The 56186-nt window shown below is 61.0% G+C and carries 50 protein-coding genes and 2 pseudogenes (1 of these 52 running past the window's edge); 25 read left to right on the top strand and 27 right to left on the bottom strand.

Going from position 1 to position 56186, the window contains the following annotated elements; genetic code table 11:
• The 8 genes and pseudogenes from ACCC96_RS23260 to gcbA all read right to left on the bottom strand — a co-directional run.
• A protein-coding gene (locus ACCC96_RS23260; RefSeq protein ID WP_413697010.1) for a DUF3426 domain-containing protein crosses the window boundary here: on the bottom strand, positions 1-859 show its 5' portion. Its footprint begins 380 nt before the window's first position; the window shows 859 of its 1239 coding nt (coding positions 1-859); its start codon is at positions 857-859; its stop codon lies beyond the left edge, outside the window.
• A 30-nt stretch (positions 860-889) separates the two neighbouring features.
• Positions 890-1768, bottom strand: a complete 879-nt coding sequence (gene prmA, locus ACCC96_RS23255) for a 50S ribosomal protein L11 methyltransferase (RefSeq protein ID WP_019582270.1) — start codon at positions 1766-1768, stop codon at positions 890-892.
• Between the two features lie 325 nt (positions 1769-2093).
• Complete coding sequence (gene accC / locus ACCC96_RS23250; RefSeq protein WP_007937211.1) at positions 2094-3452, bottom strand: acetyl-CoA carboxylase biotin carboxylase subunit; 1359 nt, start codon at positions 3450-3452, stop codon at positions 2094-2096.
• 17 nt (positions 3453-3469) lie between these two features.
• Complete coding sequence (gene accB / locus ACCC96_RS23245; protein ID WP_018928421.1) at positions 3470-3934, bottom strand: acetyl-CoA carboxylase biotin carboxyl carrier protein; 465 nt, start codon at positions 3932-3934, stop codon at positions 3470-3472.
• Between the two features lie 48 nt (positions 3935-3982).
• A complete protein-coding gene (gene aroQ / locus ACCC96_RS23240) occupies positions 3983-4435 on the bottom strand; it encodes a type II 3-dehydroquinate dehydratase (protein ID WP_007937215.1) in 453 nt (150 codons plus the stop codon).
• A 132-nt stretch (positions 4436-4567) separates the two neighbouring features.
• Positions 4568-6310 (bottom strand): protein-disulfide reductase DsbD, encoded by a 1743-nt coding sequence (locus ACCC96_RS23235; RefSeq protein ID WP_019650616.1) that lies wholly within the window; start codon positions 6308-6310, stop codon positions 4568-4570.
• Positions 6311-6492: 182 nt separating this feature from the next.
• A pseudogene (locus ACCC96_RS23230) lies at positions 6493-6999 on the bottom strand (methyl-accepting chemotaxis protein); the annotation flags it as partial.
• A 1491-nt stretch (positions 7000-8490) separates the two neighbouring features.
• Positions 8491-10161, bottom strand: coding sequence for a diguanylate cyclase GcbA (gcbA, locus tag ACCC96_RS23225; RefSeq protein ID WP_413697009.1), 1671 nt, complete (start codon positions 10159-10161; stop codon positions 8491-8493).
• Between the two features lie 290 nt (positions 10162-10451).
• Between gcbA and ACCC96_RS23220 the strand changes: the two genes are divergently transcribed.
• From ACCC96_RS23220 to ACCC96_RS23195, 6 genes are all read left to right on the top strand, one after another.
• Positions 10452-11519: a DUF2333 family protein gene (locus tag ACCC96_RS23220; RefSeq protein ID WP_019582276.1), complete on the top strand. Its 1068-nt coding sequence runs from the start codon at positions 10452-10454 to the stop codon at positions 11517-11519.
• A gap of 3 nt (positions 11520-11522) precedes the next feature.
• A complete protein-coding gene (locus ACCC96_RS23215) occupies positions 11523-12080 on the top strand; it encodes an NUDIX hydrolase (RefSeq protein WP_019582277.1) in 558 nt (185 codons plus the stop codon).
• A 175-nt stretch (positions 12081-12255) separates the two neighbouring features.
• Positions 12256-12627 (top strand): translation initiation factor Sui1, encoded by a 372-nt coding sequence (locus ACCC96_RS23210; RefSeq protein ID WP_007914613.1) that lies wholly within the window; start codon positions 12256-12258, stop codon positions 12625-12627.
• Positions 12628-12847: 220 nt separating this feature from the next.
• The gene (gene speA / locus ACCC96_RS23205) at positions 12848-14761 is read left to right on the top strand and encodes an arginine decarboxylase (protein ID WP_018928415.1); all 1914 of its coding nucleotides are present in this window, start codon (positions 12848-12850) and stop codon (positions 14759-14761) included.
• Between the two features lie 233 nt (positions 14762-14994).
• Entirely contained in the window at positions 14995-16302 is a 1308-nt protein-coding gene (locus ACCC96_RS23200; RefSeq protein ID WP_413697008.1) for a type VI secretion system Vgr family protein, read from the top strand.
• Positions 16299-17096, top strand: coding sequence for a DUF4123 domain-containing protein (locus tag ACCC96_RS23195; protein ID WP_413697007.1), 798 nt, complete (start codon positions 16299-16301; stop codon positions 17094-17096). The genes ACCC96_RS23200 and ACCC96_RS23195 overlap by 4 nt, the downstream gene beginning before the upstream one ends.
• A gap of 23 nt (positions 17097-17119) precedes the next feature.
• Here ACCC96_RS23195 and ACCC96_RS23190 read toward each other — a convergent pair whose 3' ends face one another.
• Positions 17120-18460 carry an MATE family efflux transporter gene (locus tag ACCC96_RS23190; protein ID WP_413697006.1) on the bottom strand — a complete coding sequence of 447 codons (1341 nt, stop codon included), beginning with the start codon at positions 18458-18460 and terminating at the stop codon, positions 17120-17122.
• An 85-nt stretch (positions 18461-18545) separates the two neighbouring features.
• The gene (locus ACCC96_RS23185; RefSeq protein ID WP_018928411.1) at positions 18546-18839 is read right to left on the bottom strand and encodes a hypothetical protein; all 294 of its coding nucleotides are present in this window, start codon (positions 18837-18839) and stop codon (positions 18546-18548) included.
• Between the two features lie 191 nt (positions 18840-19030).
• Between ACCC96_RS23185 and ACCC96_RS23180 the strand changes: the two genes are divergently transcribed.
• The 5 genes from ACCC96_RS23180 to ACCC96_RS23160 all read left to right on the top strand — a co-directional run bounded on the left by ACCC96_RS23180 (position 19031) and on the right by ACCC96_RS23160 (position 23634).
• Positions 19031-19333 (top strand): MazG-like family protein, encoded by a 303-nt coding sequence (locus ACCC96_RS23180; RefSeq protein WP_007937232.1) that lies wholly within the window; start codon positions 19031-19033, stop codon positions 19331-19333.
• A complete protein-coding gene (locus ACCC96_RS23175; RefSeq protein ID WP_019582282.1) occupies positions 19333-20082 on the top strand; it encodes a methyltransferase domain-containing protein in 750 nt (249 codons plus the stop codon). Before ACCC96_RS23180 ends, ACCC96_RS23175 begins: the two co-directional genes overlap by 1 nt.
• Positions 20083-20094: 12 nt before the next feature.
• A complete protein-coding gene (locus tag ACCC96_RS23170) occupies positions 20095-20724 on the top strand; it encodes a DUF4136 domain-containing protein (RefSeq protein ID WP_413697005.1) in 630 nt (209 codons plus the stop codon).
• A gap of 53 nt (positions 20725-20777) precedes the next feature.
• A complete protein-coding gene (locus ACCC96_RS23165) occupies positions 20778-21335 on the top strand; it encodes a DUF4136 domain-containing protein (RefSeq protein WP_111455263.1) in 558 nt (185 codons plus the stop codon).
• A 316-nt stretch (positions 21336-21651) separates the two neighbouring features.
• Positions 21652-23634, top strand: a complete 1983-nt coding sequence (locus ACCC96_RS23160) for a pilus assembly protein TadG-related protein (RefSeq protein ID WP_413697004.1) — start codon at positions 21652-21654, stop codon at positions 23632-23634.
• On the opposite strand, the gene ACCC96_RS23155 is transcribed toward ACCC96_RS23160, so the two are convergent.
• Positions 23604-26372: an ATP-binding protein gene (locus tag ACCC96_RS23155; protein ID WP_413697003.1), complete on the bottom strand. Its 2769-nt coding sequence runs from the start codon at positions 26370-26372 to the stop codon at positions 23604-23606. The two genes, ACCC96_RS23160 and ACCC96_RS23155, sit on opposite strands and share 31 nt — an antisense overlap.
• Complete coding sequence (locus tag ACCC96_RS23150) at positions 26369-26809, bottom strand: TadE/TadG family type IV pilus assembly protein (RefSeq protein WP_019650608.1); 441 nt, start codon at positions 26807-26809, stop codon at positions 26369-26371. Before ACCC96_RS23150 ends, ACCC96_RS23155 begins: the two co-directional genes overlap by 4 nt.
• 75 nt (positions 26810-26884) lie before the next feature.
• Between ACCC96_RS23150 and ACCC96_RS23145 the strand changes: the two genes are divergently transcribed.
• The 3 genes from ACCC96_RS23145 (at position 26885) to ACCC96_RS23135 (ending at position 29490) form a co-directional block, all read left to right on the top strand.
• Complete coding sequence (locus ACCC96_RS23145; protein WP_413697002.1) at positions 26885-27355, top strand: prepilin peptidase; 471 nt, start codon at positions 26885-26887, stop codon at positions 27353-27355.
• 109 nt (positions 27356-27464) lie between these two features.
• Positions 27465-28268, top strand: coding sequence for a response regulator (locus ACCC96_RS23140; RefSeq protein ID WP_413697011.1), 804 nt, complete (start codon positions 27465-27467; stop codon positions 28266-28268).
• A gap of 847 nt (positions 28269-29115) precedes the next feature.
• Positions 29116-29490, top strand: coding sequence for a DUF6124 family protein (locus ACCC96_RS23135; RefSeq protein ID WP_413697001.1), 375 nt, complete (start codon positions 29116-29118; stop codon positions 29488-29490).
• A 144-nt stretch (positions 29491-29634) separates the two neighbouring features.
• Here ACCC96_RS23135 and ACCC96_RS23130 read toward each other — a convergent pair whose 3' ends face one another.
• The 5 genes from ACCC96_RS23130 to cpaB all read right to left on the bottom strand — a co-directional run bounded on the left by ACCC96_RS23130 (position 29635) and on the right by cpaB (position 34918).
• The gene (locus ACCC96_RS23130) at positions 29635-30525 is read right to left on the bottom strand and encodes a type II secretion system F family protein (protein ID WP_019651889.1); all 891 of its coding nucleotides are present in this window, start codon (positions 30523-30525) and stop codon (positions 29635-29637) included.
• Positions 30522-31406, bottom strand: a complete 885-nt coding sequence (locus ACCC96_RS23125) for a type II secretion system F family protein (RefSeq protein WP_413697000.1) — start codon at positions 31404-31406, stop codon at positions 30522-30524. The genes ACCC96_RS23130 and ACCC96_RS23125 overlap by 4 nt, the downstream gene beginning before the upstream one ends.
• 10 nt (positions 31407-31416) lie before the next feature.
• Positions 31417-32697, bottom strand: a complete 1281-nt coding sequence (locus tag ACCC96_RS23120) for a CpaF family protein (protein ID WP_413696999.1) — start codon at positions 32695-32697, stop codon at positions 31417-31419.
• Entirely contained in the window at positions 32694-33899 is a 1206-nt protein-coding gene (locus ACCC96_RS23115; RefSeq protein WP_413696998.1) for an AAA family ATPase, read from the bottom strand. The genes ACCC96_RS23120 and ACCC96_RS23115 overlap by 4 nt, the downstream gene beginning before the upstream one ends.
• Before the next feature lie 86 nt (positions 33900-33985).
• Positions 33986-34918 carry a Flp pilus assembly protein CpaB gene (gene cpaB / locus ACCC96_RS23110; RefSeq protein WP_258672270.1) on the bottom strand — a complete coding sequence of 311 codons (933 nt, stop codon included), beginning with the start codon at positions 34916-34918 and terminating at the stop codon, positions 33986-33988.
• A gap of 326 nt (positions 34919-35244) precedes the next feature.
• On the opposite strand from cpaB, the gene ACCC96_RS23105 reads away from it, so the two are divergent.
• Both ACCC96_RS23105 and ACCC96_RS23100 read left to right on the top strand, forming a co-directional pair.
• Positions 35245-35442 carry a Flp family type IVb pilin gene (locus ACCC96_RS23105; protein WP_413696997.1) on the top strand — a complete coding sequence of 66 codons (198 nt, stop codon included), beginning with the start codon at positions 35245-35247 and terminating at the stop codon, positions 35440-35442.
• Between the two features lie 86 nt (positions 35443-35528).
• On the top strand, positions 35529-35939 hold the full coding sequence (locus ACCC96_RS23100) for a response regulator (protein WP_019651894.1): 411 nt from the start codon (positions 35529-35531) through the stop codon (positions 35937-35939).
• 55 nt (positions 35940-35994) lie between these two features.
• Here the strand turns inward: ACCC96_RS23100 and ACCC96_RS23095 are convergent, their stop codons facing one another.
• Both ACCC96_RS23095 and ACCC96_RS23090 read right to left on the bottom strand, forming a co-directional pair.
• Positions 35995-36849 carry a MaoC family dehydratase gene (locus ACCC96_RS23095; RefSeq protein WP_413696996.1) on the bottom strand — a complete coding sequence of 285 codons (855 nt, stop codon included), beginning with the start codon at positions 36847-36849 and terminating at the stop codon, positions 35995-35997.
• A gap of 2 nt (positions 36850-36851) precedes the next feature.
• The gene (locus tag ACCC96_RS23090; RefSeq protein ID WP_413696995.1) at positions 36852-38204 is read right to left on the bottom strand and encodes a 3-oxoacyl-ACP reductase; all 1353 of its coding nucleotides are present in this window, start codon (positions 38202-38204) and stop codon (positions 36852-36854) included.
• 192 nt (positions 38205-38396) lie between these two features.
• Between ACCC96_RS23090 and ACCC96_RS23085 the strand changes: the two genes are divergently transcribed.
• Positions 38397-39674 (top strand): acetyl-CoA C-acetyltransferase, encoded by a 1278-nt coding sequence (locus tag ACCC96_RS23085; protein WP_413696994.1) that lies wholly within the window; start codon positions 38397-38399, stop codon positions 39672-39674.
• On the opposite strand, the gene ACCC96_RS23080 is transcribed toward ACCC96_RS23085, so the two are convergent.
• Complete coding sequence (locus tag ACCC96_RS23080; RefSeq protein WP_413696993.1) at positions 39675-40703, bottom strand: bile acid:sodium symporter family protein; 1029 nt, start codon at positions 40701-40703, stop codon at positions 39675-39677.
• An 84-nt stretch (positions 40704-40787) separates the two neighbouring features.
• On the opposite strand from ACCC96_RS23080, the gene ACCC96_RS23075 reads away from it, so the two are divergent.
• A complete protein-coding gene (locus ACCC96_RS23075) occupies positions 40788-41579 on the top strand; it encodes an AraC family transcriptional regulator (RefSeq protein WP_413696992.1) in 792 nt (263 codons plus the stop codon).
• Positions 41580-41695: 116 nt separating this feature from the next.
• On the opposite strand, the gene ACCC96_RS23070 is transcribed toward ACCC96_RS23075, so the two are convergent.
• Both ACCC96_RS23070 and ACCC96_RS23065 read right to left on the bottom strand, forming a co-directional pair.
• Entirely contained in the window at positions 41696-42424 is a 729-nt protein-coding gene (locus tag ACCC96_RS23070; protein WP_370694720.1) for a methyl-accepting chemotaxis protein, read from the bottom strand.
• A gap of 129 nt (positions 42425-42553) precedes the next feature.
• Positions 42554-43642, bottom strand: a pseudogene (locus ACCC96_RS23065) (cache domain-containing protein); the annotation flags it as partial.
• Between the two features lie 444 nt (positions 43643-44086).
• Between ACCC96_RS23065 and ACCC96_RS23060 the strand changes: the two are divergent.
• Positions 44087-44980 (top strand): PA4780 family RIO1-like protein kinase, encoded by an 894-nt coding sequence (locus tag ACCC96_RS23060; RefSeq protein ID WP_019651901.1) that lies wholly within the window; start codon positions 44087-44089, stop codon positions 44978-44980.
• Positions 44981-45077: 97 nt separating this feature from the next.
• On the top strand, positions 45078-46301 hold the full coding sequence (locus ACCC96_RS23055) for an MFS transporter (protein ID WP_413696991.1): 1224 nt from the start codon (positions 45078-45080) through the stop codon (positions 46299-46301).
• On the opposite strand, the gene cueR is transcribed toward ACCC96_RS23055, so the two are convergent.
• The 3 genes from cueR to ACCC96_RS23040 all read right to left on the bottom strand — a co-directional run bounded on the left by cueR (position 46255) and on the right by ACCC96_RS23040 (position 49536).
• Positions 46255-46668 (bottom strand): Cu(I)-responsive transcriptional regulator, encoded by a 414-nt coding sequence (cueR, locus tag ACCC96_RS23050; protein WP_007940146.1) that lies wholly within the window; start codon positions 46666-46668, stop codon positions 46255-46257. The genes ACCC96_RS23055 and cueR overlap by 47 nt on opposite strands.
• Positions 46665-49058 carry a heavy metal translocating P-type ATPase gene (locus ACCC96_RS23045; protein WP_413696990.1) on the bottom strand — a complete coding sequence of 798 codons (2394 nt, stop codon included), beginning with the start codon at positions 49056-49058 and terminating at the stop codon, positions 46665-46667. Before ACCC96_RS23045 ends, cueR begins: the two co-directional genes overlap by 4 nt.
• Positions 49059-49152: 94 nt before the next feature.
• A complete protein-coding gene (locus tag ACCC96_RS23040; protein WP_018928385.1) occupies positions 49153-49536 on the bottom strand; it encodes a hypothetical protein in 384 nt (127 codons plus the stop codon).
• Positions 49537-49697: 161 nt separating this feature from the next.
• On the opposite strand from ACCC96_RS23040, the gene ACCC96_RS23035 reads away from it, so the two are divergent.
• Together ACCC96_RS23035 and ACCC96_RS23030 are read left to right on the top strand one after the other, a co-directional pair.
• Positions 49698-49895, top strand: coding sequence for a heavy-metal-associated domain-containing protein (locus ACCC96_RS23035; protein ID WP_096481214.1), 198 nt, complete (start codon positions 49698-49700; stop codon positions 49893-49895).
• A 124-nt stretch (positions 49896-50019) separates the two neighbouring features.
• Positions 50020-51216 carry a multidrug effflux MFS transporter gene (locus tag ACCC96_RS23030; protein WP_413696989.1) on the top strand — a complete coding sequence of 399 codons (1197 nt, stop codon included), beginning with the start codon at positions 50020-50022 and terminating at the stop codon, positions 51214-51216.
• An 8-nt stretch (positions 51217-51224) separates the two neighbouring features.
• Here ACCC96_RS23030 and ACCC96_RS23025 read toward each other — a convergent pair whose 3' ends face one another.
• Together ACCC96_RS23025 and ACCC96_RS23020 are read right to left on the bottom strand one after the other, a co-directional pair.
• Complete coding sequence (locus ACCC96_RS23025; protein WP_018928382.1) at positions 51225-51395, bottom strand: hypothetical protein; 171 nt, start codon at positions 51393-51395, stop codon at positions 51225-51227.
• A gap of 264 nt (positions 51396-51659) precedes the next feature.
• A complete protein-coding gene (locus ACCC96_RS23020) occupies positions 51660-52673 on the bottom strand; it encodes a zinc-binding alcohol dehydrogenase family protein (RefSeq protein WP_413696988.1) in 1014 nt (337 codons plus the stop codon).
• 119 nt (positions 52674-52792) lie between these two features.
• Here ACCC96_RS23020 and ACCC96_RS23015 point away from each other — a divergent pair, with 119 nt between their 5' ends.
• The 3 genes from ACCC96_RS23015 to ACCC96_RS23005 all read left to right on the top strand — a co-directional run.
• On the top strand, positions 52793-53722 hold the full coding sequence (locus ACCC96_RS23015; protein WP_019582304.1) for a LysR family transcriptional regulator: 930 nt from the start codon (positions 52793-52795) through the stop codon (positions 53720-53722).
• Positions 53723-54038: 316 nt separating this feature from the next.
• The gene (locus ACCC96_RS23010; RefSeq protein WP_258672288.1) at positions 54039-54773 is read left to right on the top strand and encodes an ArsR/SmtB family transcription factor; all 735 of its coding nucleotides are present in this window, start codon (positions 54039-54041) and stop codon (positions 54771-54773) included.
• A gap of 136 nt (positions 54774-54909) precedes the next feature.
• Positions 54910-56186: MFS transporter (locus tag ACCC96_RS23005; protein WP_413696987.1), on the top strand; the 1277-nt coding region annotated here is incomplete at its 3' end.

The raw sequence follows: 56186 nt of genomic DNA, 5'->3' as shown, positions 1-56186 counted from the left end.
CCTGGCGCGCCAGTTCATCGAAGTGGTAGGCGACGTATTGGCCAACGAGGCCGGCGGCGCCGAGCAGGATCAGCAGCAGCCAGAAAAAGCGCCGACCCCAGGGGGAGCGGCGTTTTTGCCAATCCAGTTGCAACGGATCGTCGGTCAGGTCCTGTAGCACTTCAGCGCGCATGGCCGGTTCGCTGCGTTCGCGTCGCTTGCGCAGGGGCTCGACGGAGGGCAGGTCATCGTCGATCTCATCGTCATCGGTTTTCGCCGACAGGCTGCCAAAAGGGATCGGGGCGTCGAGCGGGTCATGCAGGCGCAGTTGCTGTATCTCGGGCTCATCGTCCAGTGGCACGGGCTCCATGGACAGCGAAGGCTCGGTGCGCGAGTGTTTGCTTGGCTCGATCGTCGGTTCGACCATCGGTGCTGGTGTCAGCGCGTCGGCGGCTTGCGCGCGATCGGCGGCCGACTCACTGAAGAGACTGTCGGGCCAAGGGGCTTCGTCGTGTTCGGTGCTGTCGCGATGAGCGCTGAGGCTGTCTTCGCGGGGGCGACCGAATTCCGTCGTCGGCTGGATTTCCCGCTGTTCGAGCCGGGCGAGTTCTTCGTCCAGATCCAGGCTGTCCAGGTCCATTTCGGCCGCGGTCCATTGCTTTTGGCTGATGGCTCGCTGCACTGGCGGTTCTACGGGCGCCGATGCAGCCGGTTTTACCGCTTCCTTGCCGGCCCGTTGCTCAAGCAACTGCCTGGCGGCGTTGAACACCTGCAAGCATGAGCCGCAACGAACCACTCCCCGGGCCACGCTCAACTGAGCATGGCTGACGCGGAAGCTGGTTTGGCAATGCGGGCACTGGGTGACGAAGCTATCGGTCATGCGGCAATCCGGTTTATGCAGGCGCTCATTCTAGCGCCGACGGCCAGTGATGCGTACCCAGCCGTCGCGATTGGCGATCGGATCCAGATCGAAATCCCGGGCATAAGCGGCAGCGACCTCTTCGCCCTGTTCGGCGAGGATGCCCGACAGCGCCAGGCGACCGCCGGGCTTGACCAGGCTGGACAGTTGCGGCGCCAGGGACACCAGCGGGCCGGCAAGAATGTTGGCCACCAGCACGTCGGCTTGAACCTGCGGCAAATCTTCCGGCAGATAGAGCGGGAACAGCTCGTCGGCAATGTTGTTGCGTCCGGCGTTGTCGCGGGAGGCCTCCAGGGCCTGCACATCGATATCGGTGCCGACGGCTTGTTTGGCGCCCAGCAACAGGGCGGCAATCGCCAGAATTCCCGAGCCGCAGCCGAAATCCAGCACGTTGCAGTCTTTCAGGTCCTGGCCATCGAGCCATTCCAGGCACAGCGCGGTGGTCGGGTGAGTGCCGGTGCCGAACGCCAGGCCCGGATCCAGCAGCAGGTTTACCGCGTCAGGCTCGGGTGCGGCGTGCCAGCTCGGGACAATCCACAGGCGCTGGCCGAAGCGCATCGGCTGGAAGCCATCCATCCAGCTGCGTTCCCAGTCCTGGTCTTCGATCACTTCGCTGTGATGCTCGGGCAGCGGGCTGCCGGTCAGCAACTCGAGGTGGGCCAGCACGCTGGCTGCGTCGGTGCCGCCTTCGAACAGGGCCAACAGGTGTGTGTGCGACCACAGCGGGGTGGTGTTGAGTTCCGGCTCGAAGATCGGCTGATCTTCGGCGTCCATGAAGGTCACCGACACGGCGCCCACTTCAAGGAAAGCGTCTTCGTAGGTTTCGGCTTGTTCTGGGCTGATGGCGAGACGGACTTGCAGCCAAGGCATGGCGGGCACCTTTGAAAAATATAGATTGCAGCCTAGCGGGCTGCGAGAAGCGCGCAAGTTTACGCGAGCGCGCGGCAGAAGACGACCGGGTTGCCATCCGATAGCGGAGACGTCGGTCTCTGTGGCGAGGGAGCTTGCTCCCGCTGGAGCGCGAAGCGGTCCCAAAATGGCAGATACGGCTCTGTCTGACACAACCCGGATGAATGGTCTTGCGGCTGCAGCGCAACCGAGCGGGAGCAAGCTCCCTCGCCACAAGGTTTCTGGGCGGCATCTCCAGAAACAACAAAGCCGCCCGAAGGCGGCCTTGTCATGTTCCGGCTGAAGCTTAGTGCTTGTCGCCAGCCAGCTTGTGCTCGAGGTAGTGAATGTTCACCCCCCCTTTGCAGAAGCCTTCGTCACGGGTCAGATCACGGTGCAGCGGGATGTTGGTCTTGATCCCGTCGACAACGATTTCGTCCAGCGCATTGCGCATGCGCGCCATGGCTTCGTCACGGGTTGCGCCGTAGGTGATCAGCTTGCCGATCAACGAGTCGTAGTTCGGCGGAACGGCATAGCCACTGTACAGGTGCGAATCGACGCGAACGCCGTTGCCGCCTGGTGCGTGGAAATGCTTGACCGTGCCTGGGCTTGGCATGAACGTTTTCGGGTCTTCGGCGTTGATCCGGCATTCCAGCGCGTGACCGCGGATGACCACGTCATCCTGGGTGAACGACAGCTTGTTGCCGGCGGCGATGCTGAGCATCTCCTTGACGATGTCGATGCCGGTGACCATTTCCGATACCGGGTGCTCTACCTGGACACGAGTGTTCATCTCGATGAAGTAGAAGCGGCCGTTCTCGTACAGGAACTCGAAAGTGCCTGCGCCACGGTAGCCGATGTCGATGCAAGCCTTGACGCAACGGGCGAGGACTTCCTCGCGCGCGTTCTCGTCGATGCCCGGTGCCGGCGCTTCTTCGAGAACCTTCTGGTGGCGACGTTGCAGCGAGCAGTCGCGGTCGCCCAGATGGATGGCGTGGCCCTGACCGTCGGAAAGCACCTGAACTTCCACGTGACGTGGGTTGGTCAGGAATTTTTCCAGATAGACCATCGGGTTGCCGAACGCTGCGCCCGCTTCGGAGCGGGTCAGTTTCGCCGAGGAGATCAGGTCTTCTTCTTTGTGCACCACGCGCATGCCACGACCACCACCGCCGCCAGCGGCTTTGATGATCACCGGGTAACCGACTTCGCGACCAATGCGCAGAGCGGTTTCTTCGTCTTCAGGCAGCGGGCCATCGGAGCCCGGAACGGTTGGAACGCCAGCGGCGATCATGGCGTGCTTGGCCGATACCTTGTCGCCCATCAGGCGGATGGTATCGGCTTTCGGGCCAATGAACGCGAAACCGGAGTTCTCGACCTGTTCGGCAAAGTCGGCGTTTTCCGCAAGGAAACCGTAGCCTGGGTGAATGGCGGTAGCGCCGGTCACTTCAGCAGCGGCGATGATGGCCGGAATGTGCAGGTAGGAGTGCGCAGCGGAGGCCGGACCGATGCAGACGGATTCGTCTGCCAGGCCCAGGTGCATCAGCTCTTTGTCGGCCTTGGAGTAAACGGCGACGGTCTTGATGCCCATTTCCTTGCAGGCACGCAGAATCCGCAGGGCGATCTCACCGCGGTTGGCGATCAGAACTTTTTCCAACTTCGCAGTCATCAAAGGCTCTCCGCGATTCAAACGATGGTGAACAGCGGTTGGTCGTACTCAACCGGCTGGCCGTCTTCGACGAGGATGGATTCGATCACACCGCTGGCTTCAGCTTCGATGTGGTTCATCATCTTCATGGCTTCGACGATGCACAGGGTGTCGCCTTTCTTCACGGTCTGGCCAACTTCAACGAAGGACGGCGAGGACGGCGAAGATTTGCGATAGAACGTGCCGACCATCGGCGAACGGGCAACATTGCCGTTCAGCGTTGGAGCCGCTGGAGCCGCAGGAGCAGCGGCAGCAACCGGAGCGGCGGCAGCAACTGGTGCCGGTGCCGGTGCATGCATCGGAGCCGGTGCGTAGTACTGCTGAGCCGGCGTCTTGCTGTGACGGCTGATGCGTACGGACTCTTCGCCTTCCTTGATCTCAAGCTCGTCGATGCCGGACTCTTCCAGCAATTCGATCAGTTTCTTAACTTTACGGATATCCATGAATCATCAACTCCCAAGGGTCGGTCAGGGGCGTTTAACGCTTGTTGTTCAAGCCGTTGCCTGTCTTTCAAGCTGCTCTAGTGCGGCCTCCAGGGCCAGTCGATAACCGCTGGCGCCAAGGCCGCAGATCACTCCCACCGCTACATCGGAGAAGTAAGAGTGATGGCGGAAAGGTTCGCGTTTATGCACGTTTGACAAATGCACTTCGATGAATGGGATGCTCACCGCCAGCAGCGCGTCACGTAACGCGACACTTGTATGCGTAAAAGCTGCTGGATTGATCAGAATGAAGTCCACACCTTCGCCGCGAGCAGCGTGGATGCGGTCAATCAATTCGTACTCGGCGTTGCTTTGCAGGTAAAGCAAATGGTGGCCGGCATTGCGCGCCCGCTGTTCCAGGTCCTGGTTGATTTGTGCCAGGGTGGTTGCACCGTAGACGCCCGGTTCCCGGGTACCAAGCAGGTTCAGGTTAGGGCCGTGCAAAACCAATAGGGTCGCCATCTGCTGCTCCTTTGTTATCTGTGTGCAATTGTCAGAACCCGGCGACTATGCCGCAAAGCCTTTGTGACTGTCCAGTTCTATGCAATAGGCAGCACGATGGCCGATGTTTGCGCGAAATATGTGACCGGGTGATTAAATCCGGTCATTTGCTTTCGCAACACGTTCGGCGAAGTCCATAGCGTTTATCTCGCCGATCACTCGCACATCGATGCGTTCGACGCCGTCCCTGCCGAAAAACATCAGCGCCGGAGGGCCGAACAGCTTGTAGCGGTCGAGCAGGGCGCGCTGTTCGGTGTTACTGGCGGTGATGTCGAAGCGGATCAGTCGATAGCCTTTGAGACGTTCGACGACGTTGGCATCGTTGAGCACTTCGTGTTCGATGACTTTGCAACTGATGCACCAGTCGGCGTACCAGTCGAGCAGCAGCGGCGTGCTAGAGGATTTGGCTTCGGCAAGGACACGATCCAGTTCGGCTGGAGTGGTGATGGTTTGCCAGGTGCTGGCGATTTGCGGTTGCTGCTCGTTGCTGGCGACGATGCGCGGCTGGCCAATGGGGTTGAATGGATCGGACTGACCGCTGAACGCACCGTACCAACAGGCCAGTGCATAAAACAGCAGAAACATCCCCAGCAATTGCCCCAGGCGTTTTCTCGGCGGCTTATAGACAAACTCCAGCGCGCCCATGAACAAACCGACGCCACCGGCGAGCAAGCCGATCAACAGTAAGGTGATCTGGCCCGGCAATACTCGGCTGAGCAAACCGATCGCCAGCCCCAGCAAGAGCACACCAATCGCGTTTTTCACGTAGATCAGCCACGGCCCGCTTTTCGGCAACCAGGCCGCGCCGCCAGTCGCCACCAGCAATAGCGGCGCGCCCATGCCCAGGCCAAGCATGAACAGTTTCAATCCGCCGCCCAAGGCATCGCCGCTGGCGCTGATGTATAGCAGCGCACCGGCCAGGGGAGCCGAGACGCAGGGCGAAACCAGCAGGCTCGACACCACGCCCAGCACCGCCGCGCCCCACAGCGAGCCACCCTCGGTACGCCCGGCGATCCGGTCCAGGCGGCTGCTGATGGCGTAGGGCAGTTTCAGTTCGAACACCCCGAACATCGCCAAGGCAAACACCGCGAAAAACAGCGCGAACGGCACCAGCACCCAGGCCGATTGCAAGCGCGCCTGAAGATTAAGCTGTGCGCCGAACATGCCCATCAAGGCGCCCAGCAGGGCGAAGCAGATGGCCATCGGCAGCACATAAGCCAGCGACAGGTTGAAGCCACGTAAACCGCCGATCTGTCCGCGCAGGACCACCCCGGAGAGGATCGGCAGCATCGGCAGCACGCAGGGGGTGAAGGTCAGCCCGAGGCCTGCGAGGAAGAACAGCGCCAGTTCGCGCCAGCCCCAGGCTGTGGTCGTGGCACCGCTGCCATCAATACTCAGGCGTTCGGTTTCGGGCGGGTAGCACAGGCCTTTGTCGGCGCAGCCTTGATAGGTCACGGCCAGCGTAAAGGCGCGGGAATCGGTGCGTGGCAGTTCTACGTCGAGAATGCCGTGGTAAACCTCGACATCGCCGAAGTATTCATCGTGCTTTTGTTCGCCCTTGGGCAGTTGAGCCGCGCCGAGGCCAACGTCGGCCGGATCTGCGCGAAACTGGAAGCGATGGCGGTAGAGGTAGTAACCCTCGGTGGCGACGAAACGCAGCTTGATCGATTGTGGCGTACTTTCTACCAGGCTCAACTGAAAGGCTTCGCGCACCGGCAGAAAGTCGGCGCTGTTGTTGATCGAACCCAGGGTGGAACTGGGGCGACTGTCCAGCAACCCGGCGGCGGAGGCCGGGAGGGCGAGCACTAAAAACAGCAGGCAGAGCAAACGGCGCATGACAATCTCGCGTATTGGAGGTGCGGGCATGATAGCTGAGTGTGCAATGTATGCGACTACGCCGATCTCCCGTAGGCGCTGCCAAAGGCTGCGATATTTTGACTTTGATCTTCAACGCTCGATCCGCCGCCAGGATCAACATCAAATGATCGCAGCTTTCGGCAGCTCCTGCAGGGGGGCAACTAGACGCGGAAGGCTTGAACGGCGGTATGCAACCGTCCGCCCAGCACCAGCAAATTCTCCCCTTGCTCACGCCCCTCGCCGATACGCAGCAAGTTATCCCCACCCAATTGATGAATCCGCTCACTGTGATCGCGGATTTCGCTGACAGCGCCGCTCTGCTGGGCGGTGACATCGGCGATGCGCACGGCGGTGTCGGAAATGGTCTGGATCGCTCCGACGATTTTATCCAATGCACCGTCGGCGGCCTGGGCCTGGTTGGCCGTGGCTTCGGCGTGTTCGACCTGAGCGCGCATGCCTTCGACTGATTGCCGCGCGGCGGTTTGCAGGCCGGCGATCAGCGTCTGAATCTCGGCGGTGGCACCGGCGGTGCGCTGCGCCAGTGAACGAACCTCTTCGGCCACCACCGCAAACCCCCGGCCCATCTCCCCGGCGCGGGCCGCCTCGATGGCGGCATTCAGCGCCAGCAGGTTGGTCTGGTCGGCAATCGAGCGAATCACCGTCAGCACGCCGCCGATAGTCGCCGACTCTTCGGCCAGATGTTCGATCATCTGTGCGTTGCCTTGCACTTCACCCACCAGCGCATGCAGCCCGGTGAGGCTCAGGCCGATGACCTTCTGACCATGCTCCACCGCCAGCCCTGCATGACGACTGGCGTCCGCGGCCTGGCTGGCGTCACCGGCGACTTGTTGAATCGTCGCCTCGAGCTCGCCGAGAGAGTCGCGGATCAATGCGGTGTCGCCGGCCTGATGCTCGGCGCCGCTGTGCAGGTCGTTGCTCAACTCGGCCAGCGTCCGGCTGCTGCCGGCGACCTGCTCGGCGTTGAGGCGAATGGTCCCCACCAGGTCGACCAGATAGGCACGCAAGCGATTGAGCGAGGCTTGAATGTCATGCAGTTCGCGGTTGGTCGCACCCAGTTGAATGTCGCGACTGAAGTCGCCCTCGGCCCAGATCGAAAGGGCTGGCGCCAGATTGGTCAGGGTTCGGGCCAGGCGTCGCTGCAAGGTATCGATGAGCAAGGCGATCAGCAGAATCAGCCCGATCATCACGCCCTGCATCAGCCGCACTTCGCCCTGGATTTGCCCGTGCTGGGCGCGCACTACCGGTTCCAGCCCGGCGATGGCCTGCTGCACGGCGGTAATTTTCAAGTGAGTCGCGGTGCTGAGGTCGGCGCGTTTCTGGATCTGTTCGCGCGTGCGTGCCAGTTCAGTCGGGTAGCGGGTGAGCAGGCTGTTGAGTTCACGCTTGAGGCTGACGCCGGCGTCTTCGGCGACGGCTTTCTCGGTGTTCTCCAGGCCCATCATGGCGGAGAAGTCATCGGTGTTCGATTCACTGCTGGCGGTCACCCCCAGCAGCGGCAAGGTGTTCAATTGTTCAGCCTGAACGCGGATGCTGGCGACTTCGCGTTCGACATCGGCGGCCAGTTCGCTGCGCCCGCTGCTGACCAGTTTGTCCCGGGCCAAAGACAACTTGCCCAGATGCTGGGAAGCTGCGAGCAAAGGCGTCAGGTACGCCACGTTGCCGTTGGCGTATTGGCTGAGCTGATCGAGGCTGGCACCGAGCTCGCGCTCGGCTTGCAGCAGCAGGGCTTGTGGGTCGCCGGCGAGTTTGCCGGCGGCCAGCAGGTCCATCTTGCTGAACTCCTCCAGGTTCGACAGGCTGGGGCGCAAGGTATCGGCCAGGCTCGGAGGTAATTCGCCGAGCTCCTTTTGCAGGCTGTCGATGGCCTGGCTGGCGCTGCTCAGGCGCAGGGCATCGCCGCTGGCCAGGTAATCCTCGACGTTGCGCGCCACTTCATTTTGAAACTGCTGGGACAGGCCCAAGTAACGTTCCATCAACAGATAGGGGCGTTCCAGGGCTTTTTGCGACCACCAGAGGGTCGCGCCGAGGGCCACGCACACGGCGACCAGAAGGAGGGTATTGAGATTGGTCAACAGCTTCAGGCGCATTGCGGACTACCAACGGCAGAATGGTAAGTGCCTGAAGTTATTGCGTTTTTGTTACAGCGTTATGACCGAATCGGTCGATTCCGATGAAAAAGTGGCACTTTGCTTTGACTCCCGCGCGGCTTGCACGCGGTTGCGTCCGGCGTCCTTGGCGCGGTACAGCGCCTCGTCTGCCTGTGTGGCCATCATCAGGCTGTCGGAGCCTTCGTGCAGTTCGACGACGCCGGCACTGAAGGTACACCAGAGGTCCTGGGGTTGCGCGGGGTAGTGAATTTCGGCAAAGCGCTGACGGATTTCATCGAGCACCTTGTAGGCCGATTCAATATCGGTGTCCGGCATGACGATGGCGAACTCTTCACCGCCGTAACGGCCGATGAAATCGGTCTTGCGCAACCGTTGCTTGAGGAACAGCGCCAGGCTCTTGATCACCCGGTCGCCCATGGGATGGCCGTGGCTGTCGTTGACCCGTTTGAAGTGGTCGATGTCGAGCATCGCAAAGCTCAGCGGCTTGTTTTCGCGACGGGCACGGAATGAACAGTCTTCGAGCAACTGCAGAATATGGGTGTGGTTGTACAAACCGGTCAGGCTGTCGCGCACCATCCGCGCTTTCAGATTGCGCGCCCGCGCCGCGCGGTTGCGCACGGTGGTGATCAGGTGGCGTGGCTTGATCGGCTTGGTCAGGAAGTCGTCGCCGCCCTCGCTCATGGCGTCGAGCTGCTTGTCCAGATCGTCTTCGGCCGACAGATAAATGATCGGCACGCTGACATAGCGGTCGTTATGGCGGATCACCTTGGCCAGTTCCGTACCGGTGCAGGCCGGCATGTACATATCGAGGATGATCAGGTCTGGCTGGAAATCCGCCAGTTCGGCCATGGCCTGGATCGGTTCGATCAAGGTCCGCGTGACGATCCCGGCGCTGTTGAGCAGGCGTTCGGTGTGCAAGGCCTGTGCGCGGGAGTCGTCGATGATCAGCACTTTATAAGGTTCGTACTGGGCGACGCAGGTCAGCACTTCAATTTTTTCCAGCAGGCTCGAGGCTTCGAGGGTGCCGGTGAGAAACTCCTGGCCACCGGCGCGCACGGCGGCGAGGCGGGTTGGGGTGTCGGTTTCGTGCAAGCTGAAAAACAGCAACGGCAAGGGCTGCTCCAGGCCTTGCTGGGCTTCGGCCGCCAGTTTCAGGCCGATGCCGGCACCGCTGAAGTCGACGTCCATGACAATCGCCGCCGGTAACCGCTCGACCATCGAGGCGCGGAACGCGGCGACACTGCCCAGGGATTGGGCGCTGAGCCCGAAGAATTCAAGTTGCTTGGCCAGCCGTTCGGCCCGGTCGTGATCCTGCAGCATCACGTAGATCGGCTTGCGCAGCGGTGGCAGAAAGGTGTGTTCGAGCTGATCGCCATGGCGCAGGCCGGTGCGGGACAAGCGCTGCATCAGGCGGTTGAGGTCAGTGATCAATCCGCTGCTCAGGCGTCCGCGATTGGCGTCGACGGCCTCCAGCGACTGGCCGATATGACGGGCCAGCAGGGTGTGTTCCGGTTGTTCGAAACGTTCGGCAAAGCGCAGCAGGCGCAGATTGGCCTCGCTCAGCTCCGACAAGTCGGCGATGGACCATTCGTTGCGTTGCAGGCGTTGCCATATCTCAAGAATCTGACGTGCCTGATGAATTACCCGCTGGGCAAAGTGGTGCTTGAGGCGCTCACGGCTGGGGTCTTCTGGCTCGGTCATATCCTGACTACTAGTTAGGGTGCATGCTGAGATCGACTGGTGGCTCTATGCTAGCACCTCTTTTCAATTGCATGAGTGTCCTGCGTCAATAATCTGCAAAGCGACATCATTCAGTTCCCGACCGACTGGTCGCATAGGCTCAACGCTGTGCTTCATTTATAGTGACGGCTTCGATTGCAGTCATTGTATGGCTCGCTGTGTCCCGCAGGATTTAATGCGCGGCAAATAAGGCACGATGGCGTAGGGTTGTAGTCGAACCGATGAACTCAAGTGATTGAAAGGATATCGCCATGCTGGACTGGAAGAACCGCACGGGCAGCGCGCCTGAGCGTGCCGCTGAACCGAAATCGGCCACCCGCAGTTATTTTGGTGGCCTGTTGTTCAGTCGGGCGCTGGCCACTCTGATTTGCCTTTACCTGTTGGTGGCTATCGCGCTGGGCTGGTACTGGAGCCAGGAGCCCGCGCTCTTTCCGGTTCAGCAAAATGCCCAGGTGGCAGCCGAGAAAGAAGGCAAGCAGATGGTGGTCGGGTACACCACGGTGGAAACCCTCAAGACTGTCGCCGGTACCTTGCTGACCAAACCGGGTGGCTATATCTCCAACGACCGTTTCCCGCCGGGCCTGTGGATGGACAACATGCCGAGCTGGGAATATGGCGTGCTGGTCCAGGTCCGCGACCTGAGCCGTGCGCTGCGTAAAGACTTCGCCCGTTCCCAGTCGCAGTCCGCCGAAGACGCCGACCTGGCCAAGGCCGAGCCGCGCTTCAACTTCGACAACAAGAGCTGGGTGCTGCCATCCAGTGAGTCCGAGTATCAGGAAGGCATCAACTCCCTGAGCCGCTATCAGGCACGCCTGTCGGGTCCTGACCAGAAGAGCGCGCTGTTCTACGCCCGCGCCGACAACCTGAACAACTGGCTGGGTGATGTAGGGACTCGTCTGGGCTCGCTGTCGCAACGGCTGTCGGCCAGCGTTGGCCGGGTCAAGCTCAACACCGCGCTGAAAACCGAAGTCCCGGCGCTCGGTCAGGTGCCGCAGGTTGACGAAGAAGTCGTTGAAACCCCGTGGATGCAGATCGATAACGTGTTCTACGAAGCCCGTGGTCAGGCCTGGGCATTGTCCCATCTGCTGCGCGCCATCGAAGTCGACTTCGCCGATGTGCTGGCGAAGAAGAACGCCACAGTCAGCGTGCGCCAGATCATCCGTGAGCTGGAGGCTTCGCAAGAGCCGGTCTGGAGTCCGATGATCCTCAACGGCAGCGGCTTCGGTGTGCTGGCCAACCACTCGCTGGTCATGGCCAATTACATCTCCCGGGCCAACGCCGCGGTGATCGACTTGCGTCAACTGCTCAATCAGGGCTGAGTCATGGTAGATAGCGCTAAAGAGGCCGCCCACCGCGCGGCCTCCGATGCCGAACAGATCGCCTGGGTCGACGAGCAGGACAACCTGCTCGGCGCTCTGGTGCGCTCCGACTTACGCGAGCGCGGGCTGATCGGGCGCGGCACCTACATCATGCTGTTCAATTCTGCCGGTGAGCTGTGCGTTCACCGGCGCACCCTGAGCAAAGCGATTTATCCCGGTTATTGGGACGTGGCGGCCGGCGGCATGGTGCTGGCCACCGAGACCTACGCCGAATCGGCGGCCCGTGAGCTGGAAGAAGAGCTGGGGGTGAGCGGTGTGGAACTGACCGCCCACGATCACTTTTTCTTCGAGGATACCGGCAACCGGCTCTGGTGCTCGGCGTTTTCGGCGGTGTGGGACGGCCCATTGATCCTGCAACCGGAAGAGGTGCTGGAAGCGCGCTTTATCCCGATCGATCAGGTCCTGCTGGAAATCCAGCAAAAGCCGTACTGCCCGGACTCTTTGGCAGCTCTGAAGCGCTATCTTCGCGCCCAAGGGGATGACGTCGCAAAAGAGCTGTAAATTGGCGCCGATTGGCTCTTAGCAAGTCGGCTTTTTGCCGTTACACTGCGCGACCTTTTCAAGCTGAACCGGCAGTGCCCGGCTCAGTAGCGCTGCCCCTGCCTGAGTGGGGCTTCGCGGTCGATAACCTTGCCCAAGGTTGCGATCAGTCTTTGTCCTCCCAAGAGGATTGCCGGTGGCCAAAAAAGCCGCATCCTTCGCCGCCCTTGGTGGCCTGGTATTTTCCACCGACGCAGGTCGTCATTGCCCGGAATGCAGTAAACCGGTGGATGCCTGCATCTGCAAACAAACCGTTATCCCGGCCGGCGACGGCATCGCTCGCGTGCGTCGTGAAAGCAAGGGCCGTGGCGGCAAGACGGTGACGACCATCACCGGCGTGCCGTTGGCCGAAGACGCGCTCAAGGAACTGGCCACCACGTTGAAGAAACGTTGCGGGACCGGTGGGGCATTGAAAGACGGGATCATCGAAATCCAGGGCGATCATGTCGAGCTACTCTTGGCTGAGCTGATCAAGCACGGTTTCAAAGCGAAGAAGTCCGGCGGCTAGCAGCCTCTGTGAAAACCACCCGCGGCTTGATCCAGTCCTGATTTCATTCTGGTCTGGCGTCGTCTCCATGGTTTTCACAGAGCCTGTTCAAGACTGGTTTCTAAACTCACTGCGGTCAGCGAGGTCTACCCCCTCGTTGACGAAACGTCATTTTCATTCTTTAGACTGCGCCGGCCTGAACTCAAGGCGACGCTCTATGACTTCTTTATAGGGGACTTCGATGTCCGTAAGACGCACACGCAAAGACGATGGCAGCCAATGGACAGTTGCGGACAGCCGCAGTGTTTACGGGATTCGCCATTGGGGGGCCGGGTATTTCGCGATCAATGACGCCGGTCGCGTCGAAGTTCGTCCGAACGGCCCGACCAGTTCGCCTATCGACCTGTTCGAGCAAGTCGACCAACTGCGCAAAAGCGGTTTGTCCTTGCCGTTGCTGGTGCGTTTCCCAGACATTCTGCAAGACCGCGTGCGTCAGCTGACCGGTGCGTTCGACGCCAACATCGAGCGCCTGGAATACCAGAGCAAGTACACCGCGCTGTACCCGATCAAGGTCAACCAGCAGGAAGCGGTGATCGAGAACATCATCGCCACCCAGAACGTATCGATCGGTCTGGAAGCCGGCTCCAAGCCTGAGCTGCTGGCGGTACTGGCGCTGGCGCCGAAGGGTGGCACCATCGTCTGCAACGGTTACAAGGACCGTGAGTTCATCCGTCTGGCGCTGATGGGCCAGAAGCTGGGCCACAACGTGTTCATCGTGATCGAGAAAGAATCCGAAGTCGGTCTGGTGATCGAAGAAGCGGCGTCGCTCAAGGTCAAGCCTCAGGTCGGCCTGCGTGTGCGTCTGTCGTCCCTGGCGTCGAGCAAGTGGGCGGACACCGGTGGCGAAAAATCCAAGTTCGGCCTGTCGGCGGCGCAGCTGCTGTCGGTGGTCGAGCGTTTCCGTGCCGCTGGCCTGGACCAGGGCATTCGCCTGCTGCACTTCCACATGGGTTCGCAGATCGCCAACCTGGCGGACTACCAGCACGGCTTCAAGGAAGCGATTCGTTACTACGGCGAACTGCGCAACCTTGGCCTGCCGGTCGATCACATCGACGTCGGCGGCGGTTTGGGCGTGGACTACGACGGTACTCACTCGCGTAACGCCAGTTCGATCAACTACGACATGGACGATTACGCCGGTGTCGTGGTCGGGATGCTCAAGGAATTCTGCGACGCGCAGAGCCTGCCGCACCCGAACATCTTCTCTGAAAGTGGCCGCTCTCTGACCGCCCATCACGCGATGCTGGTGGTTCAGGTGACCGACGTCGAGAAACACAACGACGACGTGCCGAAGATCGACAACAAGGAAGAACTGCCGGAAACCGTGCAGTGGCTGGTTGACCTGCTCGGCCCGACCGACATCGAAATGGTCACCGAGACCTACTGGCGCGCCACGCACTACATGAGCGACGTGGCTACCCAATACGCCGATGGCAAGTTGACCCTGGCGCAAAAAGCCCTGGCCGAGCAATGCTACTTTGCCGTTTGCCGCCGTCTGCACAACTCGTTGAAGGCCCGTCAGCGTTCCCACCGTCAGGTGCTCGACGAACTCAACGACAAACTGGCCGACAAATACATCTGCAATTTCTCGGTCTTCCAGAGCCTGCCGGACACCTGGGCCATCGGCCAGGTCCTGCCGATCCTGCCGCTGCACCGTCTCGACGAAGAGCCGCTGCGCCGTGCGGTGCTGCAAGACCTGACCTGCGACTCCGACGGCAAGATCAAGCAGTACGTCGACGAGCAGAGCATCGAGACCAGCCTGCCGGTGCACGGTCTGAACGAGGGTGAAGACTACCTGCTGGGGATCTTCCTGGTCGGTGCCTACCAGGAAATTCTTGGCGACATGCACAACCTGTTCGGTGACACCGATTCGGTGAACATCTATCAGAATGCTGACGGCAGCGTTTACCACGCCGGTATCGAAACCCACGACACCATCGAAGACATGCTGCGTTACGTACACTTGTCGCCGGAAGAGCTGATGACCCACTACCGCGACAAGTGCGCCAGTGCCCGCATCAGCGCCAGCGAGCGCACCCAGTTCCTTGATGCCTTGCGTCTGGGCCTGACCCGTTCGTCTTACCTGTCTTCTTGAGGTAAGGCACCGCGCCCATCAGGTTGTCTGAAATTTCTCCGTAGGTTGCGGAAATTTCAGATGACCTGGTGCGGGGCTTCTCTTTTTTCACGCGAAATGACCCACATACCTAGCAATCCAAGCGATGTGGTCTTCTTTTCACGTAGGTCATTTCCTAAGTTGTACTTCGGCACTCTACTCGGCCATGTCTCTCAGCGAGAATCCCCGGCCGCCCCTCCTGTAGAGAATCGCCGATGTTCGATCCAGTCAACGAACCGTCATTTCGTCTGGATATAGCGGGTCTTGCCGACCCCTTTGAGGTCTTGGCCTTTACCGGTAGTGAAGCGATCAGCGAGCCTTTTGCGTTCGACGTGGATCTGCTGAACGATGACCCGACGCTGGACCTTGCAAGCCTGCTGTACCGCTCGGCCTTTTTGCACTTCGGGCCGCAGGGGGAGGGCGTTCACGGGCAGTTGCTTGGCCTCGTTCAATCTGGTCATGGCGATGAGCCCAGGCTTTGTCGTGTACGTCTGGGCCCCAGGCTTGCTTGCCTGGCCCAGCGCTTCAATCAGCGAATTTTCAGCGATCGCTCGGTGCCGGACATTCTCGCCCAGGTTCTCAAGGAGCATGGGATTGCCGGCAAGGATCGTCGTTTCGACCTGAGCGGCGATTATCCGCCCCGTGATTTCTGCACGCAGTATCGGGAATCGGACCTGCAGTTTCTCCAGCGTCTATGCGCCCAGGAGCGGCTTCATTACTACTTCGAGCACCGTGCGCGCGGGCATTGTCTGGTCCTGGGCGACGGTCCGGGGCAGTTTCGCCGTGGCGTAGAAAGGGTCTTTGAGGATGAAGTTCATCAGTTCAAGCTTCATGGCTGCGGGCAGATTGCCGAGGGGCAGACGAACCTGCCAACGCTGCGCAGCGGTCAACTGATGCCGTTGTCCGGTCATCCGTATGCGGACTGGAATCGTCTCTGGCTAGTGACCCATGTCGAGCATCAGGGAGGACAACAGCCAGATTTTTTGTATCGCAACCAGCTGCGCGTCGTTGCGCAGGAGGTGCCTTTCATCGCGGCTCATCCCGTTGTGAAACCCAGGATGCACAGCCTGCAAAGGGGATGGGTAGTCGACGTCGGTGAATCTCGCCCCGATCCCGGCAGATCGGTCGCCGTGCAGTTTGACTGGCTATATCAGGGCGAAGGCGCAGCCCCCAGCCACTGTTGGTTGCCGTTGTCTGGCGAGCTGGAAAGCGCGGGTGTCATGCCCTTGAGTGAGGGCACGCAAGTGCTGGTGAGCTTTATCGAAGGTGATCCTGATCAACCCTTGATCAGCGGATTTCTTCCCGGAGCACCGTCCAGCGCAGAGCCGGGCATGGCCGAGCTGCTATCCGCCTCGACCACTGAAGCCAGCCGCGCGGTTGATGGTTTATTGGGCTTGCTGCAATCCAGCGAACCCTTGGTACTCCTGTGTTTGCTGCCAGGTGGGGGCAGTTTCAGTCATTGCGCGCAATCCTTATGCACTTGCCGGGCAGCGACGCAGCTTGGCCAGAGCGGTGCGGCATGATTGCCGTTCAGGCGCCCGACTCGACCCCGCAATGGCTGTTGCTTGATGTGCCGGGCGTGCCTCAGGCCGGTGCGATGTTGCGGCAACAGTTTGCTCATGTCCGATGGTTCTGGCTGTTCGAAGGCACCGAGTTTCATCCGTTGCGTGAGCACGGGCCAGTGTTGGTCGACCTTCGCGAATGCCCGGCACTCGCCGAGCTGTACTCAAGTGAGCCACACACATGGGGCGGGTTGCTGCTGGTCAGTGACGCCTCTTCATCACAGCTGCTGGAGCATTTGCGCCGCATGCTTACCGTCACCTTCAGCCTGCATCACCGGGCTTTGTTGAGTTACTACAGCCCTCAAACGGCGAGTTACTTTTTCGATGCCTGCGATGCGCAGGAGCTGAGTCGCTGGCTCGGTCCGATCGATCAGTTACGCTGGTTCGGCGGCACCTGGGCCGATCGGGCCATTGGCTGTCTGGGCTGGCAACAGTTGTTCAATCCACGGCTTGCCGTCAGGCCGCTGGCCATCGAAGAAAACCTCAGTTCGCGTCAGCGAGACAGCTTGCAGACCTGCCTGCTGGAGCAGCATGCCTGGCGCTGGAGCCGATCCACCGGCACCGACTACAACAGCTTGTGGGCTCACCTGCAGGAAGGGCTGGCGCTGGGTTTCAGTGAGCGCCCGGTGCTCGATGGCTGGTTATGGCTGCGTTTGCAGCACCCTGACGCCGTGCCGGGGCAGTCGTTATCGGGAACCACCCAGCAGGAGCGTCTCGATAGCCTGCGCAACCTGTGGCAGAACGATCAACCCTGAACGGGTTGAAGGTATGTCGCTCGTCATCCTTTTAACCAGCCGTCGTTCTTGCGCAAGTACCAGGCGAATGTGCCAAGGGTCAGGCTGCGCAGCACCATGAACAACAGGAAGGTTATCCACAGTCCATGGTTGCCCAAGCCTTGCAGCATCCAGGCGAAGGGCAGCAGCAGGATCACGGTCAACAGCATGCCGTTGCGCATTTCCCGGGCGCGGGTGGCGCCGATGAACAGGCCGTCGAGCAGGTAACTCCAGACCGCAATCAGCGGCAGCGCGGCGAGGTACGGCAGATAGATGAAGGCGGTGTCGCGCACGCTCTGAATGTTGGTCTGCATCTGGATGAACAGGTGCCCGGCGGACAGAAACAGCAAGGCAAACCCCAGGCTTGCCAGCAACGACCAGCCGCACGCCACCACCAGTGAGCGGCGCAGGGCATCACGGTCGCGAGCACCGATGGCGTGTCCGCACAGGGCTTCCACGGCGTGGGCCAGACCGTCCAGCGCATGAGCGGTCAGTAGCAGGCCGTTGAGCAGCAGCGCATTGGCGGCGACCGTGGCATCGCCCAGTCGTGCACCCTGCACGGTGATCAGGAAGAACACCGACTGCAGCGCCAGGCTGCGGATGAAAATGTCGCGGTTGACCGCCAACAATGGGCGCCAGCTCTGCCACAACGCCAGCGCGGCCCAGGCAATATGGCCGGGATAAGCGCGCAGGGCTTTGCGGGTCATGAACAGGCCGATCAACGCGCCGGTCCACTCGGCGATCACCGAGGCCCGTGCCGCGCCGACCACCCCCCACTCCAGGCCAAGCACAAACCACAGGTTGAGTGCGATGTTGACCAGGTTGGTGCTCAGCAGAATCGCCAGCGGAGCCCGGGCATTCTGGGTACCGAGAAACCAGCCGACCAGCGCATAACTGGCCAGTGCCGCCGGCAGGCCGAACAGCCGTGTGTGAAAGAACTCGCGGGTCAGTTGATCCAGCTCCGCAGACGGTTGCATGAAGTGCAACGCGACCCCGCTCAACGGCACACCCAACGCCCCCAACAGAATGGCCAGGCCCATGGCCAACAACAGACCTTGCAGCAAAATCTGCCGCAACGCAGCGCCATCCCCGCGCCCGGCAGCCTGGGCGGCGAACCCGGTGGAGCCCATGCGCAGAAAGCCCATGGCCCAGGCAAGAAAGGTATACAGACTGGCGCCCACCGCGACGGCGCCGAGCTGATGAGCATGGGGCAGGTGACCGATGACGGTACTGTCGACCAGCGCCACCAGCGGTACGGAAATGTTCGAGAGAATCATCGGGGCGGCGAGCGCCCAGACGCGGCGATGGGTCGGACGGTCGCGCCAGTCGGCAATCAGGTTGGACATGCAGGCTCCTTGGGGGCGCCTGCATTGTAGCGACGAACTCGGAATCTGCATCGATCCGTTGTGGAAGCGAGCCTGTGGGGCAGCCTTAGTGAATGATCCAGCTCAGCAACCACAACCCCAGCAGCAACCAAATAATCCCCATGATGATCGACGCGTTCATGAAGGCGCGAATCGCCGACCACAGCAGCATCAGCCCGAGGATCAAGGTGATGATGCTGATAATCGAGGTTTCCATGCCCAATGCCTGGGCCAGCCCTTCGACAAAATTGCTGCCGGCGTTGCTCAACAGGTTGAACAGGCCACTGAGGGTGTCGATGATAAAACGGATGACCGAACCGATTGCCTGGCCAAGCCATTCGAAAAAGCTGTCTACCTGCATGTGTACGTCCTGATGGAGTGGTGGCGTGGTTGCCGGATCCGAGCCTTGGGCTATTGATCGTGCTCCCGGGTTCCCGTGGAAGCTGCCGAAGGCTGCGATTTTTTTGAGTATGGCGCAAGTACGCAGGCACAACGCTGCCACTTGCCTTCACCCGTCATCCCCCTGAAGCTATACGCCTTCAGGAGAGCCCGATGAACCTTGTTGAACTGACCGAACGCCTGCACGCCATTCGTGACCGCAATGACTGGCGGCAATTTCACAGCCCGAAAAACCTGGCCATGGCCGCGAGCGTGGAAATGTCCGAGCTGGTGGAAATCTTCCAATGGCTGACCGAAGACCAGTCGCGCCAGTTGCCGGCGGACAAACTGGCCCATGCCGGGCAGGAAATCGGCGACATCGTGCTGTATTTACTGCTGCTGTGCAGCGAGTTGGGGCTGGACATGAATGAAGTGGTACGTAACAAGCTCGCGGACAGCGAACGGCGGTTCAGCTGATGAGCGACCGTCATTTCGATCAGTTGGCGACCCGCTTCGCTGAAAAAATCTACGGTGGCGCAAAAGGGGCGATCCGCCTCGCGGTGCTGCAGGCCGACCTGGCCGAAACCCTGCCGGACCGCCCGTTGCGCGTACTGGACATCGGTGCGGGCCTGGGCCACATGTCGTTGTGGCTGGCCCAGCGCGGTCACCAGGTGACCCTGGCCGAACCCGCCGAGCCGATGCTTGAAGGCGCTCGCCAGCGTTTCGCCGAAGCCGGGCAGACGGCGACGTTCATTCAGGCGCCGTGGCAGGAGTTGCTTGGTCAGCTCACCGAACCCTACGACCTGGTGCTGTGCCACGCCGTGCTGGAATGGCTGGCCGAACCCCATGCGATTTTGCCGGTGTTGCATCAGCTGACGAAGCCGGATGGCTGGTTGTCCCTGGCGTTCTATAACCGCGACGCGCTGATCTACCGCAATCTGCTCAAGGGCCATTTCCGCAAGATGCGCAAGAACGACATGGCTGGCGAGAAGCAGAGCCTGACGCCGCAACAGCCGCTTGATCCACGGGAGCTGGCAGCGCAACTTGAGGGTCTGTGGCGGGTCGAAACCCAGAGTGGAGTGCGGGTTTTTCATGACTACATGCCGGTGGAATTCCAGGCCCGCGCCGAACTGCTCGATTTGCTGGAAATGGAACTGGCTCACCGCCGTCACCCAAGCTTCGCCGGGCTTGGGCGCTACTTGCACTGGATCTGTCGGCCGATCTGACCGGAGTGCGCAATGAATAGTCGTTCAGGTTTACTGGTGATCTGTCTGGGGTTGGCGGGCTGTCAGGGCAGCAACCCTTACATCGCGACGTCCAATCCCTTGCCACCGGCACCGCCCCAGGCCGCCGGCACTTTCGACCGCAGCGCCTACCCGGCGGCGCCGCGCGATTACGGTCGCTACCGCAGCTGGGCCTGGCTCAACGGGCGCCTGCCTGCGGGCACGGCCTGGGCCGATTCGGAGCAGGTGGCCGAAGTCGTCAGCAATGCCCTAGACCAGCGCGGCTTGCGCCCACTGCACGACAACCGCCCGGCGGACCTGTTGGTCAGCGCCGACCTGCATCTGGAAACCCGCTTGCGCCAGGTGCAGGACGGCTCTGGTTACGGTGGCGGCTATGGCGGCGGGTATTACGGCGGTGGTTACAACCGCTACGGCACGGGTTACGGCATGTACAACAGCGTGCCGGTCGTCCGTACTTATCAGGTACAGGTTGTGGTGGTTCGGGTCGATCTGTTCGACGCAAGCACCGGTCAACCGGTATGGAGTGCCAGTGCCGAAACCAGCAGTCAGGGCAACCAGAGCGAACGTGCCGATGCCCTGCGCGAAGCTGTCGAAAAGGCCATGTCGGCGTATCCTCCTAGTTAGCTTCCTGTTCAGGAAGCGCCCCGCAGGTGCATGTCTTCAATCGGAGAAAAATCATGTTCCGCCGTCTCGTTTTACTGGCCATTGCAGCGCTGCTCACTGCCTGCGCCGCCAACGAGGTCAATCATGACTTCGATGCCAGCCGCGACTTTGCCGCCTATCGCAGCTGGAGCTGGAAAGAGCCCGCCGTGCAATACCGTCCCGACGACCCAAGGATCAAGAGTGACCTGACCGAGCAACGCATCCGCCAGGCCGTTGCCGATCAACTGGATCAGCGTGGCTTGCGTCCGGCCGCCGCCGGCGCCAAGGCAGACCTTAAGGTGCAGACCTACCTGATCGTTGAAGATCGCCAGCAACAAGTGACCACCTCCTATGGCGGCGGTTATGGTGGCCCATGGAACGGCTACTGGGGCGGGCCGATGTACAACGAAACCCGCAACGTCAGCTACAAGGTGGCGACCATCCAGATCGACCTGCTCGATGGCAAGGACGGCAAACTGGTGTGGCGTGGCAGCGACGAGCAGACCCTCAGCCGCACACCCAAGCCAGAGGACCGCAGCAATACGATACGCCAGACGGTCGGGCGCATATTGGCTAACTATCCACCGCGCTGAACCCTGAACTAACCAACACCACAGCCCCCTGTAGGGCGAGCCTGTGGCGAGGGGGCTTGCCCCCGTTCGGCTGCGAAGCAGTCGTAAAACCAGTCACCACTTTCTAAGTTCACGATTGTGGTTGCTGGTTTTAGGGGGGCTTCGCGCCCCAACGGGGGCAAGCCCCCTCGCCACACACGCCCCACAATAAGCCCATTCCCACAGGGAGTTTTTGTTGGTGGGATGGCTAGTTGCCAGCAATCCGGTAAACCCTTGTCTACACTGCTGTTCATCAATGGAGGTAGCCCTCGGCGGTGCGCCGGCAAAGGAGTGCGCCATGTCTCCCTGCTTGCAGTTTCGTAGCCCGGCCCGGCAACGGGGAGCGATCGGTTTGATGGCAGTGCTGACCCTCGGCATGGCCCTGGTGTTCCTGCTGATCGTGGTCGACAGTGGCCGCTTGTACCTGGAAAAACGCAGCTTGCAGCGGATAGCCGACATGGCCGCACTGGAGGCTGCCACGCGCAACGGTGATTGCGCCGTGGGTGCTACAGCCACCGCTTATGCCACTGCCAGCGTAAATCGTAACGGCTTCACCCTTCCTGACCCCACGCGCAGCCTGGCGGTAGCCTGTGGCACCTTGAGCCTGGACGCCAACAGTCTTCGGTTTTTTGTGGCTAACCCAAGCAGCAGCGAAGCCATTCGGGTGATCGTCAGTCATTCAGTGCCGCAGAGTTTCGCCGGTGGCGTTGGCGCTCTGTTCGGCGGTGCGCCGGCCGGGGCCACCCTCAACCTGACGGCGACCGCCGTTGCGGGGCTGCCGCCACCGCTGGCATCGCTGACCCTGCGCACCACGGCGCTGAGCATCGATAGCAGCAAGTCGGCCACCCTCAATGCGCTGTTCGGCGGTTTGCTCGGCGGCAGTCTGAACGTGTCCGTGGCAGGGTGGGATGGGTTGGTGAACACCAACATCAGCCTGCTGGGTTACCTTGATCGACTGAAGGTCGACCTCGGCCTCAACGCCGCCGGGTATAACCAGGTATTGGGTGCTTCGGTGGCCGTCAGCCAATTGATCCAGACCGCCGTCAATGTGCTGGACCCAGGCGGCACCCTCGGCGCGACGGCGACCATTGTCGGTCTGCAAGCCCTCAAGGTGGCCGCTGGCTCCACGACTGTGGTGTTGGGCAATCTGCTGCACGTCGAGAACGGCAGCGACGTCTCAACGTTCGCGACGACTGTGAGTGTGTTCAACCTGATCGAAGGCGTCGTGCAACTGGCCAACAAGAAAAACGGTGTGGTGGCGACAGTGCCGATCAATCTGGCAGGGCTGGCGCAAATCACCGCTCGGGTGCAGGTGTTGGAGCCGCCGCAACTCTCCGCGATCGGCAATCCGAAAAACGCCGCGCTGGATCCGCTGGGACCCAATCGGATCTACGTGAGAACCGCACAGCTTCGCACGTTGTTGTCGATCGACTTGCCGGCGCTGGACGCCATCGCGGCGCTGGTCAATGCCGCAGCGGATCTGGCAGGACCGCTGACCAACACCCTCAACGCCTTGCTCAATCTCGACCTGGTGGCGGTGCTCGATTCACTGACCTGTGCCATCGGCGTGCCCTGTCAGACGCCCGACGTCATCGTGCTACCGGGTCCGATACGGCTCGACGTGGCGCTGGACGTCGCCAGTGCCGATAGTTACGTCACGGCTTACAGCTGCGTCAGCAACACCAACAAAACCCTGACCACCAACACCAGAACATCGCTGGTGAACCTGAAAATCGGCCGGATCGATGCCGCCAGTATGTTCGGCAGCAACACCGCACCACCGACGGTCACGGTGCAGCCGTTGAAACTGATCGATATCGGCATCAAAACCTGTCGCAGGTTTTTGTTCGTGCCCATCACCTGCGATCCGCGTGTGCCAGGCGTCGGTGGTGGCATCGATGTCGTTGCTGACACCAGTGTGGCGGCGAACACCAACATGCCCCATGTCTACTCCGCACCACCGGCCAGCAGCCTGCCGGACATCAGCCAGCCGCCGTTTTACTACTCATTTTCCACCAGCAGCATTGTCAGCAACTTGCTCAACACCCCGGTCAACCTTCACGTCGACATGTATGGCCCGTCAGGCAGTCTCGTCGGCGGTCTGGGGGCGATCCTGAGCAGCGTGACCAGTTTGCTGGTCAGCGCAATCAACGGCGTGCTCAACCCGTTGCTCGACAGTCTGATCAACACTGTGCTGATAAGCCTTGGGGTCGACTTGAACAAGGTCGACGTCGGCGCCAACCTCAGTTGTCACTCAGGGCGCGCGTCGCTGGTGATCTGATCGCCCGTGACAATCGGCAACTCGATGCAGAAGCGCGCGCCCTCGGCCGCGTTTCTTACGCTCAACCGTCCGCCCATGTTCTCGACGATGCCGTAACTCACCGACAACCCGAGCCCGGTGCCGACGCCCACCGGTTTGGTGGTGAAGAATGGCTCGAAAATCCGCTCCAGCAACCGTGGGTCGATGCCGCCGCCGTTGTCCTCGACCCACAGCCGCACTGAATGCTCATCACGTTCGGCGTGCAGCGAAATCCATGGTTTGAACGCCGGGTCGGCCTCGCGTTTGCTCAGCAGCGCATCCCGTGCATTGACCATCAGGTTGATCAGCACCTGTTCCAGCTGATCGACGTAACCGCGTACCTGCACATCAAAACCGCTCTCGCTGACCCGCAGCTCGATGCCTTTGCCGCGCAAGCCCTCGGACAGCAGCGCCAGCGTGCCCTCGATGGCTTGAACCGGATTGAACGGCTGCTGCTCGACCTCCGAACGCCGGCCGAACACCCGCATGTGATCCACCACCTTCGCGGCACGCTGGACTTGGGCGTCGATGCGATTGAGCTTGTCGGTCAGGTAATCGATTTGCGCGTCGCCATTGCTCAGACGCTTGAGCACATTGACGATGGCCATGCGCATCACGTTCAGCGGCTGATTGATTTCATGGGCAAGCCCAGTGGCCATTTCGCCGAGGGTGGCCATTTTCGCGCTCTGGGTAAGCTGCTGCTGGGCGCGCCTGACCTCAGTGTTGTCGCGGCCCACGGCCTGAATTTCCAGCAAACGACCCTGGTCGTCGAACACGCCGCGATCCGACCAGACCCACCAGGCATGTTCCCGTCCCGGCAGTTGCAGGTTGATCTCCGCAGTGCTGACCGGGAACTCCGGGCTCAGTCGACTGAGGCGCTGGAGGAACGCTTCGCGCTGCTCCGGCGACATCCAGCTGCCCAGGTTCACCCCCGGCAGCTGCTCGGGCTGGCATTCCAGATAGGTCGCCAGTGGCCGGTTGCCGAAGGTCAGCGTCAGGTCGGGGCGGTAGCGGCAGATCATCGCCGGGGAATCTTCCACCAGAATCCGATAGCGCTCTTCACTCTGTTTGACTTTCTCGGTGGCCAGGGTCGCCTCGGTGACATCCAGCCACAGGCCCACGGCTTCCACCGGCAACCCGAGGTCATCGCGCAGCAGTTTGGCTTCGTCGAGCAGCCAGTGGTAATCACCGTGACTGTCGCGCAGTCGATAACGGGCGCTCACCGAACCCTCGCGCAGCAGTTGCCGGGTACGCTCGAAATAGCCGTCGCGGTCCTCGGGATGGACCCGCTCCACCAGCGAGCCTGCGGCGCAGTCGGCGAGCGACCAACCGAGCAGCGGCAACAGGCTGTCGCTGAAAAACGTCGGTTGCAGCGCACCTTCGACATAGCGCTGCACGTAGATCACCGCCGGTGAACTGGCGATCAAGTTGTCCAGCCGGGCATGGGCGGCAGCGGCGTTCTGCTGCTGGTTTTTGATGTCGCTGATGTCGAGCATGAAACCCACCAGCCGGCGGTTTTTACCGATGCCCAACGCCTGGCCTTGCAGTCGATACCAGATCGGCGTTTGTGTCGTGTCGGGGCGATGCAGACGTACGCACAACAGCAACGGCGCGCCTTCGTCCTGCAAGGATTGCAGGCGAATCGTCAGCTCTTCACGGTCGGCGGGATGAATCTGTTCGAGCCAGTCGTGCAGCGGAAAACGAGCGCTCGCAAGGTTCAGCGTACTGGCGAGCGACGGCGCCAATTGCACTTCGGCATGGTCGCTGAAGACCTCCCACCAACCGGTACCGAGCAAGGCTTGTAGAGATTCCAGCCGTTCCAGTTGCAGGTGGTGCTGATGCTCGCGCAAGCGCTCAAGCAGCGGGCCGGCCAGGGCGGCGGTGAGTTGCAACCAGTCGCGCTCGCTCAAGTCGGGAGCACGTTCTTGCACCGGGTAGAAACCACAGAGCAACCACGCGACCACGCCCAGGGCATTGCGATAGGGCACCGCGAACCCTTCGGCATTGCCGAAGATGCTTTGCAGGCGTGGGTGCTCGCTGGGTGTCAACTGTTGGGGGACTGAGCCATTCAAACTGTCGAGGCCGGTGCCCAGGTGTTGATGGGTTTCCCACAACCTTGGTGCATCGAAGGCCGCGTACTGCTGGTGAATCAACCAACCCTCGGCCTGTTCATCGAGCAAGGCCATGGCCATGCACGGAATCTGAAAACGCTGGGCCAGGCCTTGCAGTTGTTCGGCCAGTACCTCGGGCAGGCGCGTCAGGCTGCACAGGCGCAACTGCTCGCTGACCTGCGCCGCGAGCAACTGGCACTGTTCACGACTGCGCGCTTGTCGACGTTCGAGCAACAGATCGCCGATGTCGATCAACTGCAATAACCATTCTTCGCCCAACGGCTGCACCCAGCCGCGCAAGTGCAGCGGTTGTCCGGCGAGGCTGAAAAAGTCCAGGTCCAAGTTTTGTCCCTGCCACTCGGCCGGTGTGCCTTCGACCGACAGGGCGCTATGGGGCATGAGGTAATCGAGCAGGTGCGGTGACTGCGCGTCGGGTATCTGTTGCGCCAGCAGATGCCGCAACGGACCGCTCAGCTGAATCACTCGACCTTCATCATTCAGATGCAGCTGCAAGCCGACACGCTGCACGCTCGCAGGGTCTGGCGTATTCGGGGTCTGTGGCGGATGGCGATTGAGCAGACGCCCGAAGAGTTTGTCCCCGGAGCTCAAAACTGCAGGCTCGATTGGGCCGTGAGGGTCGCCGGCAGATTGGGCACCGAACCGATTCCCGGCAGCACCAGAAACGGCAGCACTTGATTCAGTTTACTGGTGGGGTAGTTGATGCTGACCGTCAGCACGCCGCCGGTGTAGGTGGCGCTGGCGTCGGTGGCCACGTTGAAGTTCAGCGCGGCGGGAATCCAGGCCAGTTGCCGGGTCAGTTCGGTGGTGGCAACGGTTCGTACGGCGCTGTCGTAATTGGCGGTGCTTGGGTCCAGCGCCACGCTGCGACGCACCGCTTCGGCCGTGGATTTATTGAACGATTGCATCAGTAACAGCGGCAGGCTGTAACTGACCAACCCATAAAACACGGCGAAAAAAATCACGAACACCAAGGCGAACTCAATCGCCACGGCACCTTTTTGTTGGCGGGGGAGGCCTGTTTTCATGAGTGCGTCTACCCTGACAATTACTGCGTAGTGTCAGCATAGAATCATTCAGCCAAAACGGACGTTTTTTACCGGATGCAGAGCCTTGTCCTACTCATCTGGCTGACGCTTTGCGCAGCACAGGATGCCCGAGAGCGCCACATCGGCAACGGCCTGACCGTTGGCGCAGGTGTGCTGGCGCTTATCTATCTGTTGTGGACAGGGACTACGTGGCTGGGAGCCGAGGCGGTGCAGGGCGGCTGGGCTTTGTTGCTGGCATTGGCCTTCACCTTGCCCGGTTATGCAGTGCGACGCATGGGGGCAGGCGACGTGAAGCTGATGGCGACGCTGGGCCTTGCGACGGACGGTACGCACCTGCTCGGCGGTTTCATCGGTGCCGGCGTGGCCATTGCGCTCTGGCTGCTGCTGGCGCCAAGACTCTGGCTGCATATGGGGCAGGGGCTTAGGGCGCGTCTTCGTTACCTGGAGCCTGGGACGTCAAAAAAGCAGCCCTTTGCGCCGTTCGTACTGGTGGGTGTGCTGCTCACACTGGCCTGGATGCATTAATCGCAGGCGTCCCCTGTTCTATGTACATAGTTGGAAAGTGCGTCTACTTTCAAAACAGTTGTTGTACAGCCTGTGGTGTCGGTGCAGGAGCGGCCAAGCCAGACTTGGCATGGAGTGGCACGTGAACAAGCTTACCTCGGCAGTAAAAGTTCTTGTGGTTGATGATGAGCCGTTGATTGTCGAAGAGCTTTGCGAGTTCATCGAGCTCAATGGTTATCGCTGCGTGCCTTGCGTCTCTGGCCATCAGGCGATCGAGCGTTTCAGCGAAGACGTGAATATCGGCTTGGTGTTGTGTGATTTGCAGATGCCTGACATGGATGGCATCCAGCTTGTCCAGGCGCTGCAGCGGTTGTCCGGCAAGCATCGGGCATTCGAGGCGATCATGCTCACCGGGCATGCGAACAAGCAGGATGTGATCAAGGCTTTGCGTATCGGGTTCGCCGATTACTATCAGAAGCCAATTGATCTGGCTGAGTTGCTCGAAGGTTTGCAGCGTCAGGAGGTGGCCTTGCAGGAGCGGCAGAAGAACCTGCAGTTGGGGCATTTGAGTCAGAAGCTGCAGTATCTTTGTGAATCGATCGATGAGCTTTATCAGGATCTGGACAAGGTTCGGCGGGGGGCGTCCCCGGAACCTGTGTCCGGTTCGGTTGACGGTGCGCTCGGTGAACCGGAGCGGGTGGTGAGGATGCCGGCGGTGTTCAATCAGTTGTCGCCGCGGCAGTTGGAGGTGGCGCAGTTGGTGGGCAAGGGGCAGACCAATTATCAGATTGCCTGTGAGTTGGGGATTACCGAGAACACGGTGAAGCTTTATGTGTCGCAGGTGTTGCGGTTGACGCATATGCATAATCGTACGCAGGTGGCGTTGGCGTTGTCGCCCGGGAATGTTGGGGGGCGGCGGGTTTCTGCGCATTGATCTTGGCGGCCTTTGGGCCGACCATGTTCTTGTTTGCGGTGTGTACATATCCGTTTCTGCGGTAACGGCTACTTATGGTTTCGCCCTGACGGCGAGTCCCTTTTGGCAAACGCCCCAAAAGGAACCAAAAGGTCTCGCCCCAAGCGTACGGCCCCTCGCTAAGGCTCGGCGTTCCTTCGCTCCGGTATCCATCTGGGGGCATCGCCCTACGGTTGGCTTCGCTTCAACCTACATGCGATGGGTTCGACTGCGTCGAACGGCGCTGCGCGCCAATCCCCAGATGAACACCTCCACTCAGCCTCCCGAAGGGGCGGGCAGATCAAAATCAAAGGCGGCAGGCGAGCTAACGCTCGGCCTGTTGAGTGGTGAGGGGCGGGTGTACGCCGTTCCCCTGTAGGAGCTGCCGAAGGCTGCGATCTTTTGATCTTGGCGGCCTGACAGCCGACCAATCGGTTAACGAATGATCGTTCCCACGCTCCCGCGTGGGAACGCCGCCAGGGACGCTCCGCGTTCCGCTTTTGAATGTTTAATTGATGTCTCAGTGCGCAGATCTTTTCCCACGCATTTTTCAGGTTGCCCGTCGGAAGCTGCGTCTCTAGCCTTTGTCCGTCGCTGACAATTCAGCGACCGGGCGTCGCGGCCTGAAATAGCTTACTTGGTGCATAATCATCGTCCCCAACCGCCGTTCCTTCGGAGTGTGTCGTTTGGTCTTATGGTGGCTGTGCGCGGGATACCTTTGGGTATGCCGGGTTTCCAAGTAGCTCGGTCCGCGAACCTGCGTACAGCTGCCACCCCCATCGCATCGCGGCGATTAGTGGCAACTCCATTACTTACTTGGAGCTTCACCATGTTCAAAGCCACACCGAATCCGCCTGAAGTGGACAGCACTTCCCCCTACGAATCCCCCGATTCCAAAAAACTCAACGAAGCCGCCGAACGCGCGCTCGACCACTACCTAAAACCACCACCCAAACAACCCGAAGGCCGCAAACCAAGCAGGATGTTTCTGGTCGCCCCGGACATGGACAACGAAAGCCTGCTCGCTCATGTCTGCGAGTCACTGGCCTCGGCCAGCGTCATGACCAGCGACATTGCTGCGTATGTCGACGCCCCGCAGCGGCATACGCTCCTGGCGATTCAGCAGGTGATCATGCTGGCCGAGCTGGCGGTGAATCGGGTGCTGGATAACGTCGACGTGCCCAAACCCGCGCCACACAGCTGACCCCTTGTAGGAACGACCTGTGGCGAGGGGGCTTGCCCCCGTTTGAGTGCGTAGCACTCACAAGATCTTTGGACCACCAGAGGTTTTGGGGCAGCTTCGCAGCCCAACGGGGGCAAGCCCCCTCGCCACAGGCTCGTTGGTCTTTCAAGAACCAAACGCCCGCGCCAGCGCGGTGAAGCTTGGTCCGGCCAGCACGATCAGCAATGCCGGGAAGAGGAACAACATCATCACCACGGACATTTTTGCGGACATCTTGGAGATGTATTCCTGCAAGCGTGTCAGGCGTCGGTCATCGAGCAGCAGCTTGAGCGCCAGCAGTGATTTCATCGCGCCGCCGCCCTGGTGAATCAGTTGTTGAAGGATCACGCAGGTGTCGGTGAATTCGTCCACTGCGAGCAATTGGGTGGCCTTGTTCAGTTCTTCGCCTAGTTCCAGACCGGAATCGACCCGCGCCAGTATCAGGCGCAGTTCGTGGGTCAGGGCCGGTAGCAGTTGTTTGCTTTCGACGCTCAACACTCGCAGGGACTGTTCCACCGCCATGCCGGATTCGAACAGAATGCGCAGAAGTGGAATGAAGGTTGATATCTCGATCGCCAGTTGTTTTTGCCGCTGCTGCGCGGCGGCTGCCAGCAAGCGTTTGGGCAGCAGGTAGCCGAGGGCTGTGGCGAGGGTCGGGGTGATCCAGTGGTTGTCCACCTGCGGGAAGAACAGGCCCTGTATCAACAGGCACAGGGCCAACGCCAGCACCGGTGTGCCGATCTGGCAGGCGGCGAACAGCGAGCGTTGTCGGGCGCTGCGCCAGCCGAGGCGGTTGAGCAGGGTCTGGGTTTCGTTGTCCAGTTGGATCGAACGCTGACCGATGCGGCTGTCGCCCAGCAGTTGTAGCCAGTGACTGACGCGATGGTCGCTCAGCGGTTTGCCGTCCAGCCGTTGGGCTACCTGGCGCGCACGCCGGTGCTGGTCCAGTAGGCCGCTGAGCAGCAATAGCGTGGCCGCCAGAAACAACAGTGCGCTCATCAGCAGGGCGATTTTCATACGCTTCGCAACATGCGCCACAGCGCCAGGCAACCCACGACCTGCAAGCCGAACGCGCTCGCCAGCATCATTTGTCCCGAGCCGCTGTTCCACATGGCCAGCAGGTATTTCGGATTGGACACCAAAAAGTAACCGGCAAGCCCCACAGGCATCAGCCCCAGCACCACGGCCGTGACTCGGGTTTCGCCGGTCATGGCGCGCAGTTGGCGCGACGCCTGGTCTCGTTCGCGGATCATTTTGATCAGGTTCTCGAACAGCTCACTGGCATTGCCGCCGTAGCGGTGATTGACCTTCAGGCCCAGGGCGAACAGGCGAAGCTCGTCTTTCTCATACAGCTCGGCGAGGTCCGAGACGGCGTCCGGCAGGCTGACGCCCAAGTGCACGTTGCGCTGAACCCGACCCATGGCGTCTTTCAGTGGCGCTTCGGCGGCGTTGATGGCGCCCAGCACTGCATCGGCCAGGGTGCGTCCGGACTTCAGGCTGCGCACCGTGTGATCGAGCAACGTCGGCAGTTGTTCGATCATGCGCTTGAGCCGGCGCTGATAACGCCAACTGATGTACAGCCGCAAAGCCACGGGCGGCGCCAGCAACAACATCAACAAACCGATCCAGCCCGCCAGGGCAAATCCCAGCAAAACGGCTGAGGCCCAGAGCAGCAGCCACGACCCCAGGCGCTCCGTGGGACGACCGAGACCGGCGCGTAGAAAGGTCCGTTCCAGGCCCGACCAGGATGATTTCGCGACGGTCAGTTGCGGTTGTCCCTGGGTCAGGCGGCCGAGGGTTCGGTCGATGCCGGCCTGGCGCTGACTGTTGTAGAACAAACGGATCGACACCCCCAACAGCGTCAGGCAAAGCAGGATGAGCAGCGCCGGTTTGAGCATGCCGTGACCCTCAATACGCCAAGGGAGAGAGCGCCGACTCGCGACGCAGTTTGTCGCCGGCGGGGTTGGCCGCCTCGCGCAGAAAACCGCGGCCGGTGTGTCGGTCGAAGCGGAACAGGGTGTTGGTCACGTAGACGTCGTCACGAATACCGACGACCTCCACCACTTCGCTGACGCAGCGGCGGCCATCGGGCAGGCGCGTCAGTTGGATCACTACGTCCAGCGCCGCGCAAATCATTTGCCGCAGGGTGCGTTCGGCGATGAGCCGCCCGGTCAGGCCCACCAGTGTCTCCAGGCGCAACAGTGCATCCTGGGCGTTGTTGGCGTGCACGGTGCTCATGGAGCCGTCGTGCCCGGTGTTCATTGCCGTGAGCACGTCGACCACTTCGACGCCGCGAATCTCGCCGAGGATGATCCGGTCCGGGCGCATCCGCAGCGCGTTGCGAATCAGGTCGCTGGCCTTCACTTCGCCGTGGCCTTCGGCATTCGGCGGTCGGGTTTCCAGGCGCACCACGTGAGGATGGCCGAGCTGCAGTTCGGCGACGTCTTCGATGGTGACCAGCCGTTCGTGAGGGGCGATCAATTGGCTGAGAATGTTCAGCAGTGTGGTCTTGCCGGTGCCGGTACCGCCGCTGACCAGGATGTTGCAACGCTTGCCCACGGCCTCCTGAATGAACTCGAAGATCGCCTGGTCGATGGTTTGCATCGCCATCAGGTCCGTGCTTTTGAGCATGTCCTTGCGGAATTTTCGAATCGACAGGCATGGGCCATCGAGGGCGATCGGTGGAATGATCGCGTTGACCCGGCTGCCATCGGGCAGGCGTGCATCGACCATCGGTGAAGACTCATCGAGCCGTCGGCCCAGGGGCGCGAGAATCCGTTGCATGACCCGCTCGACATGGTGGTCGTCGATGAACCGCAGGTCACTCAGGTGCAATACACCATCACGTTCGACAAATACCCGGTGCGGGCCGTTGACCAATATCTCGGTCACCGCCGAGTCGCGCAGCAGCACTTCCAGCGGACCGAAACCGGTGAGTTCGTCGACGATTTCTTCCGCCAGCCGTTCCATTTCGTAGCGGGAAATCGCCAGGTGTAGACGGGCGATGTACTCGGCGACTTTGTCGGTGACGAACTGCGACAGCATGGGCCGCGAACCTTCCAGCAGGTTTTTTCCGGACTCTTCGATGGCGTCGATGATGTAGCGGTGCAGCACCAGTTTCAGGCCTTCGTGGTCGGTATTGCCGGTCGGCCCGTGCGAAGGCGCGCCGAAGAGTTTTTCCCCGCTCATTGCACGCCCCTCAACCGGTTGAACCAGCCGGCCTTGGGCTTATCCAGGCCTTCGGAGCGTTTGGCCAGCCGTTCGCCGAGGGTGCGCAGGCTTTGGGTCAGGCCCTCGCGTGGGGCCAGCTCGAACAGGCTCAGCCCCTGATTCTTGGCGTTGAGCCGCACTTCCGGGCTGTAGGCAAACACCGCGATCACCTCCATGCCGAAAGTTTTGCCCAAGGTGTCGGAGTCCGGTGCGATGCTGCGCAGGTAGCGGTCCACCAGCAACCTGGCGTGGTCGAGCTTCAGGCCCTTTTCGCGCCAGCGGCTGAGCACTTCAAGGTTGCGTCGGCAGTCGAGCACGTTCTGATCGGTGTACCAGAGCAACTTGTCGCAATGGCTGACGAAGGTGCGCAATGCTTCACTGTCCGACTGGCCGGTGAGGTTCACCACGATGTGCTGGAAATGTTGGCGCAAGGCACTGAGCAGCATGTACAGCTCGGCGGCGCTGGTCTGTTCGAGCGGTTCATCGTTACTGGCGTAGGCGAGGATTCGCAGCCCGGCGTCGCAGGTGGTGAAGGCGCTGTCGATCAGCGTTGCGTCGAGGCGCCTGAGGTGGCGCAATGCATCGCCGAAATGAAACGAACTCTCCAACCCCAGCAAGGCCAGGCTGTCGCCACGGGGCAGCCCCAGATCCAGCAACAGCGTTTGCTGGCCGCTCTTTTGCACCACGTACGCCAGGTGGTTGGCGAGCAACGCGCCGTCGCCGTTGCCCTGTACGCCGTAAAGCACGGTCAGGCCACCTTGTTGAGCCTGTTGGGTGTTCGGCGCCACGGTCGGCAGGCGTTTACTCAGGCGTCGCACCAGGCCGGCGACTTCACTGGACCGCGAGCCGTAAGAGACAAAATCCCGTGCTCCGGCGCGCATGGCATTGAGCACCAGTTGGTTGTCCATGCCATCGCCCAGGGCAACGATCGCCAGCATCGGTTTGGCTTCCAGGGCTCCCTCGATCAACGCGCTCTGGGCCACCACATGCTCATGGTCCAGGCCCACGAACACCAGGCTGGCGAAGGTCACGTCCACCAGTGTCAGGAGCTCGTCGAGGTTGCCGCCACCGGCGCTGATCACTCGGCCCAAAGGGGCGAGCGCCCCTTGCAGCCACTCCAAGTCGGTGTTGTTGCGTGTGATCGCGAGGAAGGTCTGGCTCAGGTTCTGGCTTTGGCTCATTGCGATAATCCGCCGTGTTTATCGACGTGGCCGTTTTCGAGGAAGTGCTGCGTGAAACATCTGCGCATGGAGAGTCCTCGCTCGATTCAGGGCGTTTGTTGGGTGACGGCATTGCCGCGAATGACTTCCACGCTCGGCTTGCGCGGTGCTGCGCCTCTGGGGGCGGGGGATTGTGGAGTGCCGGCCAGGGCCAGTTGACTGAACTGCACCAGTTCGCGGTTGGCGTTGGCCAGGCTCGCCGATGAGTCACCACGGCCGGCCCAGTATTGGCTCAGGCGTTGTTCCTCGGCGCTGCGCACAGCCAGACGCAAAACCCCGACCTGCGCCGCGAGCATCAGGCGGCTCAAGAGGGATTCAGGGACGGCGAGCAACACGGTGCGGGCGCTGGTGCGCAGTTGTTCCTGCTTGAGTTTCTCTTCATGGCTGAGTGCCGGGTTGGCAGGCTTGCCATCATTCGTCAGCCCCAACTGCTCGCCGACCCCGAGTACGCGCAACGCCGGGACCACGACCTGGGCCGACTGCTGGAGGTTGTTGGTGTCCATGCGCAGAAACAGCAGTACATCGACGTAATCGCCGGGGCTCAGTTGGCCGCCGACATTGATCACGTCATCCGCCGCCACGGCGAGGGCGCGTTCATCGGCGCGGATCATCCGCGCCAGCGTACCGCCGGCTTCGAAACTCTGATCATTGAGCCAGCTGCCGGCGGTGAGCGCGTGCCAGGGTGTACGGCCAATGGCTTGTTCGAGACGGGTCAGGCTGCCAACCGGGGCGGTACGCAGTTTTTCCAGGGTCACGTCGGCGGCGGTAATCTGCTCGAACGGTGCGATATCACGCAGCAGCACCACCACCGGTTGGCGAGTCGGGTCATCCACCGAGACCTGTATCGAGGGCGTTGATGTGCCGATTTGCGCGACAGGCTCGGGGGCCGGTTGGCGACTCAGCGCCAGCCCCCAGTAACCGGCAATGATGGCGCCTGCCAGGAACAGCCCGGCCAGGCCCAGGGTGACGCGGCTGTTCATGAAGGCCTTCTCCCTTTCCTGCGCGTAACGCCCCCAAGAGCTCTAACGAGATGACTTCGCAATCAGGCAGTCATGAGCGTGGGACTATTTCGCTATTTGACGGTAGCGCAGGTAAAGCAAAATGCCATCATTGAGCGGTAAATATCTGACAAAAGTAACGGGTTGATGCCCAAAGTACTGTTTTGTGACGTTAATCAACCGGTTACTGCTTAAGTATTAATGCGTTCTTACAGTTGTTGGGCATGGGTTTGCCGACAATGCTGATGCTGGCATATGGGAATCATGTTGCAGCCATGCAACATTCGCTGTCACTCAGGAGACATGCCATGTCCTTCACTAAAACGCTTCAGAAGATCAAATCCCACATCGCTTTTTACAAAGACCTTGCCAAGGACACCGAAGGCGCTTCGGGCATCGAGTACGCGATCATTGCAGGCATGGTGGCACTCGCGCTTGCGGCGTTTGTGACACCCATCTCCACGAGGGTCACCACATTGTTTACCGCGCTTCAAAACGCGCTTTGACTTGACTGCTGTGCATGGGCAGTCATTTGCCAATCCCGTCAAGGGCTTCTAACGTCAAGGCTTAGTCTATTGCAGGTGTTACCCCCATGAACGCTCCAGCCCTCCCTCGGCAACAGCTTCTTCTGGTCGATGATGAGGAGGATGCGTTACTGGAACTGGCGGAGTTGCTGGAGGGCGAGGGCTTTACGTGTTTTACGGCAACGTCGGTCAAGCTCGCCCTGCATCATTTGACTCGTCATCCTGATATTGCGCTGGTGATTACTGATTTGCGGATGCCGGAGGAAAGCGGCATTTCGTTGATCAAGCGTCTGCGTGAGCATACGGCTCGTCAGCATTTGCCGGTGATTGTGACGTCGGGGCATGCGGATATGGAGGATGTGAGTGACATGTTGCGCTTGCAGGTGCTGGATCTGTTTCGCAAGCCGATCTATCACGTGCGGTTGTTGGAGACGTTGAACAATTTGTTTCCTCAGTCTCGGGGAGTGGTTAGCTCCTGATTTAGGGTCAAGATCTTTTGATTTTGGCGGTCCGACAGCCGGACAGTGCCGATAATCAGGCAACCGGTCGCCACAGCCCCACCATATGCTCGATCTCCCCGGCACCCATCAACTGAAAATCCCCACTGGACCCCGCCGCGCTGGACATCAGCGTCACCTCGCTGGGCAAACGCACCGGTTTTCTGAACTGCACCGCAATCTCGACGTTGGCCGTCGGCAAATGATCGCTCAGGGCTGCCAGGGTGCGCGCCTTGTTCCACAGACCATGGGCGATGGCGCTGGGGAAACCGAAGAGTCTGGCGCTGATCGCGCTCAGGTGAATCGGGTTGTAGTCTCCAGACACTTTGGCGTATCGGCGACCAATGTCCGCCGGCGCTTTCCAGTGGGCTGCCTCGGTCAGCGACAGCGCTGGTGCAAAAACATCTTCGACAGGCTCGCCTGCCAGTTTGACCCCGCGACAGAGCATCTGGCTTTCGGCTTCCCACAGCAGCCCCAACTGGTCGTCGAGCGTCGTCACTAACTCGAACGTCGCGCCCTTGGCATGGGGTTGCAGGTTCTGCACCTTCACGCTGACCCGCACGCGGCTCACGCCACCCATGGGGCGCAAGATGCGGATGCGATTGCTCAAGTGAATCAGCCCCAGCAGCGGGAACGGAAATGCCTTGGCGGTGAGCAGTTGCATCTGCAAGGCAAACGCCAAAATGTGCGGATATGTCGGTGGCAGCAGCCCGTTGTCGGCGAAACCACACACTTTGCGATAAGCCTCCAGGCGTTTCGGATCGACGTTGACCCAACAGTGATAACCCAGCTCAGGCAGTGCGGTGCCGGTGATTTTGCGTCGCGTCGCCGCTCTCAAATACAGCGTCTGCAGGCCCGGTTCGCTATTGAGTGTGTGCCAGTCGGTGGTCATGGTCAGGCTCCCAACACGCTTTGCCCGCACACGCGCAGCGCTTGCCCGGTAAACGCTCCGGTGCCCGGTTGTGCCATCCAGGCCACGGCTTCTGCGACGTCTTGCGGCAGGCCGCCCTGGCCCAACGAACTCAAGCGCCGCCCGGCTTCGCGTACGCCGAAGGGCAGGTGCGCGGTCATCTGGGTTTCGATAAACCCTGGTGCCACCGCGTTGATGCTGATGCCGCGCCCTGCCAGCAGTGGCGCCCAGGCCTGGGCCAGGCCAATCAGCCCGGCCTTGCTCGCTGCGTAATTGGTTTGCCCGCGATTGCCGGCGATGCCGCTGATGGACGCCAACAGGATCACTCGGCCGTCGTCGTGCAGGGTGCCGCTGTCGAGCAGCGCCTTGGTCAGCACTTGCGGCGCGTTGAGGTTGACCGCCAGCACCGCGTCCCAGAATTCCGGGGTCATGTTGGCCAGGGTTTTATCCCGGGTGATGCCTGCGTTGTGTACCACGATGTCGACGCCGTCCGGCAAGTGTTCGATCAGTTGCGTGGCGGCGTTTTCGGCGCAGATGTCCAGAGTGATGCTGCGCCCGCCGAGGCGCGCGGCCAGGGCGTCGAGATCGGTTTTGGCCGGTGCCACGTCGAGCAGGATCACCTCGGCGCCATCGCGGGCCAGGGTTTCGGCGATCGAGGCGCCGATGCCCCGGGCTGCCCCGGTCACCAGTGCCTTGCGCCCTGACAAGGGGCGTGTCCAGTCCATCACCTGCGTCGCACACGCCTTCAAACGTATGACTTGTCCGGAAATGAAGGCACTTTTGGGCGAGAGGAAAAACCGCAACGAGCCTTCGAGTTGATCTTCTGCCCCTTCGCCGACATAGATCAGCTGCAAGGTGCCGCCATTGCGCAGTTCCTTGGCCAGCGAACGGCTGAACCCTTCCAGGGCCCGTTGGGAGCTGGCGGCGAACGGGTCGCTCAAGGTCTCCGGCGCGCGACCAAGAATCACCAGGTGCGCATGGTGATCGAGGTTTTTCATCAGTGGCTGGAAGAACTCGCGTAGCTGTTTCAGCTGATCGACCTGCACCAGGTCACTGGCGTCGAACACCACGGCTTTGAGTTTCTGGCCGAGGCCGGGAATCCACGCGGTGCCCAGGGTCGGGTCGGTGCCGTAGCTGTAAATCGTGTCGGTCAAGCGGTTGGCGAGGGTGCTGATTTTTTCCGTCAGCGGGCCACCGCCAATCAACAGCGCCCCCTCGACAGGCCGCAATCGGCCTGCTTGCCAGCGTTCCAGCCGTACCGGCGACGGCAGACCCAGGGCACCGACCACACGATGGCCGATGGACGAATTGGCGAAGTCGATATAGCGGTCAGACATGAATCACGCTCCAGAAGCCGGGGTTAAAAGTGTGGACCAGGAATGGCAATTAGTCGTTCGATCCACGAGATAAGGCCTACGCTTGAACATTGCAGGTTGGTTTGAGCTTGGGTTTAGCAGGTCTTTCAGGAATTGCAGCCCGCTCCCACAGGGATGTGTGTTCACCATTGACTATCAGAAGGAGCTTTTTTCATGACTCAGCTGCGCCGCGTCGCGATTATCGGTGGTAACCGTATTCCTTTTGCCCGGTCCAACGGGCCGTACGCCACTGCCAGTAACCAGGCGATGTTCACCGCAGCGCTGGAAGGCCTGATCGAGCGCTATAACCTGCACGGTGTTCGCATGGGCGAAGTGGCGGCCGGGGCCTTGCTCAAGTATTTGCGTGATTACGGCCTGACCCGCGAATGCGTATTGGGCTCGCGGTTGTCGCCGACGACGCCGGCCTACGATATCCAGCAAGCCTGCGGTACGGGGCTGGAGGCGACGTTGTTGGTGGCGAACAAAATCGCCCTGGGGCAAATCGAATGCGGCATTGCCGGCGGTGTCGACACCGCCTCGGACGTACCGATCGGCGTCAACGAAGACTTGCGCAAGATTCTCTTGCAAGCCAACCGTGCCAAAAGCACCGCCGACAAACTGAAAACCTTCCTGCAATTGCGTCCCCGACACCTGATCCCGGACTTCCCAAGCATCGGCGAGCCGCGCACCGGCCGGTCGATGGGCGAACACTGTGAATTAATGGCCCAGACCTGGGGTATCCCGCGTGACGAGCAGGATCGGTTGACCCTCGAAAGCCATCAGAAACTGGCGGCGTCCTACGCCGAAGGCTGGCACAACGATCTGATGACGCCGTTCCTCGGCCTGACCCGGGACAACAACCTGCGCCCGGAGCTGACCCTGGAAAAACTCGCCTCACTGAAACCGGCCTTCGAGAAAAGTGCCAGGGGCACCCTGACCGCGGGCAACTCCACGCCACTCACCGATGGCGCGTCGGTGGTGCTGCTGGGCAGTGAGGAATGGGCGAAGGAGCGCGGTTTGCCGGTGCTTGCCTATTGGCGCGATGGCGAGGCGGCGGCGGTGGATTTCGTCAACGGTGCCGAGGGGCTGCTGATGGCACCGGTGTATGCGGTGCCGCGATTACTGGCGCGCAACGGCCTGACCTTGCAGGATTTTGATTACTACGAAATCCACGAAGCGTTTGCCGCGCAGGTGCTGTGCACGTTGAAGGCCTGGGAAGATCCGGAGTACTGCAAAACCCGTCTCGGTCTCGACGCGCCGCTGGGCTCCATCGACCGCAGTCGCCTTAATGTCAAAGGCAGTTCACTGGCCGTCGGGCATCCGTTTGCCGCCACCGGTGCGCGCATTGTCGCCAACCTGGCGAAGCTGCTGGACGCGGCGGGCAAGGGCCGAGGGTTGATTTCGATCTGCGCCGCCGGCGGTCAGGGCGTGACGGCGATTATCGAGCGCTGATTATTGAGGGCTGAGCACTGCCGCATTTTGCTGCGCGGCCAGTTGCCGGTTGCGGTTGGCGTAACCCTCGGCCATCACCGAGCACACGATCAGCTGCAACGGGTGGTAGATCATGATTGGCAGCAGGATCAACCCAAGGCCGGGGTTGGCGCCGAAGATCAGCGCCGCCATCGGCGCTCCGGCCGCCAGGGATTTTTTGCTGGCGCAGAACACCGCGGCGATCTCATCGGCGGGGCTGAATTTCAGCGCGTGGGCGGTGCGGGTGGTCATCCACAGGATGATCGCCAGCAGAATCGCACTGCCGATCAGCGCCGTGAGAATCACGCTATTGCCCTGTTGCTGCCACATCCCCGAGACCATCGAGTTGCAGAACGCCGAGTACACCAGCAGCAGGATCACCAGTTTGTCGGCGATGTTGGTGTAGCGCTTGTACCGGGCGAAAATTTTTCCCAGCAACGGCCGCAATAATTGCCCAAGCACCAGCGGCAACAACAGCATCGCGCACAGATCGAGCAGGGTTGAACCCAGGTCGATGCCGCCAGCGCCGCTGCCGACCACGAAACTCACCAGCAACGGTGTCAGGAAAATCCCCAGCACGCTGGACAGGCTCGCGTTGAGAATCGCCGCCGGTACGTTGCCGCCCGCGCTGCCGGTCAGGGCCACGGACGAAGAGATGGTCGAGGGCAGGGCGCAGAGGTAGAGGAAACCGAGCATCAGCAACGATGGAATGTGTGAGCCCAGCAGTGTGTCGCTCAGCAGCCAGATCAACGGAAACACCGCAAAGGTGAAGGCTTGGACCATCACGTGCAGCTTCCAGTTTTTCAGCCCGTGGCGGATCTGCTCGCTGGAGAGGTTGACCCCGTGCAGGAAGAACACCAGGAACACGCCGATGTTGATTACATACTCAGCGTGCATCCCGCCGCCGGTAGCGCCGAAGGTCGGGAAGAAATACGCCAGCAGGGTGGCGATCAGCATGCCGCACAAGAACCAGTCGGTGACCACGCGTTTGAGGTGTTTGAAGGCATGCATAACCGGCACCGAATCCATTTGTAAGAATTGATGACTTAGCCTAACGTCGGCCCTATCAGCCGTCTTGCGACATAAGGCCAATCAATGCCGACTAACGGACAACTTACCCTCGAGCGGACCATCCCGGCGCTGACGGTGTTGCCGCGTCCGTTGTATGCGCGGGCGGAAAGCCTGAACGCCGGTTCGTGGACGCCGCCTCATCGTCATGATTGGGTGCAGTTTTCCTACGCCATCAGCGGTGTTCTCGGCGTGCACACCGCTGAGGGCAGTTTCTTTGCGCCGCCGCAGTGGGGCATCTGGATTCCGGCGGATCTCGAGCATCAGGTCGTGACCTCGATGCGTGCCGAAATGCGCAGCCTGTACGTGCGCCGCGAGGACTGCCAATGGGCGGACGGGCGTTGCCGGGTGCTGGAAGTCACGCCATTGGCCCGGGAGCTGATCAAGCGCTTTTGCCAGTTGCCGGTGGAGTATCCACAGGGCGACAGTCAGGAGGCGCGATTGGTGGGCGTGCTGCTGGATCAGTTGGCGAGTCTGCCGGAGGTTGGGTTTTCCTTGCCGTTGCCCCGGCATGAGCGACTGCTGGGTTTGTGCAACGAACTGATCGAAAGTCCCGAGTGCACGGTGACCTTGCAGGAATGGGCCGAGCGTTTGGGCACGTCGGAGAAAACCTTGATGCGGCTGTTTCAGCGCGAGACCGGGCTGAGCTTCCGCAGTTGGCGGCAGCGCATGCGGCTGCTGTCGTCGTTGAGTTTGCTGGAGGAGGGGGACAGCGTGACCAATGCCGCGCTGTCTTGCGGGTATGACTCGACGTCGGCGTTTATTGCGGCGTTCAAGGGGTTGTTCGGGTTTACCCCTGGTGAGTTGTTCAAGCAGTAACACTGCTAAAAGATCGCAGCCTGCGGCAGCTCCTACAAGGGATCGGCGTACACCCTGTAGGAGCTGCCGAAGGCTGCGATCTTTTGATCTTATCTTTTGATCTTGTCCTTTGATCCTCAGGTTCTAAACCGGCGAACCAACCCATCCAGCTCATTCGACAACCCTGCCAGGCTCTGAGAATCCAGGCGCGCCGAGTTTGCCAATTCCGCCACCAACTGCGCATCGCCATGAATCTGGCTGATATGCCGATTGATGTCCTCGGCCACCTGATGCTGTTCCTCAGCCGCCGTGGCGATTTGAGTATTCATGTCACGAATCACATCCACCGACTCACGGATCTGCCCGAAGCTGCTGCGCGCTTCACCGATGCGGGTCACCGATTGCTGAGACACCTCCAGGCTCGCATGCATCTGCTGTGTTACCTGACTGGTGCGCTTGGCCAGGTTGCCCAGCAGGCCGTCGATTTCCGCCGTGGAATCGGCAGTGCGTTTGGCCAGGGCGCGAACTTCATCCGCCACCACCGCAAAGCCACGACCCTGTTCACCGGCCCGGGCTGCTTCGATGGCCGCGTTCAGGGCCAACAAGTTGGTCTGTTCGGCGATGGAACGGATGGTCCCGAGGATCGACTGAATGTCGTTGCTGTCGCGCTCAAGCTGTTGCATCGATTGTGCCGACTGTTCGATTTCCTGGCTCAAGCGATCGACACTGCTCACCGCGGCATCGATCTGCTGCTGGCCTTCACGGGCCTGGCGCTGACCGCTGTCGGCCGACTCGGCGGCCTGGCTGCAAGAGCGCGCGACTTCGTTGGCGGTGGCGACCATTTCGTGGAACGCCGTGGACACCATGTCCACCGCTTCACGCTGACGCCCGGCGGCTTCGGCCATGTCGCTGGACACTTGGGTCGAACTCTTGGAGGTGGCGAGGATCTTGGTCGCGGCGCCGCCGATGCTTTGAATCAGGTTGCGGATCGCCGCCAGAAACTGGTTGAACCAGTTGGCCAGTTGCGCGGTTTCATCGCTGCCACGGATGTGCAGGTTCTTGGTCAGGTCGCCTTCGCCCTGGGCGATGCCTTCCAGACCGCTGGCCACGCTGCGGATCGGCCGCACGATCAGGCTGGCGAAACTGGCGCCGACGATGGCGAAGAACACCGCCAGTACCGCCGCGATGATCGCGATCAGCCAGGTCAGTTGAGTGGCCGAGCTCATCACGTCGGTCTGCTTGATCAGGCCGATAAAGGTCCAGCCCAGTTGCTCCGACGGCCAGACGTTGGCCATGTAGCGCTCGCCATTGAGCTCAACCTCTACCAGCCCTTTGCCGGCCTTGCCGAGTTGCGCGTAACCGTCGCCGAGGCTGCTCAGTGCTTTGAAATTGTGTTCCGGCTGCTTGGGATCGACCAGTATGGTGCCGGTGTTTTCCACCAGCATCAGGTAGCCGGTTTCGCCGAGTTTGATCTGTTTGACGATTTCAGTGAGCTGCTTGAGCGTCACGTCGATGCTGACCACGCCGCCATTGCTGCCCAGTTTGTTATCGATGGTGCGCACGGTGCTGACGTAGGTCGCGTCATCCTGGGCCCAGTAATAGGCCTCGGTGCGAAGCGGCTTGCCCGGCTTGGCCTGGGCCGCCTTGTACCACGGGCGCTGGCGCGGGTCGTAATTGCTCAGCTTCGCATCGTCCGGCCAGGACACGTAACCGCCCGCCGCCGTCCCGAGAATCGCGTAGGCGTAGGCCGGGTGGCTGTTGCCAAGGTCCTGGAGGAGGGCGAAGACCTTCTTGTCCATTTCGCCTTGGGGAATGCTCTCGGCGTTGGCACTCATGTAGGTCTTGAGGCTGTCGTCGGAGTTCTTGATCAGCGGTTGGGTCGCCAGGTAGTCAACGTTCTGGCTGATGCCATCAAAGAACAGCTGCATGGCATTGCTGACCTGACGAATCTCGCGGCCACTGCCGTCGACAAAATTGTCCTTGGCATCACTGCGCAAGTTCAGCACGACGAGGGTGGCGACCAGCACCACGGGCAAGCAGGCGATGATTGCAAACGCCCAGGTCAACTTCTGTTTGATGTTCATCCGCGCTCCAGTTTTTCTTGTAGGCCCACGCAGTACTGATGACTCGCGGATTATTGGCAGCCGAAAACGTTTGATATGCCCCGATCCTTGAGCGCGCCTTCTTGATTGTTGTTGAGGCGATTGTCAGACAATTCCTTTTCTCTCTAATGACTTCGGCTGAAGCGCGGGGAAATTGAGGTCTTTTGAGAAAAATCCTGCGAACGCCAGCGATCGAGGTTAGATTCTGTCGCAAATACCTTGGCACTCCGTCGTCAACAAGTGGTTCTCGCTCAGCTATGATCCGGGGTAGTCGATGAGTTTTGCCCGATTAATCCGGCACATTGTGTGCATCTTGATGTTCATGGGAACGTTCATAGGTCGGCAACCCCTCCCCCGAATGAGAGGATTGCCGTATAACGAATGACTTTCGCGTGTTTGGTAATAAAGGACCCACAATAAAAGCTGATGAAGACTCCAAAACGCATTGAACCCCTGATCGAGGACGGTCTGGTCGACGAGGTGCTGCGCCCACTCATGAGTGGTAAAGAAGCAGCTGTTTATGTGGTGCGCTGCGGCAACGAGCTGCGTTGTGCCAAGGTCTACAAGGAGGCGAACAAACGCAGTTTTCGTCAGGCGGCCGAGTATCAGGAAGGCCGCAAGGTGCGCAACAGCCGGCAGGCTCGCGCAATGGCCAAGGGCTCCAAGTTTGGCCGCAAGGAAACCGAAGACGCCTGGCAGAACGCCGAAGTGGCGGCGCTGTTCCGCCTGGCCAGTGCCGGGGTGCGGGTGCCCAAGCCGTATGACTTCCTCGAAGGCGTGCTGCTGATGGAGCTGGTGGCCGATGAGTACGGCGATGCCGCGCCGCGTCTGAACGATGTGGTGCTGGAGCCGGATCAGGCACGCGAATATCACGCTTACCTGATATCGCAGATCGTGCTGATGCTGTGTACCGGTCTGGTGCACGGTGACCTGTCCGAGTTCAACGTGCTGCTGACGCCGACCGGCCCGGTCATCATCGACCTGCCGCAAGCAGTGGATGCGGCGGGCAACAACCACGCGTTCAGCATGCTGGAGCGGGACGTGGGCAACATGGCGTCGTACTTCGGTCGTTTTGCACCGGAGTTGAAACGCACCAAGTACGCCAAGGAAATGTGGGCATTGTACGAAGCCGGCACCTTGCACCCGGCCAGCGTGTTGACCGGCGAGTTCGACGAGCCGGAAGAGCTGGCGGACGTCGGCGGGATCATGCGCGAGATCGAGGCGGCCCGTCTCGATGAAGAGCGTCGCCAAGCGGTTCGGGCGGCGGACGATGCGCCACCGAGCAAAACCGAAGAGCCGCCTCCGCCGTGGATGCAGTGATCGGTTGACCCAAAACCCGGCTTTGGCCGGGTTTTTTGTGATCCCCCTGATCCCCTTGTAGGGGGCTAGGAACACTTCGCACATTCAAGGATTGATTGTGAACACCCCATCCACCCGCAATGCCCAACTGATCGTCGCCGCCCGGCTGATTTCGGACTTCGGCGCTTTCCTCAACATGGTCGCCCTGGCTACCTACGTCTACCTGCTCAGCAATAGCGCCATGAGCGTCGGCATCTTCCTCGCCAGCCGTGTCGCCGGGGGGATCCTGGCCAGCCTGATCGGTACCCGGTTCTATCGCCGCTGGGCCGGGCGGCTGCCGCTGATTGCCTTCGATCTGCTGCGTGCCGGTTTGCTGGGTCTGCTGTTGGTGCTGCCGGTCAGCCAACAAGCGTTGCTATTACCGCTGATCGCGTTTGGCCTGGGGTTTGGTAATTCGATGTTCGCCATCGGCCTCAACAGCCAATTGCCGCACCTGATCGAAGAAGCGCAATTACTCAAGACCAACGCCTGGATAACCTCAGCGTCGTCTGCGGCGATGGTCAGCGGGAGTCTGGTGGCTGGGTTGTTGGTGGCGGGTTTTGGCTTTGAAACAGTATTTGCGCTGAACGTGGTCACGTACCTGCTGGCGGCGCTGCTGATTGTGCCACTGCGGTTTTGCGGACCGGCTCCCAGCTGTGATGAACCTCTTCACAAACAGGGCGAATGGCAGGCCTTGCGCCAGGGTTTGCGCACGGCGCCGGTACTGGCGGCGATGTTGGTCGTCGCCATGGCCGACACCTTGGGCAGCGCCGCGCATAACGTCGGTCTTCCCATTATTTCAAAACTGCTCACACCCGAGTCGGCCAGCACCACCCTGGGCCTGATGCTGGCGGTATGGGCCTGCGGCAAGTTCATCGGTGCGCGAATCGCCAGTCGCCTGAAAGGCACGGACAACGCGCACCTTGAGCGGCGATTTTTCTTTGGCGTGTTGCTGATGTCCTGCGGCTTCATCCTGACGTTTCAGCAGCAGACCCTGTACGGTTTGCTGCTGTTTTCGTTGCCCGCCGGGATAGGCGACGGGTTCTCGGAGGTTGGCCTGATGTCGCGCCTGCAACGTGAACCGGACAGCCTGCGCCTGCCGATTTTCAGTTTTCTGACGCTGCTGCAAATGACCGGGTTCGGCGTCGGCATGTTGATCGCCGCGCCGTTCTATTCCTGGTGGACACCCGGCGCGGTGGTGCTGTTGTTCCACGGCATTCCCCTCACCCTGTTGCTGGTGGTGAAGGGGTTGGCGCTCAAGAATGAGCGGGTTCGACGCAGCAACCCGAGGCCAGCTCCTTGAGAATCGGGCAGTCCGGGCGGTGGTCGCCGTGGCAGTGTTCTACGAGGTCTTGCAGGGTGTCGCGCAACTGACCAAGTTCGCGGATCTTCTGGTTCAGCTCGTCGATGTGCTGACGGGCCAAGGCCTTTACATCGGCACTGGCGCGTTGGCGATCCTGCCAGAGGGTCAGCAGTTTGCCGACCTCTTCCAGTGAAAAACCCAAGTCCCGAGAGCGCTTGATGAACGCCAGGGTGTGCAGGTCGTCGTCGCCATAGACCCGGTAGCCACTGTCGGTGCGATGGGCCGCCTTGAGCAGGCCGATGGATTCGTAATAACGGATCATCTTCGCGCTCAGACCGCTCTGGCGGGCCGCTTGGCCAATGTTCATCGATCGTCCTCCGGGTCTTTGGGTTTCCAGGTTTTCAACAGTAACGCATTGCTGACCACGCTGACGCTCGACAGCGCCATGGCCGCGCCGGCCAGCACCGGGTTGAGGAAGCCGAATGCCGCCAGTGGCAGGCCGATCAGGTTATAGACGAAGGCCCAGAACAGGTTCTGGCGAATTTTCGCGTAGGTCTTGCGGCTGATCTCCAGCGCCGCCGGAACCAGCCGTGGGTCACCGCGCATCAGGGTGATCCCGGCAGCGTGCATGGCGACATCCGTGCCGCCGCCCATGGCGATGCCGATGTCAGCAGCAGCCAGGGCCGGGGCGTCGTTGATGCCGTCGCCGACCATCGCCACCACGCCGGTTTTTTTCAGCGCGGCGACGGTGGCGGCTTTGTCCGCTGGCAGTACTTCGGCGTGAACATCCTTGATGCCCAGCGCTTGGGCGACGACTTTGGCACTGCCGCGGTTATCGCCGGTCAGCAGGTGGCTGCTGATATTGCGGGCGCTTAGGCGTTGCACCGCTTGCAGGGCGCCGGGCTTGAGCGTGTCACCGAAGGCGAACAGGCCCAGCACCCGAGGTTCGGGGCTTTGCTCGATCAACCAGGACAGGGTCCGGCCTTCGGTTTCCCAGGCGCTTGCGGAGTCGGTCAATGGCCCGGCATTCAAGCCACTTTCTTCCAGCAAACGCCGATTGCCCAGGGCCAATCGCCGACCATCGAGGCTGCCGGCAATGCCGCGCCCGGTCAGCGATTGACTGTCGCTGACATCGGCCACGGTCAAGCCGCGCTCGGCGCAGGCATCCAGCACCGCCTTGGCCAGCGGGTGCTCACTGCCGCGTTGCAGCGCACCGGCCATTTGCAGCAAGGCCGCTTCGTCACCCTCGATGGCACTCAAATGCGCGATGCGCGGAGTGCCCGAGGTCAGTGTGCCGGTCTTGTCGAACACCACGGCGCTGACTTCGTGGGCGCGCTCCAGGGCTTCGGCATCCTTGATCAGAATCCCATGGTGCGCCGCCACGCCGGTGCCTGCCATGATTGCTGTCGGTGTGGCCAACCCGAGCGCACAGGGACAGGCGATTACCAACACCGCGACGGCGTTGATCAATGCGGTTTCCAGCGGCGCACCGTACAGCCACCAACCAACCAGGGTTGCCAGCGCAATCAGCAGCACCACGGGCACGAACACCTGGCTGACTTTATCCACCAGTTTCTGGATCGGCGCTTTCGCCGCCTGCGCGTCTTCGACCAGGCGGATGATCCGCGCCAGCACGGTTTCTGCGCCGAGCGCCAAAGTCCGCACCAGCAACCGACCTTCGCCATTGATCGCACCGCCGGTGACCTTGTCGCCCGGTTGTTTAGGCACCGGCAGGCTTTCGCCGCTGATCAACGCTTCATCGGCGTGGCTCTGGCCTTCCACCACTTCGCCATCCACCGGGAAGCGCTCGCCGGGTTTGACCATGACCAGATCGTTGAGGCGCAAGGCACTGATCGCAACCTCCTGCTCGCGGCCGTCGATCACTTGAATGGCTCGCTCCGGACGCAAGGCTTCGAGGGCGCGGATGGCGCTGGCGGTCTGGCGCTTGGCGCGGCTTTCCAGGTATTTGCCCAGCAACACCAAGGCAATCACCACCGCCGAGGCTTCGAAATACAGGTGCGGCATGCGACCGGCAGCGGTGGCCCACTCGTAAACGCTCAAGCCGTAGCCGGCGCTGGTGCCCAGAGCCACCAGCAAATCCATGTTGCCGGCACCGGCGCGCACGGCTTTCCACGCAGCGACATAGAAGCGGGCGCCGAAGACGAATTGCACCGGCGTTGCCAGCGCGAACTGCACCCACGCCGGGAGCATCCAGTGCACACCGAAAGGTTGCAGCAGCATCGGCAGCACCAGCGGCAAGGCGAGGGCGATGGCCGCCAGCAAGGCCCAGCGTTCACGGTTCAGGCGTTGTTGCTGATTGTCGGTTTGCGGGTGTTCGACTTCCCAGACGCGGGCGGAATAACCGGCCCTGGTCACGGCGCCGATCAAGGTTTGCGGATCGACCTGGCCCAGCAGTTCGAGGTGCGCCCGTTCGTTGGCCAGGTTGACGCTGACACTTTTCACCCCCGGCACCTTGGTCAGTGCCCGTTCGACGCGGCCCACGCAAGACGCACAGGTCATGCCGTCGATGCTCAATTCGAGGGTCTGCTGCGGCACGCTGTAACCAGCCCGCTGCACGGCGTCCATCAAGGCCGGCAGGCTGTCACTGGGCGCTTGCACCCGAGCCTGTTCGGTGGCCAGGTTGACGCTGACGGCCGTGGCGCCGATGACTTTGCTCAAGGCACGCTCGACACGCCCGGCGCAACTGGCGCAGGTCATGCCGGCAATCGGCAGATCGAAAGTGGTGGATTCGGACATCGGTCACGCTCCCTGTAGAAATTACCTACAGGATCAACCTTGCCATGCTGGCAAGGTCAAGTGCCATGTCTCAGATCAAAAGATCGCAGCCGACTCAGTATTCCAAAGCCGCAGGCTTGAGGTACATCCCTTCCTGCGTCATCGCAATCCGGAACTTCAACACATCCCCAGCCTTGAGTTTGATGTCCTGCGAGCCCGGTGCGAGCATGCCCGGGTTGCAGCCCGGCGCCTGGCCCGGCAGCAGTTTGAGGCGCAGGGACACATTGCCCGGCGGCAGGTTGAACGAGGTGCTCTGTTCCTGGAACAGCCGCCCGGCCAACTGATCCTGGATGTACACGCCGATCTCGCAGGAAGTCGATACTTCCAGGCGCTCGCGGGAAATGATCAGCACGCCGTAGTCCTCCCCGGCGGCTTGAACCGAAGGTGTCGCGGCAAAGAGGCTGAGGAAGCCAAACAGGCTGAGAGCTGACCAGCGCATGGCTGAATCTCCTGATGTCGAGTCATTGATGGGCGCAGCTTGGCCGAGCGCGACGCCGATTGCCAGCCCGGCAGCTTGTTTCAGAACTTGACCTTGCCATGGTGGCAAGCTCGAGACTGCGCGCAACCCTCATATAAGGGCTTCATTAAAGGAGATGTCCCATGCAAGTGTTCAACGTTGAAGGTATGTCCTGCGGTCACTGCGTCAAGGCCATTACTGAGGCGCTGCAAGCCAAGGATCCGGCAGCCAGCGTGCGTATCGATCTGGCGGCAAAAGAAGTCGGCGTAGAAAGTGCTCTGACAGCCGATCAGGTGATCGCCGCCATCACTGAAGAGGGTTACGGGGTAAAACTGGTCTGAGCTATTTTTAATAAAGCTATTTTTAATAGTTAGCGACCTAACGGAATGTTCAAGGCGTCCACGTCCGGCTAGACTGTCAGCCTGCCGATCCATGGCTAACCTGTCTGCCCAACCTGGACGCCTGATGAACCTGCGCACAATTCTGATTCTCGGCGCCTTGAGCGCTTTCGGTCCGCTGGCGATCGATTTCTACCTGCCGGCCTTCCCGGCCATGGCGCTCGCTTTCGGCACCGACGAAAAACACGTGCAACTGACCCTGGCGGCCTATTTCCTCGGGCTTTCCATTGGCCAACTGGCGTACGGCCCGGTGGCGGATCGCTTTGGGCGACGCATTCCCCTACTGACCGGCGTAGGCCTGTTCACCTTGGCCTCATTGGCCTGTGCCTATGCACCGAGTCTGGAGTGGCTGATCGGTGCACGCTTCGTCCAGGCGCTGGGCGGTTGCGCGGGCATGGTGATCGCCCGGGCTGTTGTCAGCGATAAATGCGATGCGGTGGGTTCGGCGAAGGTCTTTTCGCAGTTGATGCTGGTGATGGGCCTGGCGCCGATTCTTGCGCCGATGCTGGGTGGGTTGTTGGTCAATACGTCGGGTTGGCAGTCGATCTTTCTCGTGCTGACCGGTTTCAGTGCATTGGCCGGGTTGGCCGTGGCCCTCGGGCTGCCGGAAAGTCTGCCGGCCCATGTGCCGCGCCAACCGTTGTCAGGCGCGCTGCGCCAGTACGGTCGGTTGCTGGCGGACCCGATATTCCTCGGTCATGCCCTGACCGGTGGTGTCGCCATTGCCGGGATGTTTGCCTACATCGCGGGCTCGCCGTTCGTCTTCATCAAACTCTATGGCGTGCCGGCCGAGCATTTCGGCTGGCTGTTCGGGATTAACGCGGCGGGGTTCATTCTGGTAGCCCAGGTCAATGCCCGGTTGCTGGCAAAGCGCGGTCCGGCCTTTTTGCTGGCGCGTACCGTTTGGCTCTACCTGGCGGGCGGTCTGGCCCTGCTGGCCGTCAGCGCGTTGCACACTGCGGACTTATGGCCGTTGTTGATTCCGCTTTTTGTCTGCATCGCCAGCCTGGGTTGTATTGTGCCCAACGCCTCGGCCTGCGCGATGAACGGGCAGGGCGCGCGGGCGGGCAGTGCCTCGGCGATGCTCGGTTGCCTGCAATTCAGCGTCGCCGCCGGGGCCGCGGCGCTGGTGGGTGTTTTGCACGATGGCAGTGCCATGCCGATGGCCATGGTCATCAGCCTGTGCGCAATAGTGGTGGTGAGCGTGGCGATGCTCACCCGGCGTTTGCAGAATGCCCGGGCGTTGGAACAAGCCCAGGCCTGAGGACGGACTCAGCCAGCAGTGCGCTGCTGACGGCCGGGAATTTGATGGGGCGCGAGCAAGCGCGCTTCAAGCGTTTTAGTGAAGGCCAGGGCTTCGGCTTCACTGCGGAACGTCACAGCGTGTTGATCCAGGCGAACCTGCCAGCGGGATGTTGCCAATTCTTTTATCAGGATCTTCATTGCTGAGTTCCTCTTGTGAAAGACGTCTCGCAAAAGACATCACGTAAAAGATTGTTCGCAGAGTTTTCGATTGTAGACCTGAATACGATCGCAATTGTGACAACGATCAACTCTCTGACTGACGGCAAAAGATCGCAGCGCCCACAGGCACGTACATCCCGGCTTTCGGTCGCACCCTGTAGGAGCTGGCGCAGCCTGCGATCTTTTGATTTTGCTTTTTAAACACAAGATCAAAAGATCGCAGCCTTCGGCAGCTCCTACGGGTCAGAACCCTTCAAGCACAATCTTGCCCTTGGACTTGCCGCTTTCCAGCAGTTCATGGGCGCGACGCAGGTTGGCGGCGTTGATGGTTCCGAAGTGCTCGCCGACCGTGGTTTTCAGTGTGCCGGCATCGATCAGCCCGGCGACGCGGTTGAGCAGTTTGTGCTGCTCGATCATGTCGGCGGTCTCGAACAGCGAGCGGGTGTACATGAACTCCCAGTGCAGTGACAGGCTCTTGCGTTTGAGCTTGGTCACGTCCAGCGCCTTCGGATCATCGATCAGCGCCAGTTTGCCTTGCGGCGCCAATGCCTCCACCAATTGATCCAGGTGTTGGTCAGTCTGGGTCAGGCTGGCAACGTGGGTCACATGCTCGAACCCGGCACGTTTGAGTGCTTCACTCAGCGGCTGAGTGTGATCGATCACCTGATCGGCACCCAGGTCACGTACCCAACTCTGGGTTTGGGCACGGGACGCGGTGCCGATGACTTTCAACCCGGTGAGCTGGCTGGCCAATTGCGTGAGGATTGAACCAACGCCCCCGGCGGCACCGACGATCAGCAGGCTCTGACCCTCATCGGTTTTGCCTTCGCGTATTTGCAGGCGTTCGAACAACAGTTCCCACGCGGTGATGGCAGTCAGCGGCAGGGCGGCGGCTTCGGCGAAACCAAGGGTCTTCGGCATATGGCCGACGATGCGCTCATCCACCACATGAAGCTCGCTGTTGCCGCCGGCACGGACGATGGAGCCGGCGTAGAACACCTTGTCGCCGGCCTTGAACAAGGTCACTTCGCTGCCAACAGCCTTGACCACACCCGCCACGTCCCAGCCCAGCACTTTGGCCGCGCCACCTTCAGGCTGTACGTTCTGGCGAATCTTGGTGTCCACCGGGTTGACCGAAATGGCTTTGACCTCCACCAACAGGTCGCGCGGGCCGGCGACCGGTTCTGGCAGTTCGATATCTTGCAGGGATTTTTCGTCGCTGATCGGCAGGGAGGCGTAGTAGGCAATGGCTTTCATAGTGGGGTCCTGGGAGAGAGATGATTTCGATGGCACAGATGATTGGTTATTTCTCTGCAAGATAAAACCCGCTAAAAGAGCAGTCTCTTTCAACATTTTTTTGATAATCGGGGCTGAAGATGTTGCGTTTCGATGACTTGCAGTTGTTCGTTCGGGCGGCGGACCTGGGCAGTCTGTCGGCGGCGGCACGGGTGATGGATATGTCGGCGGCGGTGGCCAGCGCGGCGTTGAAGCGCATCGAACAACAACTTGGCGCACGCTTGCTCACCCGTTCTACCCGTAGCCTGCGCCTGACGGCCGAAGGCGAGGGCTTTCTGGAGTACGCCCGGGCTGCCTTGAGCAATCTCGATGAGGGCCGCCGTTTGCTGGCCAGTGGGCAGGATCAGGTCAGTGGGATTTTGCAGCTGTCGGCGCCTTCGGATTTCGGGCGCAACCTGCTGTTGCCATGGCTCGACGAGTTTCAGCGCGAGCATCCGAAACTCACCGTGCGGTTGCTGCTGGGCGACCGCATCGCCGACCTGTTCCGCCAACCGGTGGACATCGCCCTGCGTTACGGCGAGCCGGAGGACTCGAGCTTGGTGGCGTTGCCCATCGCGCCGCAGAACCGCCGCGTGCTGTGTGCTGCGCCGAGTTATCTGGCCCGACATGGCGAACCACGGCAGCTGGAGCAACTGGCTCAGCACAATTGCCTGCTGTTTATGCTCGGTAGCCGGGTCCACGATCACTGGAGTTTTCACGATGGCAAACGCGAGGTGAGCCTGACCGTCAGCGGCGATCGCTTCAGTGACGATGCCGATGTGGTGCGGCTGTGGGCCGTGGCGGGAGCGGGGATTGCGTATAAGTCCTGGCTCGATGTCGCCACCGATGTGCTCGCCGGCCGCTTGAAAGTGCTGATGCCTGAGTTGCTCTGTGAGCGCGCACCGCTGAATTTACTGTGCGCCCATCGCGCACAATTGAGTAAGCCGGTGAACCTTTTGCGGGAAATGCTTGCCAGCCGATGCGCTCGGATAAGCAGTCAATTTCCGACGATATCGGGTGTCGATCATTAGTCGCAGGCAAATAGCGAAATTTCTGTCAGGAACTATCACCACCAATGGATTCCCGAGGGCAGGAACCGGCGGTTAACCCGCTTATACTAGCGCCCGCCTCATGTACGCGCCGTCGATCTCGCAATGGCGAGTCCACGTTCGAGTCGGTCAGACCCTACGGTCATCACCGGACCTTCGCTGCACCCGCGAAGCAATGGCCTGGGTGAGTGGGTGGCTTTGCCCGGCTTATGGCGGTTTACGCGTCTTGGCCGAAGACACATTACTGGTCATGATGACTCTGAGCAGTAGACGAAACGATTCAACAGGGAGTGAATACATGGAACTTGCACCTTGCATCAGCCAGATTGCCACGTTGCTGGCTGACCCAAAGCGCAGCGCAATGATGTGGGCCTTGATGGACGGCACGGCACGGCACACTGAGGAGCTGGCGTTGCTGGCGGGCCTGTCGCCGTCTTCGGCCAGTGCGCATCTGGGGCGCTTGTCCACCGGCGGTCTGTTGAAAGTCGAAACCCGTGGGCGCAAACGGTTTTTCCGGCTTGCCGCGCCCGAAGTCGGCGCCGCGATAGAAGCCTTGGCCAGCGCTACCCTGGCCAGCGCGCCTCGGGATATTCCAGAGGTGTTCAAGCGCACGAGCCCTATCGCCAAACCTCAGTCGGCGCCTTCGTCACTGCTACGGGCCAGGCTTTGTGACGACCATCTGGGCGGTACCCTGGCCGCCGATCTTTACCAGCGTCTGCTGGATGCCGGCTGGATCGAGCAGCTCGATCAGCGTGTCATGATCACTCACAAGGGTTCCACGCAATTGGCAGCACGCGGTGTGTTCATCCAGGCGCTGGCCCATCGCAACGGCAGAGTCGCCTGCGCGTGCCCGGACTGGAGCGAAAGACGCCCGCACATGGGGGGTTCCTTGGGAGCGGCCTTGTTGCAACTGTTCATGCAGTCCGGCTGGTTGAGCCTGCCCAGCGATTCGCGAGCCTTGCAGATCACGGCCACGGGGCAACGTGAAATCCATCGTTTCGCCAAGGAAACCGAGCTGGAAATGGCGCTTTAGAGCCATTGGGGGGCGATGTCCGGGATTCTGGGCTTCAGGCGTCGTTCAGAGCTGTGGGCAGGTCGTATCCAGCAATAACCCCCAGTCACTATCGCGCACACTCGATCCGGGGACTTTCGGATTGGGGGAATGTGGCATGGAAACACGAAGCTTCAGCGCGGCGGAACGACTGGAACGGCTGCCCATCAGTGGTTATCACCGCATCATTTTCATCATCATTGCCTTGGCGTTTTTCTTCGACTCCATGGACCTGGCGATGATGACCTTCCTGCTCGGCTCGATCAAAACCGAGTTCGGCCTGAGCACGGCGCAGGCCGGGTTGCTGGCCAGTTCGAGTTTCTTCGGCATGGTGGTGGGTGCCTCGCTGTCCGGCATGCTGGCCGACCGCTTCGGGCGCAAACCGGTGTTCCAGTGGAGCATTGTGTTGTGGGGCATCGCCAGCTATCTGTGTTCCACGGCGCAGAATGTCGAAATGCTGACGCTGTTCCGAATCCTCTTGGGAATCGGCATGGGCATGGAGTTTCCAATTGCGCAGTCGATGCTGTCGGAGCTGATTCCGGCCAAGCGTCGTGGGCGTTACATCGCATTGATGGACGGTTTTTGGCCGCTAGGTTTCGTCGCGGCCGGGGTGCTGTCGTACTTCCTGTTGCCGGTGATTGGCTGGCGCGACATCTTTCTGGTGTTGGCGGTGCCGGCGGTGTTCGTCCTGGCAATCCGTTTTTTCATTCCCGAGTCGCCGCGCTGGTTGGAACAGGCCGGGCATCATGATGTGGCGGACACGGTTTTGCGCCGCATCGAAGAACGGGTTCGGGCTTCATTGGGCCGTTCGGATCTGCCTGAGCCGATTCGCCTGCCACGGGTGGCGAGTCAACCGGGCAATTTCTTCTCCGCGCTGCGGGAAATCTGGTCGGCACAGTATCGCCAGCGCACGATGATGATCTGGAGCGTGTGGTTCTTCGCCTTGCTGGGTTTCTATGGCCTGACATCCTGGCTCAGTGCGCTGTTGCAACAGTCGGGTTTCGCCGTAACCCAGTCGGTGTATTACACGGTGCTGATTTCCCTCGGCGGGATTCCCGGTTTCCTCATGGCCGCCTGGCTGGTGGAGCGTTGGGGGCGTAAGCCGGTGTGCGTCGTGACCATGCTCGGCGGCGGGGTGATGGCGTTTCTTTATGGCCAGAGCGCGGTGTTCGGCGGCAACGTCAGCCTGTTGATCACATCGGGGCTGCTGATGCAGTTCTTCCTGTTCGGCATGTGGGCAGTGCTCTACACCTACACCCCGGAGTTGTACCCGACATCGGCACGGGCCACGGGCTCGGGGTTCGCTTCGGCCATCGGCCGCGTGGGTTCGCTGCTCGGGCCATTGGTGACCGGGCTGGTGTTCCCGATGACGGGGCAGGGCGGGGTGTTTGCGCT

The sequence above is a fragment of the Pseudomonas sp. Pseusp11 genome (assembly GCF_047304405.1).
In the GTDB taxonomy this organism is placed as follows: Bacteria; Pseudomonadota; Gammaproteobacteria; order Pseudomonadales; family Pseudomonadaceae; genus Aquipseudomonas.
This window is presented reverse-complemented; position numbering and strand designations above follow the sequence as displayed.

What these genes read in the sequence shown, in the direction of transcription:
- prmA (WP_019582270.1), bottom strand. Translation starts at nt 1,768, where the DNA reads ATGCCTTGGCTGCAAGTCCGTCTCGCCATCAGCCCAGAACAAGCCGAA.
- accC (WP_007937211.1), bottom strand. Translation starts at nt 3,452, where the DNA reads ATGACTGCGAAGTTGGAAAAAGTTCTGATCGCCAACCGCGGTGAGATC.
- accB (WP_018928421.1), bottom strand. Translation starts at nt 3,934, where the DNA reads ATGGATATCCGTAAAGTTAAGAAACTGATCGAATTGCTGGAAGAGTCC.
- aroQ (WP_007937215.1), bottom strand. Translation starts at nt 4,435, where the DNA reads ATGGCGACCCTATTGGTTTTGCACGGCCCTAACCTGAACCTGCTTGGT.
- ACCC96_RS23235 (WP_019650616.1), bottom strand. Translation starts at nt 6,310, where the DNA reads ATGCGCCGTTTGCTCTGCCTGCTGTTTTTAGTGCTCGCCCTCCCGGCC.
- gcbA (WP_413697009.1), bottom strand. Translation starts at nt 10,161, where the DNA reads ATGACCGAGCCAGAAGACCCCAGCCGTGAGCGCCTCAAGCACCACTTT.
- ACCC96_RS23220 (WP_019582276.1), top strand. Translation starts at nt 10,452, where the DNA reads ATGCTGGACTGGAAGAACCGCACGGGCAGCGCGCCTGAGCGTGCCGCT.
- ACCC96_RS23215 (WP_019582277.1), top strand. Translation starts at nt 11,523, where the DNA reads ATGGTAGATAGCGCTAAAGAGGCCGCCCACCGCGCGGCCTCCGATGCC.
- speA (WP_018928415.1), top strand. Translation starts at nt 12,848, where the DNA reads ATGTCCGTAAGACGCACACGCAAAGACGATGGCAGCCAATGGACAGTT.
- ACCC96_RS23200 (WP_413697008.1), top strand. Translation starts at nt 14,995, where the DNA reads ATGTTCGATCCAGTCAACGAACCGTCATTTCGTCTGGATATAGCGGGT.
- ACCC96_RS23195 (WP_413697007.1), top strand. Translation starts at nt 16,299, where the DNA reads ATGATTGCCGTTCAGGCGCCCGACTCGACCCCGCAATGGCTGTTGCTT.
- ACCC96_RS23190 (WP_413697006.1), bottom strand. Translation starts at nt 18,460, where the DNA reads ATGTCCAACCTGATTGCCGACTGGCGCGACCGTCCGACCCATCGCCGC.
- ACCC96_RS23185 (WP_018928411.1), bottom strand. Translation starts at nt 18,839, where the DNA reads ATGCAGGTAGACAGCTTTTTCGAATGGCTTGGCCAGGCAATCGGTTCG.
- ACCC96_RS23180 (WP_007937232.1), top strand. Translation starts at nt 19,031, where the DNA reads ATGAACCTTGTTGAACTGACCGAACGCCTGCACGCCATTCGTGACCGC.
- ACCC96_RS23175 (WP_019582282.1), top strand. Translation starts at nt 19,333, where the DNA reads ATGAGCGACCGTCATTTCGATCAGTTGGCGACCCGCTTCGCTGAAAAA.
- ACCC96_RS23170 (WP_413697005.1), top strand. Translation starts at nt 20,095, where the DNA reads ATGAATAGTCGTTCAGGTTTACTGGTGATCTGTCTGGGGTTGGCGGGC.
- ACCC96_RS23165 (WP_111455263.1), top strand. Translation starts at nt 20,778, where the DNA reads ATGTTCCGCCGTCTCGTTTTACTGGCCATTGCAGCGCTGCTCACTGCC.
- ACCC96_RS23160 (WP_413697004.1), top strand. Translation starts at nt 21,652, where the DNA reads ATGTCTCCCTGCTTGCAGTTTCGTAGCCCGGCCCGGCAACGGGGAGCG.
- ACCC96_RS23150 (WP_019650608.1), bottom strand. Translation starts at nt 26,809, where the DNA reads ATGAAAACAGGCCTCCCCCGCCAACAAAAAGGTGCCGTGGCGATTGAG.
- ACCC96_RS23145 (WP_413697002.1), top strand. Translation starts at nt 26,885, where the DNA reads ATGCAGAGCCTTGTCCTACTCATCTGGCTGACGCTTTGCGCAGCACAG.
- ACCC96_RS23140 (WP_413697011.1), top strand. Translation starts at nt 27,465, where the DNA reads ATGGAGTGGCACGTGAACAAGCTTACCTCGGCAGTAAAAGTTCTTGTG.
- ACCC96_RS23135 (WP_413697001.1), top strand. Translation starts at nt 29,116, where the DNA reads ATGTTCAAAGCCACACCGAATCCGCCTGAAGTGGACAGCACTTCCCCC.
- ACCC96_RS23130 (WP_019651889.1), bottom strand. Translation starts at nt 30,525, where the DNA reads ATGAAAATCGCCCTGCTGATGAGCGCACTGTTGTTTCTGGCGGCCACG.
- ACCC96_RS23125 (WP_413697000.1), bottom strand. Translation starts at nt 31,406, where the DNA reads ATGCTCAAACCGGCGCTGCTCATCCTGCTTTGCCTGACGCTGTTGGGG.
- ACCC96_RS23120 (WP_413696999.1), bottom strand. Translation starts at nt 32,697, where the DNA reads ATGAGCGGGGAAAAACTCTTCGGCGCGCCTTCGCACGGGCCGACCGGC.
- ACCC96_RS23115 (WP_413696998.1), bottom strand. Translation starts at nt 33,899, where the DNA reads ATGAGCCAAAGCCAGAACCTGAGCCAGACCTTCCTCGCGATCACACGC.
- cpaB (WP_258672270.1), bottom strand. Translation starts at nt 34,918, where the DNA reads ATGAACAGCCGCGTCACCCTGGGCCTGGCCGGGCTGTTCCTGGCAGGC.
- ACCC96_RS23105 (WP_413696997.1), top strand. Translation starts at nt 35,245, where the DNA reads ATGTCCTTCACTAAAACGCTTCAGAAGATCAAATCCCACATCGCTTTT.
- ACCC96_RS23100 (WP_019651894.1), top strand. Translation starts at nt 35,529, where the DNA reads ATGAACGCTCCAGCCCTCCCTCGGCAACAGCTTCTTCTGGTCGATGAT.
- ACCC96_RS23095 (WP_413696996.1), bottom strand. Translation starts at nt 36,849, where the DNA reads ATGACCACCGACTGGCACACACTCAATAGCGAACCGGGCCTGCAGACG.
- ACCC96_RS23090 (WP_413696995.1), bottom strand. Translation starts at nt 38,204, where the DNA reads ATGTCTGACCGCTATATCGACTTCGCCAATTCGTCCATCGGCCATCGT.
- ACCC96_RS23085 (WP_413696994.1), top strand. Translation starts at nt 38,397, where the DNA reads ATGACTCAGCTGCGCCGCGTCGCGATTATCGGTGGTAACCGTATTCCT.
- ACCC96_RS23080 (WP_413696993.1), bottom strand. Translation starts at nt 40,703, where the DNA reads ATGCATGCCTTCAAACACCTCAAACGCGTGGTCACCGACTGGTTCTTG.
- ACCC96_RS23075 (WP_413696992.1), top strand. Translation starts at nt 40,788, where the DNA reads ATGCCGACTAACGGACAACTTACCCTCGAGCGGACCATCCCGGCGCTG.
- ACCC96_RS23070 (WP_370694720.1), bottom strand. Translation starts at nt 42,424, where the DNA reads ATGGTGTCCACGGCGTTCCACGAAATGGTCGCCACCGCCAACGAAGTC.
- ACCC96_RS23060 (WP_019651901.1), top strand. Translation starts at nt 44,087, where the DNA reads ATGAAGACTCCAAAACGCATTGAACCCCTGATCGAGGACGGTCTGGTC.
- cueR (WP_007940146.1), bottom strand. Translation starts at nt 46,668, where the DNA reads ATGAACATTGGCCAAGCGGCCCGCCAGAGCGGTCTGAGCGCGAAGATG.
- ACCC96_RS23045 (WP_413696990.1), bottom strand. Translation starts at nt 49,058, where the DNA reads ATGTCCGAATCCACCACTTTCGATCTGCCGATTGCCGGCATGACCTGC.
- ACCC96_RS23040 (WP_018928385.1), bottom strand. Translation starts at nt 49,536, where the DNA reads ATGCGCTGGTCAGCTCTCAGCCTGTTTGGCTTCCTCAGCCTCTTTGCC.
- ACCC96_RS23035 (WP_096481214.1), top strand. Translation starts at nt 49,698, where the DNA reads ATGCAAGTGTTCAACGTTGAAGGTATGTCCTGCGGTCACTGCGTCAAG.
- ACCC96_RS23030 (WP_413696989.1), top strand. Translation starts at nt 50,020, where the DNA reads ATGAACCTGCGCACAATTCTGATTCTCGGCGCCTTGAGCGCTTTCGGT.
- ACCC96_RS23025 (WP_018928382.1), bottom strand. Translation starts at nt 51,395, where the DNA reads ATGAAGATCCTGATAAAAGAATTGGCAACATCCCGCTGGCAGGTTCGC.
- ACCC96_RS23020 (WP_413696988.1), bottom strand. Translation starts at nt 52,673, where the DNA reads ATGAAAGCCATTGCCTACTACGCCTCCCTGCCGATCAGCGACGAAAAA.
- ACCC96_RS23015 (WP_019582304.1), top strand. Translation starts at nt 52,793, where the DNA reads ATGTTGCGTTTCGATGACTTGCAGTTGTTCGTTCGGGCGGCGGACCTG.
- ACCC96_RS23010 (WP_258672288.1), top strand. Translation starts at nt 54,039, where the DNA reads ATGGAACTTGCACCTTGCATCAGCCAGATTGCCACGTTGCTGGCTGAC.